Source organism: Scytonema hofmannii PCC 7110, assembly GCF_000346485.2.
GTDB classification, from domain to species: Bacteria; Cyanobacteriota; Cyanobacteriia; order Cyanobacteriales; family Nostocaceae; genus Scytonema; species Scytonema hofmannii.
Genome location: NZ_KQ976354.1, coordinates 2,784,764 through 2,842,434 on the forward strand (window position 1 = coordinate 2,784,764; position 57,671 = coordinate 2,842,434).

Consider the following 57,671-nt stretch of genomic DNA (forward strand, 5'->3'; position numbering starts at 1 on the left):
CTTGAGATGCGATTTTACAAGTGACCTTTCTTCATCTAAAACAGGGAGCCTACCCCAACGAATACTACGATAAGTTGTCAGCACGCCTTTTTCGTCCGGTGCGCGTTTGGTTAACATATCCCGCACGAACTGCAAGTTATTATCTTGCTCGCTCATTTTCCCAAAAAAGTTACTGCTGACTACACCATCAACATCTGCTTGCGACCAACTTTTCTGCTCTTTTTGTCTAATTATGCTACAAAGCCGTTGCGTTAAATAGGGATGTCCTCCCGTCCATTTCAGCACCCACTTCAAAACTTGTCGTGCTTCATCTTTTGATAAATCCAATCCCTCAGCCAGAGGTTTTGCTTCTTCAAAAGTAAAATCTGTCAGGTCAACAAGCTGACCGATATTAAAGGGTGTTCGTTTGGGATCGCGGATCAAATCGCCGGGAGTTGCGACACCAATCAACACAAAGGAAAGACGGTGAAATTCTGGTTCTGAAGCACGGGCAACGTATAGGGAACGAACGGCGGCAAAAAAGTCATCCGTAAAATCAAGTCTTAATGTTGTATCAATTTCATCGACAAAAATCACTATAGGTGTCGCTACTTCTGGTAAAAGCACCTCTCGAAAAAACAGAGTTAACCTTTGGGTAAAGCCTAAATGGGAACGTTCTTGCCACCACTGCACTACATCTGTCTCTAACAACAGAGTTCCTTCGACGATGGTAAGTAATCCTAAATACCACTGTTCGGCTGTTACCTGTGTCCCCACCTGTGTCAAATCAATGACAACGGACTGAATATCTTCTTCAGCGAGTCGTTCCACAGTCCGCACCATCAAACTGGATTTACCCATTTGCCGTGACGTGAGAATGTAAGAAAATTTACTTTCTCGACACAGTCCAATCAGTTCCTCATCGGCTTGACGAGCAATGTAAACACCGTTTTGATTAACCTGTACGGTTCCGCCAACTGTGTAAATATTTGCTTTACTCACGTAGGTTCTCCCGGAAATACTCGGCATAAAGCTGACAGCGCGGAACGATCGCTTTTCCTTCTTCTCTTACCAAGCCTGCACCCCGCAATCGCCAAAAGATACGTTTATCAGCACAGTTGTTTTGACGAATAATTTCTAATAAACCTTGGATTAATTCTGTTTTATTATGTAGCAGTGAAAGGTGATGGCGTAGGTGATCCCCAAAAGGCCCGCTATCATTGATGGCATTGGCAAATAAATCATTTGGGGAAATTTGCTGACTGGCTATTAAGTATAGCGATCGCCTGATTAAATAAGGATGCCCTCCGAGTAGCCCAATCAATCGTCTTTCTTCACTGGGGTTGAATGGTAAACCGTGACGCTGGTTGAGATCTGCTACCTGTTCGGGGCCGAAATCTCCCATTTCTATCACCTGTCCAACGTTAAAGGGGGATTGGTTCAAGTCGTCTATCAGTTGATAGGGTTCTGTGGAGGTAACTAGGGTGAGATCGAAGTTTTTCCAAATGGGCGTTGTAGCGCGACAGTTGTGCCAACTCCGCAACATTCCAAAGAAATCGTTGCGAAACTCAGCGTCAAAAACTTTATCGACTTCATCCATGGCTAAAACCAATGGTTGTTTGCCCAATCCTTTTAATATATGGCGGCTGATATAACGGGTACAGCGTTGAGTATTTCCCAACGGAGCACGCCAACATTCATCAACACGATCTTCCATATCGAGTTCATCACTCACCCAGGAGCAAAACTGGCGGAAGAAAAGTTCGCTATCTTGCAGGGCTGCTTTATCAAACAGTTGGAAATCTAAATACGCCACTCGCTTACCTGCTTTCTCGGCTGTTTCTTTGATGCGAATCAACAGCGAACTTTTTCCAACTTGTCTCGATCCTTTGATTGCGATAGTGACTCCTTTTTGCTCGATAGTTCGTAATGCGATCGCATCGCACGGACGTTCGACATAAAATTGAGATTCACTGTCCATTGTCCCTTCTGGCATTTCCAATTGTGCGTTCGGGAAGGGACGGGGAAAGGATAATGCCTCACTGGCTCTCAGTAAACTGGGCTTTTGTGCTTCACCGATACTCAATTCACCGCCTGCGATCGCTTGAGTTAACTCTGCTATTAGGCGTGGTGTATCGCTATCATCTTGCCAAAACGCCCAATTGATGGAGTCTAAGTAAGCACTTAACGGATACTGAAACTGTTCTCGATATGCCAAACGCACGGGAAGAATCGCAGGGCGTCCTCCGTGTAATTGTGCCAGCTCGTGCGCCCTCTGAATTTCCAATCCCAGCATCTCGCTGTGGACTGAACGAGAGGAAAGAAAAACAATCAGAAAATCTGATTTACAGAGTTGCTTTTCTATACACTCAGCCCAACGAGTCCCCACCACCATTCTTTGGTCGATAAAGACCTCATGGTGTTGCGACAGCGAATGATATAGTTGTAAAGCCAGTGCTTCATCAGGGTCAGCATTGCGCTTGTAACTGATAAAAATGTGCTTGCGGTCTGTTGGTTTAGCGTCTGGTAATTTCTCAATTCCTTTTCCTACAGAAGAAGACAATCCATCTTGTGACTTCTTCTTGAGTACAGGAGTCTGGTATTCTGGTAGCCCAACCAAACGAGAACTCCCCAATTCAAAAGCAAACTCAATAGTTCTCCCAGCTGCTAGGGCATCGTAAAATGCCATAGAAAAAGCAATAGCTGCATTATCCCCAATTGTCTGATTTGTTCCTATCACATAACTGACGTGTTGTGCGATCGCTTGTGCTTGTACTTCAGAATAGCAGGCATTGAGTACCACACACTCAATACTCTCTGAAGCAAACAGCTTAAACATACGCGCCAATTCATTTGCCTGTACCAGTGCTGCTTCCCCTGCCTCATCTTCCAACACAATACCATCCTCCCCTGCACCATGCCCGCAAAAGTGAACGATCTGGGGTTGAGTGTCAAGAATTGATCGGTAAAAGTCGCGGGATCTGACTGCCCATTTTTGCTCTAATTGAAATTGCTCGCGTTTGTTCGCTCGTCGCAACCCTTCATCAATCTCCTGTACCTCTTTGTCCAATCGCAATCGAGAGGTATTTGTCGGGTTTGCAGCCAGAATCAATATAGTTTTGACACGCGGGTTATCTCTCATGCTGGGAACCGAGGATTAAGTGCTAGTACTGATGCACTGTTAGTTTATTGACTCCTGTTGCGTACAGGTTACGATACTTACTTCATATTAGGAGAAACAAAGCTTGACTTATGCAGAAATTTACTGAGTTTTTTACGGAAATACCATAAAACCCTCGGCGTTGCTGAATCAATGTATGAACCCTAGTTAAACCCGCAAGATTTACCCTCACCCTAACCCTCTCCCAAAGGGAGAGGGGACAAGAATTCTAGCTCCCTTCTCCCTTTGGGAGAAGGGTTGGGGATGAGGGCAATTCATACTGTTATTCAGCAACGCCAAACCCCCCTACATAGAGCCACTGCTCACTGCTCACTGATGTAAGTCTGCATCCCAAACAGCAATGTAAATTTGGTCTTCATTGTTGCGTTCTATCACTCCTTTTAACCCACCAAGATTAAAAGAATATCTATTATTTTGACGCTCATAAACTTTTTGTAACCCTTGCTTAATTTCACCAGAAGCACTACCTCCCAGCATTCCTTGTAATGTATTTTGCATTACATCTGGTTCAACAGATTGAGCAAAAGCCACCTCTGTTTGGCGCAAAACGCCCGTTCTACGGTCAAATAAATAACCAAGGTCAACCCGATTTGGCTCTAAATTGTAAAGATAAGCACGAGTATTCCACAAACCCCGAGAACGCTTTCCTGGTTTTCCTAACGCCGCTCGAACTGAATCTTCAGGCGTACCAACGGGGAATGCAGGGACATTGCTACCTTTTGTATTGGCTGTGGCAACTTTTTGCTTTTCCTCTTTTTCCGCTTGTTCTTCTTTTTCCTCTTTTGGTGGGTCAGCCTCGGAGGTTGGCTCAGTTACTGGCGTTTCCGATCGCTCTTCTGGTTGTGGTGCGGATGCAACAGGGGATTGAGAATCTTCTGCTTGTGGAGGTTGTTCTGAGGCTGGTTGAGATGTGGATGCTTCTTCTTGTTCTTGAGGTGCAGAATTTTCTGTGGATTGAGACGGTGTGGAAGTTTCTACTGGCTGTGGTGGTGGGTTGTTAACGACTGGATCGGGTGCAACTGGTGCTGGAGGTGGGACAACAACTCTAGGCATATTTCTATTAGACTCAGTTGGCACAACAGATGTTGGTGAAGGAGTTGGAGTTGTAATATTTGCTTCTGGGGCTTGTTCTGTGACAGGTGATTTCGCAACAGAAACTTCGGGTTCTGGTTGACGGTTCATGCTAGCGAACGCAACGGCTCCAATTAAGCTCCCAACAACCAAACTCCCTGCAATCCAGGCTGGTTTTTGCCAATTAGAAGAAATTACTGGATTTTTAGTACTGTTCGGATGGAGTTGGGTATTTTGGGAAGAAGCCGTAGCACCAGCAGACAGGGGTATTGTGACTTGTCCCGTAGCTGATTGTGGGATAATGGTTGGCGGAGCAGTTGCAGATTGTAAAGCATGTAACATTTTACTAGCAGTTGTGTAGCGATCGCCTGCATTCTGCTTAATAGCGCGATCAATAACTTCTGCCAAAGTTGAGGACACCCCAGAGGCATGTTGACGCCAAATAATTTCACCTGTTTGAGGATGAGTTTCTAATTCGTAAGGACGTTTACCAGTCAGTAAATAGATCGCCGTAACGCCCAAACTGTATATGTCAGTTGCATAAACCGGGCGTCCAATAGCTTGCTCGCTAGACATATACCCTGGCGTGCCAATGATAATCGATTGCGTCAGGTTTCCAGAAGTCGTCGCGACTGAACGTATTGTTTCTTTGACAGCACCAAAATCGATGAGAACTGGTTTATTGTTCAAAGAGCGAAGAATAATATTCTCAGGTTTGATATCTCGGTGGATAATACCTTTACTGTGGACATAATCTAACACAGACAGGAGACTCAACAAAATTGCTCTGACTTCTATTTCGCTCAACGCCCCCTTAGCGTTGATAACATCTGTCAAAGTTTCACCTTGAATCCACTCTTGAACCAAGTAAAACTGTCCTTGTTCCGAAAAGTAGGCATAAAGCTTGGGAATTTGTTCGCTTCCTTCACCCAAAAATTCCAAGGTGGCGGCTTCTCGCTCAAACCGCTGTTGAATCATTTGGTAAGTTTTCGGGTCCTTTGTCACCGGTTTGAGTTGCTTGATTACGCAGCGTCGGCGAGAAGGCATATGGACATCCTCCGCCAAAAAGGTGTCACCAAATCCGCCAGATCCCAGCACCTGGATAACTTGATACCGATTGTTCAGCAGCTTTGTTGTCATACTGAGATTGAAGCCCTCACCCAACTTAGACTAGGATAACGCAAGCTGCTAATGTAGCTTAAACTGTTAAACAAGGCAAAAAATTTTATCTTGCATCAGCTATAATCCATTTGCTGTTCTGAGCATCCCACAAAAGGAAAAAACGCACGGAACTGGGAACAACTTTTCCCGTTTTCATAAAGTACCTTAATTGAGCATTGACTGTTGCTGTTTCCGTACCTGCTTCCACTAAACTGACTTGTTCGAGTTCTACACGTTGAACCTGTCCCCCCCACCAATCAATGTAGGAAAGATAACCATTTGGGTGAAGCCGTTGATTGTTTTGGTAAGTGGGAGAAAGTTGATTCCATCCCGTTTGATATTCACCTCGATTAATTGTTGAGTAATAATTTTGAATTGCTTGTTCTGGTGATGGTTGATCGACTGAAGGCGATGATGAATCGGAAACTTGAGGAGATGGAGTTGTCTCAGGAACCTGCGTTTCTTGGGATGGTATGGTTTCTTGAGGTTCCTCAGAAGGTTCTGCTGACGGTTGAATGGATGTTTGGGTTTGCTGTGTTGATGATTGTTGTACCTGTTGTTGAGATTGTTTCCAGTTAAAAATCACAAAGATACCAGTACCAATGGCAACAGTCACACCAATAGCAGCCAATAAACTACCAATGAACGTGCCGTCGAACCAATTAGATGGTCTGCTACTTTGAGAGGAAGGTTGTGAGGATTGCGCCGGACTAATAGGAAGGGTGTGTTGAGGTGTAGGGTTAGGGGGTGTAGTAGGAACTTGTGGGTGGATGTAAGGAACAGTAGGTGCAACTGGTACTGTCCCAGTTTGTAAAGCTTGTAGCATTTCTCTAGCAGTGGTAAAGCGATCGTGCGTACTAAATTGAATTGCTTTTTCCAGAACTGCTGCGAAACTTGGCGTTACACTCAAAGCATATTGCCTCCATAATACAGCACCTGTAGCGGGATCGGTGCCTAACTCTTGGGGAGATTTGCCTGTCAGCAAATAAATTGCCGTCAACCCCAAACTGTAGAGATCGCTAGCAAACATGGGACGACCAACCGATTGCTCGCTAGGCATATATCCTGGCGTACCAATCACAATTGATTTGGTGGAATTGCCAGAAGGTGTCATGACTGTTCCTACAGTTTCTTTAACTGCACCAAAATCAATTAAAACTGGTTGCTCATCGCGATGACGAATGAGAATATTCTCTGGTTTGATGTCGCGATGAACAATGCCTTTATTGTGAACAAATTCCAGAACTGGCAAAATACTGGTTAAAATTTCTTTGACCGAACTCTCACTGAGCAGACCCTGTTGTTGCACCTTTGCTGTCAGAGTTTGTCCTTCAATATACTCTTGAACTAAGTAGAATTGACCATTTTCTGAAAAGTAAGCGTACAAGCGGGGAATTTGGCTGCTACCATCTCCAAGGTCTTCTAGAATTGCTGCTTCACGCCGGAATCGCTGCTGTACTAGTTCGTAGACTTGAGGATTATCCTGAATTGGTTTCAGTTGTTTGATAACACAGCGGCGCTGTGAGGGCATTTGGGTATCTTCTGCCAAGAATGTTTCACCAAATCCTCCATTCCCCAAAGTGCGAAGAACTCGATAGCGGTTGTTAAGCAGCATAACAGTGACCAGTGAGCAGTGACCAGTGACCAGTTGACCGATCAACGCTAAGATATATTGTTTGATATTTTACTCGGTTTTTGATGCTGCCAACCAATGAGCGTAGAATGACTAAAATTAGCCAAGTCTTTTTATCAACGCTAGCACTGCTTTTAAGTGGTACTGGTCTTTTCTTAAGTGCTTGGATTGTCCTTCCTGCGCCGACTATGCTTTTACTGGCTTTGGCTGTAGGCGCACCTGAAGTCTGTCCTTGGTTATTGGGATTAAATGCTATAGCTCTTTTGCTGGCTTGGTTGTGGATTTACCAACGCCGCCTCAAGTCTCTAGCTTGTATCGTTAGCTCGATAGGATTGCTTATCTGTGGATTGGAGTTGGCGACGATACCACAAACTCAAATGCAGATGGCAAATGCGATCGCATTGGGTTTAGGTGTAAATTATCTAGAAAAGATTCCCGTAGAAATCAGGGCGAAAATGCGATCGCCCTTGGCGCAAGCCGTACCCGGCTTATCGCATCCCTTCAGCCTCACAGATTCCTTTCTTGGGATTCATCGCGATGAAACTCGCCATCACACAGGTATCCGCTTTGCCAATCCTAACGGAGTCCCGCTAAGTATGGAAGTTTACCAACCCCTAAAGGTGGGTAAATATCCAGCACTAGTTGTCATCTATGGTGGTGCGTGGCAAAGGGGTAGTCCTAGTGCAAATGCTGAATTCAACCAATACATGGCATCACGTGGATATACAGTATTTGCCATTGATTACCGCCATGCACCCCAACACCGCTTTCCCGCCCAATTAGAGGATGTACGTGCAGCCCTCAATTTTATTCGCACGCACGCAGTAGAGTATGAAGCTGATGTAGAACGAATGGTGTTGTTTGGGCGTTCATCTGGCGCACACTTGGCAATGCTTGCCGCTTATCAACCTGATGCACCGCCACTCCGCGCTGTTATTAGCTATTATGGTCCAGTGAACCTCGCTGAAGGATACAAAGATCCACCATCACCCGATCCGATTAATGTTCGTCAGGTTTTGGAAACATTTTTAGGTGGCTCACTCCAAGAACTTCCCCAACAGTATAAGATAGCTTCACCAGTTCATTACGTGACACGTCCGTTACCACCAACACTCTTAGTTTATGGCGATCGCGACCACATAGTGGAGGCCAAATTTGGACGCCGGATGTATCAACGCTTACTTACCTCTAAGACCACTACTGTTTTCTTAGAAATTCCCTGGGCAGAACACGCTTTTGATGCTGTTTTCAATGGTGTGAACAATCAATTGGCACTGTACTATACTGAAAGGTTTTTGGCTTGGGCATTTTTTAACCAATAATTGCAAAGAGGTGCTTTCATTCTCGGCAATAAACGAAGCCCACGCACATATTATTTTGACGTAGCGTTATGAAGAGTCATTAAAGCTTATTTTTTAGCTCTAATTTAAAAAGTTTTTTTGTCAACTTGAATTGCGATTCACTCAATTATTTTCGTCTTTATGAGACTACCATACTAACTGCTTTTTATCTAAACGCTCTGGATAAGTGGAGTAAGTAATTAAACTCAATGCTAAATTTAGATATCAAACGCTAAAAGTGGGTTGGATAAAATTGTGAACTGCATAACCATATAACTATTTTTAGCTTACTTATTTACACCTAACTTGAAAATAGGAAGTGGGGAACTCGGGGCCCCTCTGGGGATAAGGGGCAATGGGGAGTGGGGAGTGGGGGGAAGAGAAATTTTCAGATCTGCTGGTGTACGCAGTTCATAACGACTACTTATTTCTAAAAGCCTTATTTAGAAATAACTACTTGAGTTATTTCTTGCTGGAGCTAAAAATCTCATGAGAAGACTTTAATCTTCCTACAAATCTTACTTTAGAAAACACCTAGTCATTAATTTAGCCCAATGAATGTATAATATATAACTATAATAACTAGCAGTAAGCCCAACTCACTGAGATCGGTTGGGGCTGACTCTATGTCTTGTTGTGACTATTTCTGAAGCATCACAACGCCTAGACGTATTCAGTTAAGTCGTGTATCATTGTGTCTAGTCGTTACTCTGTCATTGTATCGCTGAGTGCCCACTCTCCTAGTTCCAATAACAAAGGTTAAATAAACCGCAAAATTTGTATATGCAATTTGTAGAATACGGATTTAAAAATAGACAGGGTTATAATATTCAATACTTTTCTTACTTTTCTGATTTTTCTTACTTTTATGTTTTTTCTTTTAGAGATTATTTATAAAGTCAATCAGATGAAATAATATGGTATTAAGTTTACTAGTTGTAGCAATAAGTAAGTTTTATTTGAAGAATATTCATGGAAGATTTAAGATTTTTTTTCACTTTTTTGCTTCATTAATTTAATAGTAATGATATGTTGATTGTTGAGCCCGTTTAAAAGGATGTTTTACAAGTCCTAGAAGGTGTAATTTTACCGTTCTGACTTAGGTCAACTACAGCAAAAATAGATCTTTCATCTATGTACTGAGATACTTCGCTGTGCTCACTACAAGAGCAAAAGACCCTTTTAAAACATCCTCTAAATACGGTTACGTTCTCTATGATTCTTGGTAATGCACTGTTAATTTTTACACTGTTATAATGAAAATCTGCACTTAGCAGACTTAAATATAGAGTGTTTTACCATTAGCTAGTAGTTTGTTCTTCAAGTTCTGTTTGAGCTCAATGAATTAGATAGCAACAGTGTTGAAAAACGCTTGGTAGCTGTTGATTCAATAGCTTCAATTGCCTCACAACTTAAGCATTTTTTTGTTCTTTCAACTTAAATTGGAGAAGATATGGCGTACAAAAACAGCATTTGCGCTGAAAACTCAATCTCTGAATATCCCATCATCGAAGACAACACCTTAACCGTTGAACCTCCTTCTGGTTTGCAACTGAGCGACTCTAACGAGCGAACTTCGATCCCCGGTACTGAATCTGATGTGAGTGTGTTTAATCCACCCGCAACTAATTTCTTTGTTAAAGCTCCAGATGGAGAGAATATTGGTTATGTGTCTCTAACAGATGCTCTTGGTAGTGGATCTGTGAGGTTGACCAAAACTTTGGATGTCGCTTCCAACACTCGTTACACCTTTTCGGTTGATGTAAGTAATCCCACAAACACTAAGGAGCAGGAGATTGCAGCGCTCTTTGACAAATGGAATGCTGCTTTGCAAACAGGAAATCCCGATGAAGTAGTCAAGCTCTATGCGAAAGATGGTGTGCTCCTGCCAACGTTGTCTAATAAGGTACGGGTCACTCATTCACAAATGAGAGACTACTTCAAGCATTTCCTCAAATACGAGCCTAAAGGTTCAATCCTTCAACAAAACATCCGCGTCATTAACAACTTTTTTGCTATTAACTCGGGTGTCTACAGCTTTAATTTAATTAAGAATCACAAGCCGGAAAAGGTCGTGGCACGTTACTCGTTCGTCTATCACCACGATGGCAATGACTGGCTAATTGTTGACCACCATTCTTCTGCTATGCCTGAGATTTGACGAAGTCTCGTTAAGCGATCGTCAAATCTCAAAGTAACTTCCAGGTAATCTGACTTCACCCGCAACGTATTCAAGTCAGCGACCCTCTCACGAGAGCCGCTGCTCCAAAACCATACTATTTCAAGGTTGGTTTTGAAGGTGGCTTAAGCTTGACGCTGTTACAGTCAGATTTTGCAACCTTACTGCTCACAGTTATCGAAAATACCTTCGGTTATAACGATCTTGATATTTGTTGATGTACTCTGCATTCCACCTTTCTAAATCCGATAATAATTCATTAGGAAATTGATCTGGTCCATATTTTGGGCGATACCAGGGCTGTCCATCAAAGTACTTTTGTAAATCAGCTGTCTTAAAACGGCGACCGTGACGGGCAAAAATTGCATTTCTCATAATATCTAGATCGAAACCATCTTTACCATCCAAGTCTGCATCTGTCACTTCTCTTTGAGAAAGCCAGGAATAATCGTTTCTCGTTGGGATCGCATCTCGAAATGCTGACGAAGATGATGTAGAAATTTCTTGAAAAAATAGCCGTTCAGGTGATGCATTTGGATCTTTACTGGCAAACGCACAATAAGCATTGGAATTATTTTTTCCGTAAGCTCTTAACAAGTCAATGCAATTGTTGCGATCGCTAAATCTAGCTACATAAACTTCAAATAACTCCTTACCTGACAAATTGGGATACTCTGGAATCCGAAACATTCCCGCTTGAGGATAACCAACTGCTTGTAGAGCTTTAACTTGCATAAGAGCAGTCTGTGAATTTGGATAGGCAGAATCGGCAAGAAAATAAAAAGCATTAGGAAAATTAACTTTATTTACATTTTGTTGTGTAGGTATTTGTCTATTTTTCGGTGCAGGAGCGATCTCTTTAGATGAGTCGGAACTCGGATTTTCTGTAACTTGAGATTTAGGTGAGAGAGAAATATGTGAAGGTGCTTCAGAAGGCATTCCCGATGAAGCTCTTTGCTGTTCTACAGATTGAGGATTTCTTGTTAACACAAGACCAATAATGACAGAGGCTCCTATCAAACCAGCAGCCGCAATGATTCCAAAAGCAAGTATTCCTCTTTGCCCTCTATTTTGAAGAAAAGTTTGACGCCCAGACGCTCCTGGGTTGAACGGAAGAGTTTCTTGAGGTTTTGTTGGCAACGGAGAAGTGAAAGATGGTGGTTGTGTCATAGGAGCAGTAGGAGGAATCAATAAACTGCCAGTCTGCAAAGCTTGCAGCATTTCCCTTGCACTGGAAAATCGATCTCGTGGATGGTATGCGATCGCCCGATTGAGTACTGCTGCTATTGTTGCGCTAACATTCATAGCATGAGAGTGCCAAACAATTTCTCCAGTACTTGGATGTGTTTCTAACTCTTGTGGTGATTTCCCTGTTAAGAGATAGATAGCAGTCAGCCCCAAGCTATAAAGATCGCTTGCATAAACGGGTCTACCCATTGCTTGTTCGCTGGGCATATATCCTGGTGTACCACAGTGACCAGTGACCAGTGACCAGTGACCAGTCACTTACCTTGCTCTATACTATCTATAACCTTCTGTTTTTAATTGATATACCCCAATCCAAAATCCAAAATCCAAAATCCAAAATCCCCGTATGACCCATTTCTTTGAATTTGAAGCTGATTTTGTTGAGTCACTGCGCTGTATTCCCATGCAGGTGCGCTTGAAGTTGGACACTTGTGGCATCAAACTGAAGCTCAATCAGTGGAATCAATTCAGTGAAAAAGAACGTCTTGCCCTTGTAGAACGACCCTGCAATACAGAAGAAACTATTCAAGAGTACCGAGAATTTTTACGCCAATTAGTGCAACAGCATACTGGCGAGTCAGCTACGGATTTACCAGTTGAGGAAGCCCCCCTCTGGCTGGATGAACAAAATATACCTAACAGTGTCACGAGCAAAGCACAGGAGTTTGGTATCGAAATGACTCCAAATCAATGGTCAAACTTACTTCCCGTACAGCGATTTGCACTTATTAAACTCAGTCGTTCCAGTCACGAAAATAAAAATTTCTTACCTGCTCTTAAGGAATTTCACGTAGTCTGAAATTCTTAAAAAAATATAAAAACTTCAAGATGAAAGACAGAATCTGTTAGGATGATCGAGTTAAATTGATACAGGGAACATCACTGAAAATGCAAGTCAGCGCGCGCAACTCACTTAAAGCAACAGTAAAAAAAGTTATAGATGGAGCAGTTAATACCGAGGTTACCTTGGAAATCGCTCCTGGTGTTGAGGTAATTTCAATTATCACTAAATCTTCAGCCGAGAAGCTTCAACTTACAGAAGGAAAACAGGCATACGCCATCATTAAATCATCAGATGTCATGGTTGCTATTGATTAAGAGTTTTAGCTAGCTCGATAATTTATCGTTGCTAAATACAGGACTTCCAAAGAAGGCATTCCCAGACGGAGCCTGGGAACGAGGTGAGAGGTATGATCCCCGAATGACCAGATGTATTCTTACAGAGGTCGGGGATCTAACTTTGATTTACTGATTTAAGAAAGGACGAGCAAGAAAAAAGCTAGTAATTGATTTAGCGTCTACCTGTTCACCTTCTTTGATCGCTTTCTCCAACTCTTCAGGAGTAAAGAAAACTGTTTCCATATCCTCGTCTTCGTCTTGTGGTGGTGGTTCGTCTAGTTTTTCCAAATCTTGTGCGAGGAAAGCATAAATAATTTCGCTAGAATAACCAGGGGCTAGGAAAAACTCACCTAATTTTTGCCACTTGTGAGCGCGAAAACCTGTTTCTTCCTGGATTTCACGCTGAACGGTCTCTAGGGGATCTTCTCCATATTCCACAGTTCCTGCAGGAAACTCAAATATTCTTCCTTGTGCTGCAAAACGATACTGACGCACAAGTAAAAGTTTACCTTCTGGAGTCACAGGTATCACTAAAGCACCACCTGGGTGACGGATGCACTCCCATTCTCCTTCAGATTTGTTGGGTAAACGCAAGCGATTGACTTCAAAATCAAACTTGCGTCCCTTATAGAACAAGCGCTGCTTTAGCAGTTGGGGTAATTCTCTACCTAATGGCATACTTTGTTTTATGGTTAAAAAGCATACAGATTAGTACTTTCGGTGGATGTGAAAATAGCGTTTTCTGCCCTTGTTGTTGTAAAATTAATTGCCCACCAAGAGTTCTACTTCTGTACAGTCTACATCTTTAACCAGCTCTTTAATCCTCCGTCCGGAAATTGGCTCTACCCAATCTGAAGCGATTTCGGCTAGAGGAACTAACACAAATGCTCGTTGCTGCATTCGAGGATGGGGTACTTGGAGGTTTGGAGTTTGTAAGATTAAGCGATCGTATAACAACAAATCCAAATCTAACGTGCGGGGTCCGCATCGTTCCCGTCGCACTCGTCCAAATTGATTTTCAACTTTTAGTAAAGTTTCAAGCAGTTGTTCTGGTATCATGTCTACTTGCAGGATAGCAGAGCCGTTGATGTAATCTGGTTGTGGCGGTCCTACAGCTTTGGTTCTGTACCAACTGGATTTTGCCTGTAAGACAATACCCGGCGTCTGGGCTAGGATTTCTATGGCGGCTTCTAAAATTGCCAGAGAATCACCAATGTTACTACCCAAGGCGATCGCACTACTTTTCATGAACCCACTTGCCAATTGAAAAATAATAAGTAAAAATTATCGATAAAGTTTGTTTTATAGAGATACAGTTTATTCTTTTGTGGATGTTATACTAACACGGTTGTGGCTCAAAAATTAGACAAAGTTTTTCATGGCGATCGCATTGCAACTGCTTGAAGAGAGGGATTAACGTGGTAAAGTTTACCTCCTGGTTCAAAGACCGACAAATAAAGTCGAGTGAATCTGATGGGGAGAAACCTGAACCGCAGCCAAATTCCCAGGACGAAAACACGGGTTCAACTCAGATAAAAACATCACCAAGCCCCTTGGAAAATCTGAGTAAATTACTGAAGGGGATGATTGCCAAATTACCCGGAGGTCATAAACCAATTTTTCGTCGATACTGGTTTTGGGCGGGCTTAGGTCTAAGCGGTGGAATTATTGCTGTTAGTTATGGTGTGTCGGCAATAGACCGTTCTCTACCTGACAAAGCCGAATTAAACGCGGTTGTCAGAGAACAGACACTCACTATTAAAGCTGCTAACGGCACAATTTTACAACAGCAAGGAGAAGCAACCAGAGAACAGTTAAAGCTAGAAGAAATACCAGATAAGCTGCAAAAAGCTTTTATTGCTTCAGAAGATAGACGGTTTACCCAACATAATGGTGTCGATGCTCAGGGAATCGCAAGAGCCATATTAAATAACCTGCGATCGCAAAACGTGGTAGAAGGTGGTAGCACTATCACGCAGCAACTTGCCAGAATTCTCTTCCTCAAACAAGAGCGTACAGTTTGGCGCAAACTGAAAGAAGCGCGTCTCGCTCAAAAAATGGAAGAAGAATTGAAAAAAGACGCAATTTTAGAGCGATACCTGAATTTGGTTTATTTGGGTTCTGGAGCATACGGTGTAGCAGATGCAGCCTGGGTGTATTATAGTAAACCAGTCAGTAAACTGACCTTAGGGGAGATGGCAACAATCGCAGCATTGCCTCCCGCCCCAAATAATTTTTCGCCCAAAGTCAATCGTACTGCAGCACAACAACGGCGGAATATAGTGTTGCAACGGATGCAAGAAGAAGGATTTATTACAGCCGCAGAACTTCAAGCAGCCACCGCAGAACCAATCAACTTAAAAGCAAACTCCCCCAGGCGATGGCAAGTAGAATCTCCCTACTTTATCAGCTATGTACAAAAAGAGATACCCAAATACGTTTCCCCTGAAGTTTTGAAAGCCGGTGGCTTAACAGTAGAAACTAGCTTAGACCTAAAATGGCAAGAGGCGGCGGAAAAAGCTGTAGCTAAAACCTTAAGAAATCAAGGGCGTTGGGAAAACTTTAAACAAGCCGCTTTAGTTGCGATTAACCCCCGCAATGGTCAAATTAAAGCCATGGTTGGGGGAAAAGACTTTAATAAAAACCAGTTTAACCGAGTCACTCAAGCACAGCGTCAGCCCGGTTCCACATTCAAAGGGTTTGTCTATGCTAGTGCGATCGCTGCAGGCTTTAATCCCACCGATGGTTACTTAGATTCACCTTTAATAGTAGATGGTTACGAACCAAAAAACTTCGATGAGGGTTATCGAGGTTGGATGAGCATGAAAGATGCTCTCACCAAATCAGTTAATATTGTTGCGGTGAGAGTCATGATGAAAGTCGGATTTGAACCAACCATCCGAATAGCCCATAAAATGGGGATAAAATCGGAACTCAAGCCAATGTATTCCTTGGCACTTGGGTCTTCAGAAGTGAATCTCTTGGAATTGACGAGTGCCTATGGGACTTTTGCTACCAAAGGTTTACACGTAGAACCCCATGGTATTACTCGAATTCTTGACCGTAAAGGAAAGGTAATTTGGTCTCCAAACTTTAAAGCAGAACGTGCTTTGGATGCTGACAGTGCAGCTATTATGACATGGATGCTGCGTAATGTTGTGGATTACGGTACTGGTCGAGCCGCCCAAATAGGTAGACCTGTTGCAGGAAAGACCGGCACTACAGATGAAGCCCGCGATTTGTGGTTTATTGGTTATATTCCCCAAGTTGTGACCGGTGTTTGGTTGGGTAATGACGATAACAAACCAACCTGGGGTAGTAGTGGAAGCGCTGCTTACACCTGGCATGAATTTATGGAACAGGTGGTAAATAAAATACCTGTTGAGAAGTTTCCCGAAATACCCAAGCTAGCAGGTCGAAAAGGCACTATTAAGGCACAGGCTATTAAGTCCAGACGAATCGTGAATCGTTCCGCAGCTTACTACAATAACAATGATGAGGATAATTCTCGCAAGTCTTACAGGCGCGATCGAGAAGTTGACTCAGATGATAGCGGACAAGAGCGAACCTCTAGAAGACGCAGATATAGGAGACGTTATTATCAAGAGGAGCAGCAACCACAAGAGTACAACTCAAGACGCAGTAGGCGTTATAACCAGCAAGACGAGGAAACAAGCACATCCAGAAGGCGTTATCGCCGACGCTACCGTATAGAACAATCAGAATCTGGCGAGTCAGGTTCACAACGGCGATACAGGGGAGGCGATTCTGATTCATCTCCAAGAATTCGCCGACGGTACGCCCCCGGTGGTAATTCTTCAGAGTCTGCATCTCCAAAACGTTCTTGGAGAGAACGACTTAGACCCACAACACCTCCTGCTTCGGAGACAGTACCTTAGGGGACAAGGGAGAATTTTCTCCCTACCTCCCGGCTTCTGGTGTTTGAACTTGAACGAGCGCGTAGTGAATTACCACACTGGCATTGATTTCAACCTATGATTGGAATTCTCAATTTGAGCATTAAGCTTTTATTAAAGCATCTAGAAAGTAACCATTCATGATAACATAGCCTATCATATTGTAGTTATGTACTTTCAGGTACTCATAGATTTCACTGGAACCAGGATTCACGATATTAAATTTGTGCATCTCAATCACAATGAGTTTAGGTCTGTAGATATTAAGATTCAGCGAAGATAATACTTCATAATCATGCCCCTCTACATCAATAGAAAGTAAATCAAAGTTACCTGGAGCCATATGCTCTTCTAAAATATCCTGTAGAGTAGAAGTAGTGACATTTCTTTTGTTGATAATTTTTCTATGGTTACTCCATTCATCTATATGCTCCATCGATAGTGAGGAGACAGCAGGATCGTCGAACTCGGTAAAAACAACTTCCTGTTTTTTATTGGATATAACAGCACAAAGACTGATATCTCTTGGTCTCCAGTTTTGATATTCCTGAATTAGCTTTTCATTTGCATCTATATTAATTCCTTTCCAGCCTTTTTTATAGAATGCAAATGTGTTAGATAATATTTGAGGATGATGACATCCTACATCCACATAATAACCTTCTGAAACTCTTCCTATTATTGCATCTATTATTCGATCCTCTCCTGTCTGAGAATAGCTAAATGTGGCACAAGGATCGAGCCATTTACGAACAGCATCAACAGATAGCAACCGAGTAGCTTTTAGGATTCTGAATTGTTGAAAGTATGTTTTAATCCTGTTGAAAACCATATGTAGCCTCCCTATTTGATTTTTGAAAAGCCAAGCTTACTCAAATACCAGACAAGCTTTTGGTTCTTAGTATACTAGCAAAATTCAAGTCGAGAGGGAATTACTCCCGAACCGCCAGAAGATTACCTATAGCCCCTTATCCCTTGTCTGAAGATGGACTAGTAGAAAAATCACCGATTGGCTTAACGACAACACTGCTTTCTGATGCTGCAACGGATTGGCGATCGTCAACTGTAACCACTGGTAAACTTAAGTGCTGCGCCAGTGCAACATACAACGAGTCGTAGACTGCAAGTTGATAAGCTAAACCAATCTGCAACGCACTTGGCAAAAGATGACTAACCGATTCGACTTGAAACGGTAAACGTAATAATTCCTGAATAATTTGTTCTGCATTTGTTGGAGGCAATCCATAAAACCGAACTTGTTTCCAAACAACGTTAGTACATTCCAACAAACAAAACTCAGGAATATGCAGCTTGTCTACTTCATACATTCGAGCTACTAAACTCCTGGCTTCTGGTGTTTGCTCTTGGACAATTGCGTACTGAATGACTACACTAGCATCAACAACATAAGCAGCCATTATTGTTCGCGAGCCTCTCGCAACAGTTCCAGAGTTGTGGGTGAACCAGGTGGTGGTGTCCAACGAATACGATCCATCGTTGTTAAGACTTCTTCGACAGAGCGTTCATCTTGTCTGAAGTGCTGTCTCCGCTTTAGCTGTTCATCAACAATCTCACGGACAAATTCCTTAAGCGTCTCAATTGTCATTTCTGAAACTTGGCGATCGGTCATACCAAACTCCTTAAAAGTTTTTTTTGCACCTCTATTTGTCTTCTATTATCTTAGAGGATGTTTGAAAAGTCATGATTGATGTATCAAATAATTTTTACCCCACCCTAACCCGTACCGATGGATTGGGGAGGGAACTGGATTTCTCTTAATTTCCCCCCAATACATCGGGGGGACTAAGGGGGGTAGTAATGTGATGAAAATGACAGTCAACCACTTTTCAAACATCCTCTTAAAAAGATTATAAAAAGCATAAAAAACAGCACGGTTAGAGAACATTGAAAACAGTATGAATTTATACTTTTTTTTGGATAAGTTCAGAATCGCGGCTATACAGACAAAACCTTACGGTCTCCACTTTCTACTCCCTATTCCCGACTCCCCACTCCCCACTCCCGAATGTACGACTTTGGATGAGTTCTACAGAGTAGACGTTAATGATACGCTCTTCATATAAGGTAGTAATAAGTAGTGTTGCCTACATTAAGGAGGGTCTACCCATGTACTTTTTATTAGAAACAGCAGCTCAAGCAGCAGCAGAAGCAAAAGACCCATATCAGTTTCCTTGGGCTTTTACAGCAGTCTACGTAATTGGCTTTATTGCTGCTGTGACAATTGGTTCAATTGCTTGGTATAACTCCAAGCGTCCTGTTGGTTGGGAAAGCAAAGATCGTCCAGACTTTGTACCTAAGGTAGATAAAGACCCAACACCTGGTGTATAGTCAATCATTTGTCATTGGTCATTGGTCATTTGACCAGTGACCAGTGACCAGTGACCAGTGACCAGTGACCAGTGACCAGTGACCAATGCTCAATCTTCAATTTTGAACATCAACCCAACGGCGGTAAAGTTTCTGAATTTGTTTAAGAACATTATGATACCCGTGCTGAGTTGAATCGTTGGTGTCGGATAGTTCTTGTAATTTTGTCAACAGTTTTGCTTCTTCTGTTGCGACTTCACCATCACTGTAAATCAATCCGCCGATCGCCTCAATCAAGTTTTGGCATTCTTCTTGAGTGGGACGCTCTCCCAAATACTCCTTCAACCAATCATAAAACTGTTCTGGTTGCACGGAGACCAACTCGTATAACCAAGGTTGAATTTCTGGATCGTCAGCAACTCCTTTCTCTTGAGCCACTTTACGAAGATATAGCCTCTCTTCTGGTTGGATTTTGCCATCAATCCAAGCCGCCCCAATCAGGATTTTGACCAAGTTTTTCACGCTACTAGAATCACCAACCATGGGTAAATCCTCCGGTAGTTCAATTTACATATTCTCTCTTAATTCCTGATTTTTCTTAAGCGCACCATAAAAAAGCCATCCATATCTTGTTGGTGGGGTAAAACTTTAATCCAACCCTTTGGAGTCGAGTAAGGACGGGCGAGTGAATCAATACCAGGGGGTTCAATTTCCCAATTTGGATAATCTGCGAGAAATGACTCAATAATATTTTCATTTTCTTTAGGATGCAGCGTACAAGTTGAGTAAACAAGTACCCCATCTGGCTTGACAAAAGTAGAGCAATGTGCTAAAAGTTGTTTTTGCAGCACGGAAAGTTCTTCGACAGTTTCCGGTATTTGCCGCCAACGAGCATCAGCATGGCGGTGCAGTGTTCCCAAGCCAGAACAGGGTGCATCTAGAAGTACCCGATGAGCGGTGTTTTGAAACTCAGCAAAGTTACGGGTGCTGTCACCAATAAGAATTTGAATAGATTGTAAACAAAGGCGTTGAATATTTTCTTTAAGTTTTTTCAGACGAGAGGGAGTGAGATCGCAAGCAAAAATTTTCCCCTTATCCCCCATCAACTCTGCCATGTGGGTTGTTTTACCACCAGGTGCAGCACAAACATCAATAATTGTCTCACCAGGTTGAGGGTCAAGTAAATGACTGACGAGTTGGGCGCTACTATCTTGTACAGTCCACCAACCTTGGTTATAACCGGGTAGATTTTGAATAAGACCAGCGTTACTCAACAATCGTAAAGCCTGAGGTAAGTGATGAACGTGTTGAAACGAAACACCAGCAGATTGTAATCCCGCCTCCACCTCTTCCATAGAAATCCGCAACAAGTTAACCCTCAAATCAATTGCTGGAGTTTTATTCATCCACATACACAATTGCTCTGTTTCAGCCAAACCAAATTGTTCTACCCACACTTGAACAATCCAGTCAGGAAAGCTGTGTAAAATACCCAAACGTTCTATTTTGGATTTTGGATTTTGGATTTTGGATTTTGGATTGGGGATTGGAAAATCCTCCCCCCTTTCCCCCTCTCTCCCTTTCCCCCCCTCCTTTTCTTCCCCACTCATTCTGATATACTGGCGCAGTAAACCGTTAACAACACCAGTTAAACCTGAAAAACCGTTTTCTTTGGCTAACTCAACTGTGGTATTGACAGCTGCACTCACAGGAATCCGTTCTTGATACTGTAATTGGTACAAACCTAAATGCAGAATAGTGCGGAGGTCTTTTGGCTGTTGGTGGGATTTCTTTTTACCAAGTTGGTCTATGATGGCATCAAGGGTGCGCTGTCTTCTCGTGCAGCCGTACACCAATTCCGTTACAAGACGGCGATCTACGTCAAGTAAATTAACTTTTCGCAATGCGCGATCTAGAGCAACATCAACATAAGCCCCTTTATGAATCTCTCGCAGGGCAGTAAATGCTAATTGACGTGGGGAAATCATGGGAACTAGAATTATAGGACAGGCTAGAAGCCCATCCTACAAGAGAAAGTTTAACCCTAACCAAGAATTATGCTATCAACTTGAACAAGTTCAAACTCACAAGCTCTAGAAGTAGGTTCTACAGAGAATGGTTCAAAAGTTACAAGTGGTAAAAGTGTAGGATTTTGCAATAATTCTTTTGCAAGCAAGAATCCAGCAATTGTCCAAGTTTGATATTTTCTCGCTTGTTTCCCAATTAGCCGACCTTTCTTACCGTCATAATACTCTGGCCATTCATCATAATGCAGCCTTGCTTGTGCAATTTCAAGAGCTCTATTTGCGAGTTCCGGTCTATTTGTTTTCACAGATGCTGCTGATAACAACCATAATAAAACAGGCCAACTGCCGCCATTATGATAAGACCAGGGTATGTTTTTGGGGTCACATCCAGTCACAATCTTATACTCTTCGTCTTTTAAAGCAGGGAAACAAATTTTCACCGGCATATCTCCTATTAAGTCCTCCCAACGTTCGTCGAAGAGATTCATGATGGCTTGTGATTGTTCTTCACTCGCAAGATCTGAGATGACAGCCACTAAATTTCCTAGAGTAAAGAAGCGAGTATCTAGCTGAGACGGTCCAACATTACCAACAAGATAACCACCTTTTCTTGGCAACCACTTGTCCAACTCATAGTATGGCAGAGAATCAGCATAGATATTGAAGAGGTTTACTGCTCCTTTGCCGTACTCTTCACTCTTGAAGCGATAAATTTTGTTCAAGCAAGTCAAATCCATCCAATAATGCTGGCGGATGTGAGCGCGTAAGAGTGGTAAGCGGTTATCAATAGCTTCCACAATATCTTCATTACCTTGGCAAATCAGGAGTTCTCTTGCTGAACGTAATGCAGCAAAAAATAAAGCCTGAATTTCCAAAGGATGACCGTAAATACCCATACGACGGTCTATCATACAAGCACCGTCTGGAACCAATAAGGTTGGGTACATATCAAACCTTGTTGCCAAGCACAGTTCCATAATTAACCGGATACCGTGTTGAAATTCAGGTTGATAAGCTAAAGAAAAATCTTTTGTAGCCACTACATAAGCACGTAATAAAATCACCCACCAGAGGCAAGAATCTACTGGTGTGACTCGAGCAATAGCATGTTCGCCAAAATCGGGTTCTAAATATTCTTCTCCATCCTCAGAGACAACTTTGAAGCTAGCTGGCATCAGCCCCCGACCAGGCTTATAAGCATTTAATTGCCTTTGCTTGGGCTGCAACTTTAAAGTTTCTTCTAAAAAATTACGAACAATATCTGTTCTTCCTTTAGTCAGAAAAATTAGAGCTGATGAGACAAAATCGCGAACAAAACATTGGTCATAATTTAACGCTACTACTGAGCTATCGTAGGCAGCTACTGTCCCTACAGGACGCCCTTTATAGTAAAGAATGGAATTTTCTAACGCTTTCCAAGCCTCTTTCTCTATGTTTTCAATTGGAACAAAGTCATCTAAATACATTGCGAGAACAACTCCGTTGGTTTAGTAAATGAGTAGTTTGAGGTATTATGGTATCTACTACTATTTAGATCATAACAATGATGATTTTTTCAATAGCAAATACAACAATCTGCTGAGGATTAATAGCAGCAGTAACAGCTTAAATTACTGCTCTTTTGGCAGTATAATTGACAGTTTTTTGCTTTTTTAAATAAGCTTCCTGTTAGTTAAAGCTGTTTTTTCATATCAAACGATCGCAGAAAACTTAGTTATCAATGATATATTGTTACGTTCAAACGTTAGAAACATTTTTTACTTAACAAAAACATACCTTAAAGGATATGCAATCATTGAATGAATTAGGGTATTTATTTAAGTAAAATTACTTAAATAGATAAAGTTTATTGAGAACTAGAATGAAATAATATGTCCATGCCTATAGATAAGAATCTATAACGAATTTTTGTAGGATGCAATATGATTTTTAAAGTTCATAACTCTTCGGGCTGAAAAAAATACATATTTTACCTCAAATATCTTGAATTAGGGATTTTAGGGACTAAGATAGTTCTATTTATTTTCGCCTAACTGCTTCTTTCCTAATTGGAGATTACTTGTTAACAGAGATCTGTTTTTTCTGTCAAAAGTTCATTGCTAACAGTGGATGATTTGCTGATACTTCAGCATCACTGTTAATTTTGAGGCTTTCCTTCAACTACAACTGCAAAACCCACCAACAGTTATCTGTAGGCAAAATTGCAATAATGACAACAATTGATGGAGGTTAAACAAGATAACACAGTTTTGAGTGTAGATGTTACCTGCAAAGCTCGGTAGCAGGTAAACATATTTATCGTTCTTTTCAAAGATATTGCGATGGGAGTTCATCTCTTCCACCATAAAGATAGAAGAAACCCATTGTACAGCTTTTCTTAAATACAAAATGTGATATTGAAGCCGACAGCTAAATCGTGAATTGTGCTATCCAACCAATGTTTGGGTAGAAGTAGTACAAGCGCTCTTTCGACTTTGGCTATGCAACATTTTGGTAATGGAGAATAAAAACTGTAGCTAACTACACAGATTTTACACCAGATGCACCTGTTGGGCTATATCAACAATATAAATTTTTAACAATTCTCAGTAGTCTACTAGTAAATTTATACATTGAGTATAGTTGACGATCTCTGTAATACCTCAGTCATAATCCAGTAAATATTCCGGATTTCTGTTAAAGTTTTTGTAGAATATGATATTAAATTTTTTAGATCTACACAATCAAGAAGATTTAAAGTCCGATTTTACTTTCAAATCTTCCTTTTGTTCTTTAACCAGGCGTCATAAGACTCTCGGTTAATATGTAGAATAAATAATATTTTTGTTACACTCAACAGCGAGCGAAAGCTTAGGTATGGAGAGTGTAGATTATTTGTATTAGTAACAGTATATAGGACTCTTATTTGATTTATAAAGCTTGTGTGCGGCATAGCCCTACCTACAATACTGAAATTTTTGCATAAATCATTTATGATTCTTATATATAGAGGAATTCTTCTATAAAAAAGTCGTAAAAGTAAGAAGATTAATTTATTTTTTTAGAATGAATTAACTTAACTAACCTACATTTGTATTTATTACATTAAAATGTGTGATAAGTAGGTTGGCAAGAAAACATACAACTATGTAATGAAATGTAAAATCTCTATATTCGATTCGTAGTTGCGCCGATCGCGAAGACAGCGCAACTACGAACCAGTAACGCTTGTTTGCGCTAACTTACTTAAAAATGTATAAAACCATAGCAGTTCGATTTGTCAAATTCACAAAAAGATTGCAAAAGTCAAATCCATGTTAAAAACTTCTCTGGCTGAAAAAACTTACTCTGTAGAAAATTTACTCAACCTGTGGTTGCAGCGTTTTACACTTCATAAATTTTCTCTATCCATAACAAATACACTAGCTTATGATGATTTATTAAAAGCTAATTCATTAAAAGGTAGAGCCATTACAGCCGCAAAGCTAAAGGATACAGTATTAGATGTCAACTGCCAAATGGCATGGATTCAAACAAAAGATCTTTATGGTTATATTCCTAACATTCTGGATTTAAATGAAGCGAGGCGAATAACTCAATTTGCCTTTCGCGTATACCGGAAATTACTAGAGGTTTATCAACAACATTCTATAGATGAGACTGTACATACAGCAGAACAGAAAACCTCTCTACCCATATGGGGAATAGCAGAACTGGAACAGTTATTATACGAACTAGAACCAATATTAATGGTCTTTCAGGAACAACATGTAATATCCAAAGACTGGCGTGCGCTTGGTTTTATGACTTCGCAGTTGAACTTCAGCAACCAGTTAATCTTAAAAAGACTTGCACCAGCCGAAAAAGTTCTGCTGACTCCCTACCTCAAGTTTGTTGAAGAACAAGTTGCAATGCCTTGGCAAAGAGTTTGTAATTCTGCAGCCCAACACGAGCAAAACTCACCGATGATAGCACTTGTTGAACAAATGCTACCTGAATCTGAGAACGTGGCTCGAACTGTTTACCGCCGACTAACTGAATTATTGCCTAACTATCAAAGCCGTAGGGGTGCGTTAACACATCCAGGAATTACGCACTCCTGTCTTCGCGACATGAATATGTTCCAAGCCTACCTCTGGCTGTGTTTGTTAGAAAGAAGTGTTGCACCGATGAAACATGAACTCCTTCCTTTATGCGTGATGGTTGTTCAAGGTGTAGAAATTCCCTGGGAGTTGACAGAACAATGGTGTCAAATTCTGGGAGAAGAAATTGCCAGCCGTATTCAGCCAGAACAAAGAGATATCCTAAGACCTTACACTCAAGCACTGCAGCAAATATTTTTTGAGGAACGCGAGCGTTTGCGTTTTCCATTGGCAATAGAAGTTGACGCAGCTGATTCCCCAGTATCCAACTGAACGCTACCGCACTAAGAAAAGATAGTTTTTCCATCAAAGCGCAACAAGGTCGATCTCACACTCGGCGCTAGAGATTTGAAGATTTCAGCAGTGTTACGGGGAATAAAAACTTTCGAGAACATGATAATCACAAACAGATTACCCGAAGGCAACAGACCACCAAAACCCAGTACAGACTTGATGTTAAATGGAATCACAAATGACTCCTGGGCCGGAATGTAGGGACTGCCTTTTGCTACAGGCACATAAAATACGTTAAGTTTTTTTTCCTCAGAACCTACCATAAGTTGGCGATCGGAATTGACGATCATACTGACATCCAAGCCAAACTGTTTGAGCAGTTGTGAAATCATCGGAAACTGTGCAACTACATCTTCGCTTACCAAGGGGATAATTTGATGTCCAACGGATCTGTACCTTGAATTCCATTCCGGTTTGTCACCAACTGTTGCCAACATAGTCAAACACTTCATGGTATCAGATGGAGTATAACCCAACACGTTACGGACAGACTCGCTCAGTTTCGCATCAAGATCCTGAAAAGAATGGGTTTTAAAGCAGCGAATGAGGGCGCAAACAGGAGTACTAGTTTGCTTGTCAATCAGATATTCGTAGAAATACTTAACAATTCTGTTACTGGCAGACTCCATACTTTCCACCCCCAAGCCGAGCTGGCATAGATCCAATCCAAATTCCACCATATCTGTAAATGTAAAGTTTGTTAGGTCAGGCATCTAACTACATTCCTTATATTCCTAGAGAAAAAATAATTAACTTTGTTGGGAGTGTCATTCGCTTTACAGCTAATACCTTCAACAGAAGAAAATTAGCAGTCATTTAGCAGCACTACTGGTATAACAAAGTAGTAACAGTAAGACTTACAACTGAAGTTTCAGCTATCAGGAGATTGTTTGCTTGAATATTGGAGAGAAGAACTGGGAGTATGGGAGAAGAGGGCTAGCGATCGCAAGAGGGGGAAACTTCGCCTCAGATTAATTATTATTACCGATGAACATTATAAGTATTCTTGGTGAGAAAGTAAACGGTAGCGATGTATTGACAGGCACATTCTTTTATTTTGTCGATATTTAATTGCTGACGAAATTCTTTATAAGCTTTTATGTGATTTTTACATCTTAGTCGAAACTCGCATTTATCAAGATCGATCTGCTTATCGACATTCACGACTCATCACTAATTTCCCGTTAGCAAGGCGGTAGACGCCAGTAGGTTCAAGAATTGGGTCGCCTTTTTGCCACAACTGACGTGTAGAATTGCTGAACGTGTGGGTATTTTCAACACCACGTACTGTCCCTGTAGGATACTTAGACGCGGATAAGTCTCCCGGATGGTCAGGTATGCCACCGGAACCTGTGATGATAAATGTTCCGTCGTTGCGAGAACTGCGGGCGATGCAGCTATTTGCAATAAGTGCGTTGGTGTCGATAAGATTATTAGGAAGTTCTGTCAGATTGTTTTGGATCGAAGTTGTGTCAGGAAGTAGAATTACTCCAGAAGAAATTTCACCTGTAGCGTTGACATCTACTTGTTGATTACCATCTAAAGTACGAGGTTCTGTACCTCGTGGTGCGGGGCGATAATTTTCTCCAAAAAAGGCACGGGTATTAAGAGTAATATTGCCCCCTCTTCCATCTCGAGCAAAAGCAAGAATGTCGCTGTCATCAAAGGCGATAATGGAGTTGGCTGTTAATTGAATATTGCCACCACTGCCTGTACCACTAAATACAGAGGTAAAGATGTCACTGTTACCAAACAGGCGAATATCTTGGGCTTTGATATCAACAGATCCACCCGAAGACAGTTGAGAAGATGTAAAAATACTACCATCTCTGGCGCTTAAGCGTTCATCAACACGGATAGTAATATTGCCTGCTAGACCTTGGTTGGAAGAGACGGTTGAAATGAATGCACCATCTTGAATATTTAAAGTTCGAGTTTTCAGCGTTACATCCCCTGCTTTTGCACTCGAACCAATACCAGAAGTTGCACTTCCCAAACTTGCACTCTCTAATTCCACTCTATCCGCAGTAACCTCAATGTTTCCACCGGGACTCTGCCCAAAAGTACCTGCTGATACCGTTGCCCCATTTTGTACTAACAATACAGGAGTCGTTATTGTTAAGGAACCAGCCTTTCCTGTTGCTGTTTGGTTAGCTCGAGTAAATAAACCACTGGAAAACTCACCAATACCAGATGTACCAATCAGTTGTACTTGTTTAGAGGCATTGACAGTTAAATTACCTCCTTGACCTGAGTTACGGGTACCAGCATCAATCCGTGCTCCATCCTTTAGTTGTAACACAGGAGTAGTAATTGATATATCTCCTGCATCTCCTGTTCCTTGTGTTTCTGAAAACAAGCCACTAGGTGCCAGTGTATTACCAATAGCAAAAGTACCAATCAGTTGGATTTCCTTAGAAGCGTTGATAGTCAAATTGCCACCTTTGCCTGCACTGAAGGTGCCAACTGACACCTGTGCTCCATCCTTCAGCAATAACACCGGAGTGTTAATCCTTAAATTTCCTGCTTGTCCTGTTGCTAGGAGAGATCCAGCAACTATACTGCTACCATACCGACCATCAACAGATCTGCCAATCAGTTCTACAGATTCAGAAGCGTTAACAGTTAAATTTCCACCTTTGCCCGAGCCAGTGGTGTTAACATTGACTTGTGCACCATCTCGAATAAGCAATACAGGAGTATTAATTGTCAAATCTCCCGCATTTCCAGTGCTTAGAGTTCCAGTTGCTATAGCACTAGGACCATCAGTAGAGGTGCCGATCAGTTGAACTTTTTTGGAAGCGTTGACAGTTAAATTCCCACCATTACCAAATCCACTGGTACCAGCATTAACTTTTGCCCCATCCTGAACCAGTAACACTGGCGTAGTTATTGTTAAGGAACCAGCTGCTCCTGTTGCTATTTGCTCAGATCGCGTAAATAAACCACTGGAAGACTCACCATTGCTTGAAGTGCCAACTAGCTGTACCTGTTTGGAGGTATTAACAGTTAAATTTCCACCTTTGCCCGAACCACGGGTACCAGCATTAACCCGTGCTCCGTCTTGAACCTGCAATGTAGGAGTAGTAATTGTTATATCTCCTGCGTTTCCCTTTCCTTGTGTTTCAGAAAACAATCCACTGGGAAACTTACCATTAGCAGACCCACCAATCAGTTGAACTTGCTTAGAAGCGTTGACAGTTAAATTTCCTCCTTGTCCTGTGCCGAAGGTACCAACTGAAATCTGTGCCCCATCTTTAAGTAATAACACGGGTGTGTTAATTTTTATGTCTCCCGCCTGTCCTGTTGCTGTTCTGCCTGCTAGAGCACCCAAGGTAATGCTAACGCCACTCAGTTGCACGGATTCTGAGGCATTAACAGTCAAATTCCCGCCTTTACCTGAACTACGGGTACCAGTATTAACCAATGCTCCGTCTTGAACCTGCAATACAGGAGTAGTAATTGTTATATCTCCTGCATTTCCTGTTGCTAATGTTTCAGAAAACAAGCCACTTGCACGACCATTATCAGACTCACCAATCAATTGAACTTCTTTAGAAGCGTTAACTGTTAAATTTCCTCCTTTACCTGCGCCGAAGACACCCACTGAAATCTGTGCTCCATCTTGAACGATTAAGGTAGTGGTGTTGATTCTCAAATCTCCTGCTTGTCCTGTTGCTCCTTGGGTAACTCGAACCCGTAAACCACCAAGAAACTGACCGTCAGCATATGACCCAGCGACTTGCACAGATTCTGAAGCATTGATAGTCAAACTTCTTCCTGTACCTGAGCCCGTAGTATTTGCGCTCATAAATGAACCATCAGCAAGTACCACGTTTCTGCCTTGTACTTGGATACTGCCACCACTATTGCCATCAACAAAGGCAACACTCCCTTTGCTTAAACGAATATCTTGAAAGTTCTTAACACCCTCATAACCTAAAACATAACCACTGTTGTTAGGCGTCAAACTTACAAAACTACTACTCCCAACACCTCCTAGCTCAATTCTCCCATCCTGTGCTCTCAGAGCACCTCCTTGTAGAACAATTTCTCCACCTACTAGCCCCAACGTTCTCCCTGGTTCCACTTTCAAGCCAGGTGGTATGTTGGAAAAATCAGCAAAAATAGATAAAATACCGTAGCCTGATTCATTAACGATCGCTTTGGGATTTTCACCGAATTGCAAGCCAAGAGGAACACCTATAGAAAGCAAGGGTGTATTTTGAGGTGTAGTTGTATTAAATTCCGTTCCATCTGCAAATTTTAAACTGCTAGCTGTCGTGGCTAAAAACGAACCACCAATATTTAAACGAGCATTGTTACCAAAGATAATACCATTGGGATTGATAAGAAATAGGTTAGCGTTACCATTTGCAGCAATTAAACCATTAATATTAGAGACAGAACCACCTGTAACACGACTGAAAATATTTTGAATGTCTGAAGCATTGTCAAAGTAAGCCACACTTTCTATGGGAACGGAAAACTCACTAAAGCTGTGGAACAGGTTGCTTCCAGCTTGAGTTCCACCTCTAATGGTTCCAATATTGTTAGAATTTATAATTTGAGAATTATTAGGTAGGCTGTTATCAGCAGTTATTTGGGCAAAAGTTGGCAATTGTGGAAAAGCGATCGCACTCATAAGAGTAGCGAGGTAAATGACCTGTCTCGATAGTAATGGCATTGATACCGTATTCCTGATAACTTAACGTTCTGCACTCGCAACCTTAGAGGATATTTAGAAAATCCAATAATTTCTTGTTTTTCGTTAAATGCTCAAAGCAAATTATAAAATATTTGCCTTTATTTAAAGAATAAAAACATTTCTTTCAGTCTGCATTCTTAATTTCTGCAAAGTTAATTGACAAAGTTGGCATGATAGTGTGCATTTTTCTGCCTAGAATAATATTCGTTTTTCTAATATTGTCAGAAGCACGTATTGCAAGAAGGCTGTTAGTGGTTAGTGACTACATTGCTTTTGCTGTCAGGATTTGACCACTATCCACGAGCCATTAACGACTAACAGTAGATGCACTCACATAAAATTTACTTATACAAAAAGTCTATTAGTCCGCGTAGGCGGACTTTGTTTGTGTAGTAGCGAATTCTATTCGCCCACTACTTAGAAACATCCTCTAATGTCTTATGTCTAATAGAAAAATCTAACCTGCTTTCACCAAAACCTCATCCCCTTCGACCTTTGCTGTATACGTAGGTATGGGCTTGTCAGCAGGACCATTAATAACCTTACCATCAGCAGCAAATTTAGAACCATGACAGGGACAAACAAAAGAATTTTCATCTTTTTTCCATCCGACATCACAACCTGCATGAGTGCAAACGGGATTGACAGCTAGGACTTGACTTGTGTTTTTTGGATCTCGAACTATCAACACTTTGTTACCAGCAAATTTCTCATTGAAAATTTGACCATTTTTGTCTAAATCTGCTACTGTACCAACAGCCTGAAACCCGTCAGCACGGGGAGGGCTTGCTGGTGACTGGTTTTGATAAGAACAGGAAGTGATAACTCCTGGTAAAGAACTCGCAACGCCTGCGACACCAACCCAACCAATAAATTCACGACGTTCCACTGAAGTACCTGCCTTGGTGAATTGATTTTTAGAAAAGCTTTTCAGAACAGCCCAATCGTAGCACTTTAGCCTAAGTGCTCTTTCTAGTTATTTTCTTGAAGGCTGATTTAATTTTATACCTTCTCAATCTTTAATGTATCCTTATATACCGAAAAACCGGTAAGCGATCGCTTTAGCAAAAAAGTATCCGTCATGAAGTTTATGGCTGATAACGGTATTGTTAATAAAAGCAGCATTGCTGAATTGAGGAATGATTTTAGGATGATGAGAGTTTTTTCTCTTAACCCAGCAACGCTATAAAAGCTACTCCTTGATAAGACAAACAATTTATTATGACTTCTGTGGATTCTAGCAAGCATAAGAAAGCCAAAGCTCTAAAACCCGGTAGCCGTCGCCCTGCAAAGGAACTGTGTAGTGAATGCGGGCTATGCGATACATACTATATTCATTATGTCAAGGAAGCTTGTGCGTTTATTAATCAGCAAATAGATACTCTAGAACAACAAACCCACACGCGATCGCGTAACCTAGAAAACCCTGATGAAATCTACTTTGGCGTCCACCAAGATATGATGGCGGCGCGGAAAAAGCAGCCCGTTCCCGGTGCTCAGTGGACTGGTATTGTCAGCACCATAGCAATTGAAATGCTCAATCGTGGCATTGTTGAAGGTGTTGTTTGCGTCCAAAATACCAAAGAAGATCGCTTCGGTCCTATGCCCATCATCGCCCGTACCCCAGAGGAAATCCTAGCAGCAAAGGTTAACAAACCAACTCTTTCACCTAATCTTTCCATTCTCGAACAAGTAGAAAAATCGGGGCTAAAGCGACTGTTAGCTATTGGCGTTGGTTGTCAAATTCAGGCATTACGGGCTGTTGAAAAACAACTAGGCTTAGAAAAACTTTATGTTTTAGGAACTCCTTGTGTCGATAATGTCAGTCGTGAAGGGTTGCAAAAATTCTTAGAAACCACCAGTAAATCCCCCGATACTGTTGTGCATTATGAATTTATGCAAGACTTTCGAGTTCATTTTAAACACGAAGATGGCTCGATTGAAAAAGTGCCATTTTTCGGGCTAAAAACTAACAAACTTAAAGATGTTTTTGCCCCTTCTTGTATGAGTTGCTTTGACTATGTCAATTCTCTCGCCGATCTAGTTGTAGGCTACATGGGAGCACCTTTTGGTTGGCAATGGATTGTTGTCAGAAACGAAAAAGGTCAACAAATGCTTGACTTAGTAACAGACCAACTCGAAACTCAACCAGTCATGTCGAAAGGCGATCGCAAAGCAGCCGTCCAACAGAGTATACCCGCCTACGATAAAGGTATCACCCTTCCCATGTGGGCAGCACAACTGATGGGCGTCGTCATTGAAAAAATTGGCCCCAAAGGTTTAGAATATGCCCGTTTTTCTATAGACTCCCACTTTACCCGCAACTATTTATACGTCAAGCGGAATCATCCAGAGAAATTAGAAGCACACGTTCCAGAATTTGCCAAGCGCATTGTTGGGCAATATCAGTTACCGGAGTCGTAGCAGTTCCTAGTAGGTTTGTAGTTGCGAACATGCGCTGAAGCGCAACTACAAACCATAATTTCCTTTTTATAACAAGACAATTTTACAAAAATTTATAGTTAGTCATTAGCTATTATTATTTACCGAGCGTGAAATATAAATTTACAAAGTAGCTAAGAGGATGTTTTAAAAGTCCTGACCTCATATAATTCGCTACTATACAAACGCTCGTCCGCCTACGCGGACTAGTATTTTGAAACCCACGTAGGTGGGTTTTGCCTGTATAGACGCAAATTCCATTCGCCAAGACAAGTATGAATTGAGACTTCCAAATAAAAAATATCCTAAAATTTCTTGTGGTGCGAGCGTTCCCGCTAGCCACTCATACAAATCTATCAAGACAATTAACACTCTCATTAACTCAGCTTAACTTTATAAGTCTATCCTCTTGTTGGAAATAGCTTAGTGAGTAGATGTGGTAATGAGAATTCTTATTTAAAAATTGAGAAATACGTGAACTTTATCAACCATACTAAGCAATTTGTCTAGATATGGAAAGTTGGCAAATATTCTCAATCTTTGCTCTAAGTATTGCACACCATCTACTCATATTTTAGATGCAGATATGGAGAGGAGACTATGGCTTTCTCAAGAAGAAAATTTTTTGCCCTAGCAGGTACAACTGCTGCAACTCTAGTTGTTGGAGAGAACCTAAGAGGTCTTTACGCAATAGCACAAGGTGCATCGTCAACAACTTATGGCTATGGTCCTCTAATCAAAGACCCTAATGGCTTGTTAGACTTACCTGCTGGGTTTCGTTACAAAGCCTTTTCCCGAACAGGCGATCTCATGAGCGATGGTAACCCCGTACCTGGTGGTCATGATGGTATGGCAACTTTTGCCGGACCCAATCGCTCTGTCATCTTAGTTCGCAATCACGAACTCAGCCCAAATTCTTCAACTGAGGTTAAAGGCAATAAGTATGACGAGCTTTGTAAGGGTGGTACAACAACATTAATTGTTAACCCAGAACGCGAGCTTGTTAGAGATTATGCTTCACTAGCAGGAACCTACCGCAACTGCGCTGGGGGTCTGACTCCTTGGGGGTCATGGATTAGTTGTGAAGAAAATACCTCCACTCCAGAGACCACCCCAGCGACAATACAACAACCAGCAAATTCTGGCATTTTCGTACCTAACCCAAACAGAGTGACCAAACGCCATGGGTACAACTTTGAAGTTCCAGCACTTCGGAAGCCCAAAAAAGGTACTGTAGACCCCGTACCTTTGCTAGAAATGGGTCGGTTCAACCACGAAGCTGTGGCTGTAGATCCCAGAACAGGAATTGTCTATCAAACAGAAGATGCAGGAGACAGCCTCTTCTACCGCTTTATTCCTAACAGACCGGGCTTCTTGCAAGAAGGTGGTGTTTTAGAAGCTCTTGCGATCGTCGGTTTATTTCAAGAAAATACCAAGACTGGTTTCCCTGTAGGGAAAAAATACCAAGCAGAGTGGGTTCGTATTGAAGATTACGATCCTTATGAAGACACCGTGCGGAAAGAAGGTTTTGCCAAGGGAGCCGCACAATTTTCTCGTGGTGAAGGAATATGGTATGGCAATGGAGAGTTTTACTTCTGTTGCACAAGTGGCGGTGCTAATAGCGGTGGTCAAGTTTGGCGTTACATCCCAGGCAGAACTGCTAAAGATGGCGGTACCATTGAACTATTTGTTGAGCCAAATGATAGTAGCGTGTTAGATAGTCCCGACAATATAGTTGTAGCTCCTTTTGGAGATCTCATTTTGTGCGAAGATGGTGATGATGAGCAATTTGTGGTTGGGGTAACTCCTGAAGGTGGACTTTATCAGTTTGCTCGCAACGCCCTGAATGAAAATGAGTTTGCCGGTGCTTGCTTCTCGCCAGATAATCAAACTTTGTTCGTGAATATCCAAACTCCTGGTATCACTTTTGCTATCTGGGGACCTTGGGCTAAATAATTATCCGATTTTGGATTTTGAAGTAAACTTAGCTCTTGTGGGGTGGGCGTCCTCGCCCGCCCTACCGTACATTCCCATAAGTGCTACTTGTTACTTTACATAAACAAGCACAGGCAATATAGGATACTTTGCTTTTAGTGATAACTGCTTGCTTGACGAGTAAACATGAGGTGATACTGTCCGCCCAATGCCATAAGATCCTCATGAGTTCCTGCTTCTATAATTTGACCGTGTTCCATGACGACAACTCGGTCTGCAAGTTTTGCCATTGCAAGGCGGTGACTGACAACAACTGCCATTCTTCCTTTGGAGATCTTACGAAAAATGCCGTAAATTTCATTTTCTGTTTTCGGGTCTAGATTGGCTGTCGGTTCGTCAAGCACGATCAGTTCTGCTTGGGACATTCGGAGTAAAGCACGAGCGATCGCTAAGCGTTGCCATTGTCCGCCAGATAAATCTACGCCTCCTTCCAACTGCTTGCCTAAAAGAGTTTCTAGTCCTTGCTCTAGCTTTTCTACAACCTCAGCCATACCTGCTTCTGAAATTGCTTCTTGGATAGTACGTTCATTTTCAAGTTGGTCAAGATTGCCAAAGGCAACATTTTCTTTAACTGTTGTGGGAAAGCGGGCATAATCTTGCATAACAACAGCAATACGGGAACGTAAATCTTCTAGTGAGAGCGATCGCAAATCTTGCCCATGCCAAAAAATCGTACCATGGCTTGGATCGTAAAGGCGACATAACAGTTTAGCAAGAGTTGTTTTGCCCGCACCGTTTTCACCCACTAGCACAATCATCTCGTTGGGATGAATTGTCAGGTTAATCTCGTTGAGGATAGGGCGATCGCCATTTGGATAGGCAAAAGAAAGATTTTGAATTTGAATACCAGACAAACTTGAACCCACGGTAGGCTCAAATAACTCATGATTCTCCTCAGATAACTGGGGCTGCAACTCTAAAAGTTGAAAAATTGGTGTAGTGGCGAGTGCTACATCATACAATTCTCCACCACCATCGATAAGTGCGAACAAACTCCTTCTCAATTGCAGAATCACCCCACTGTAAAGAGCTAAATCCCCCAAAGTATATGTTTTATTTAGAACTCCTAAAACTACGTATGCATAAGGTAATGCTACACCTAATCCACTCAGCAACGACCAGGCAAATATCATCATCGTACCCTGGCGGCGAATTTGTTCCATTGCCTGAAATATGGTTTTGAACAGTCTTTGCCAGCGATCGAGGAGTACTTTTTGCAGATGAAACAGGCGCAATTCTTTTGCGTATGTTTCCCCAATTAAAACTGTCTTGTACAAGTCCATTTCACGAGCAAGAGAAGCTTGAGTTTTTTCCACTCTCCAACTTTGCTTGCGGTATTTTAAATCTACGTAGGCTGCGGGAGTTGTACAAAGTAATAAAATCAGAGGTATCCACCATGTTAAAGCTCCAGAAAGTAAAACGGCTGGAATAAAGATTAAAACACCCTGTAACGTTTGCACTAGGCGGAATATGAGTTCTCTGAGTCGCTGTACTCCCTTTTCTGTCAACGTCACTAAATTTAGCAACTCGGGTGTTTCAAACAAAGCAATATCCTTAAAATTGGCAACTTTGTCCAGCATTAATCCTTCTACAACGCCTTTGACGCGATCGCTCAAGGAAGTAAATGTAAAGCTGGTAATTGTGGAAATTGAATCACCGAGCAAATTGAGTAGTAGCAAAGCCACTATACTTGCAAGCAATTGAGGTTGAGAGAGTACTAAATTAACAGCACTTTCAGTAGTTCCTCTAGTAATGACCCGAGTTGCTTCATCAATGATTAATTTATTAAGCCAAAGAACTATAGCGGGTGTAACACCTCCCAGTAACATAAGAATTGTGATATTGCGTACTTGTGCTGGGGCTGCTTGAAACACAATGACTACACTGCGACGGAACGCTTGTAAAGGAGTTAACTCAATGACTTGCATATACCTTGACCTCTAAGCGCCTTATTGCATTAGAACAAAAATCACTGTCTAGAAAATAGAGAGTGGGGAATAGGGAGTAGGGAGTAGGGAAGAGGTATTTTCATGATTGAGGATGAAATTTTTTCATCGCGACTGTCTTGTTGGAACAGTTAATTCATAATTACTGTCTCAATGGGTGATTCTATTAAATCCTAGACTCTCTATACAATAATCCCAGTCAGGAATTAAAATTCTAACAACTATGGCAGCGTTAAAAACTTCTCCTAAACTTTCTTTTAAAAGGTTTTTTCAGCATCTCGATCCTCTATCTAAATTCGTCTTTATCAGCCTTGGGCTTTTTAGTATGGGCTTAGTCGCCTTTAGTATGTGGAGGATTGTGGGTCGTTTTACAGCACCTGAAATTATCCTTGCTGCTGGTGATATGGAAGGAGAAAGCTATATTATAAGTCAAGCAATTGAGAAGGTTGTTGAAAGTAAATCTAATATCAAAATTACAGTACGGGAAACTGGAGGCACTTCACAAAGTTTGGAGATGCTAAAAACAGGTCAAGTACAGATGGCAGCTGCACAAGCAGATGTGGTTTCTGAAGAAATGGATGTGTCCACTCGCAAAACGAAACCATCAAAGTCTGAGGGAGCAAATGCTGGAGTCAGAACTGTAGCTGTTTTATATCAAGATTTATTTCAGTTAGTTGTTAGAGACCCCAGTATTAAGCAATTTACTCAATTAAAGGGAAAAACAGTTGCTTTGCCTGCAAAAGGAGGGCAATATAAATCTTTTCAGAAAATAGCAAAGCATTACGGTTTATCAGATATTACGATTACAGGAAGTTTAAAAGGTCAACAAGATTACGACGATACAAAAGCAGAAGAAGATTTTAAATCTGGTAGGGCAAATGCTCTGTTCCGCGTCCGTGCTGTTGGAAATAGAGGAATCTCAACACTTGTAGAAAATCACAATGGCAGATTGGTTGCTATTCCACAAGCAGAGGCTATGAAAATTAAGCATCCTGCTTTTGAAAGTACCAAAATTCCCCAAGGTGCATATAAAGGAAATCCTGCTGTACCTGACGAAGATTTACCAACTATAGCAGTATCAAGACTTTTAGTTGCAAGCGATACCGTTGATAAAAGTGTAATTCGAGAAATCACTCGCATTATACTTGAAAATTATCAGGCGATCGCAGATGCTGTATCCCCAGAACACCCTGAAGTTAAACCCCTAGTTGCTAATCTCAAAGACCCCAGAGAATCAGCTAGCGCAGGTCTTCCCCCACTTCATCCAGGTGCGCGTGCTTTTTACGATCGCAATCAGCCTTCTTTTGTTCAAGAAAATGCTGATTATTTAGCTTTAATTCTAACTATTATTCTGATTACTTTTTCCTGGATTCGACAGATAAAAGGGTGGATGGAAAGTAGTAGAAAAAATGAAGCTGATGAATACATTCAATCAGCCATTAACTTAATGAAAGCCAACTCGGGTAATTTAGAAAATCATCAAAAGCAGCTTGATGAAATCTTTAAAAAAGCTGCTGATGCTCTAATTGATGAGAGAATTTCCCAAGAATCATTCCGTACATTTAACGAAGCTTACAAAACTTCTCGAGAAGCAATAGATCGTGAAAGACAACTCAATCAAGAACAAATTGAGCACAAGCAGAGAGAACTTTCCGCCAGTTATATCAAGGCAATAGTTGAGCTATTAAGAAACAGTAATGATAGTAAAGATATACTTCAGCAAAGAGTAGACACTGTTCTTAAAGAAGTAGCAGAAAAATTGGTTGTAGAAGAAATTTCCCAAGAATCCTTCCGCACCTTTATTGAAGCCTATAAAACCACAAGAGATGCAATTGTTGGTAGGTTGGGTTGAGGAACGAAACCCAACAATTCGGTTCCATGTTGAATTTCGTGGCGCAATTTTCTCACATGACCGATTGAGCGTGAACGCGAACCCAACAATTCGGTTCCATGTTGAATTTCGTGGCGCAATTTTCTCACATGACCGATTGAGCGTGAACGCGAACCCAACAATTCGGTTCCATGTTGAATTTCGTGGCGCAATTGTCTCACATGAGCGATTGATCGTGAACGCGAACCCAACAATTCGGTTCTATGTTGAATTTCGTGGCGCAATTGTCTCACATGAGCGATCGCTCGTGAACGAAACCCAACCATTCGGTTCTATGTTGAATTTCGTGGCTCAATTTTCTCACATGAGCGATCGATCGTGAACGCGAACCCAACCATTCGGTTCTATGTTGGGTTTCGTGGCGCAATTTTCTCACATGAGCGATTGATCGTGAACGCGAACCCAACAATTCGGTTCCATGTTGGGTTTCGTGGCGCAATTTTCTCACATGAGCGATTGATCGTGAACGCGAACCCAACCATTCGGTTCTATGTTGGGTTTCGTGGCGCAATTTTCTCACATGAGCGATTGAGCGTGAACGCGAACCCAACAATTCGGTTCCATGTTGAATTTCGTGGCGCAATTTTCTCACATGAGCGATTGATCGTGAACGCGAACCCAACAATTCGGTTCTATGTTGGGTTTCGTGGCTCAATTTTCTCACATGAGCGATTGAGCGTGAACGCGAACCCAACCATTCGGTTCTATGTTGGGTTTCGTGGCTCAATTTTCTCACATGAGCGATTGAGCGTGAACGCGAACCCAACAATTCGGTTCTATGTTGGGTTTCGTGGCGCAATTTTCTCACATGAGCGATCGATCGTGAACGCGAACCCAACCATTCGGTTCTATGTTGAATTTCGTGGCGCAATTTTCTCACATGAGCGATCGATCGTGAACGCGAACCCAACCATTCGGTTCTATGTTGAATTTCGTGGCTCAATTTTCTCACATGAGCGATTGAGCGTGAACGCGAAGCCAACAATTCGGTTCTATGTTGGGTTCAACAATTCGGTTCCATGTTGGGTTTCGTTCCTCAACCCAACCTACGTTGATTGGTTACCGCTTCAATTGCTGCTTCTAAAGCTATGGCAACATGAGTCCAGTGGGTTCCGCCTTGGCAGTATACGACATAGGGTTCTCTTAAAGGACCATCGGCGGAAAATTCAGAGGTACTACCCTCAATAAAAGTCCCTCCAGCCATAACGACTTTACTTTCATAACCGGGCATTTCATCTGGAACGGGGTCAAGATAGGAACCTACGGGTGAATTTTGTTGTATGGCTTTACAAAACGCAATCAATTTCTCGGCAGAACCTAATTTAATTGCTTGAATCACATCCCGACGGGGAACGAGGGGTGCTGGATTTACGGGGTAACCCAATTTTTCGAATACGTACCCAGTTAAGTGAGTTCCTTTCATGGCTTCTCCTACCATCTGTGGGGCAAGAAATAGCCCTTGAAATAGTAATCGGTTTTGGTCGAGGGTAGCACCGCCATAACTGCCAATTCCGGGTGCTGTGAGGCGACAAGCGGCAGATTCTACTAAGTCGGCACGTCCGGCAACATAACCACCAGCTGTTACAATGGTTCCACCAGGATTTTTAATTAACGACCCTGCCATGAGATCGGCACCAATGTGTGTGGGTTCTTGAGTTTCAATAAACTCGCCATAGCAGTTGTCAACAAAGCAAACGGTATTGGGATTTTGCTGTTTGACTAAGTTAATAATTTTTTCAATATCGGCAATTGATAAGCTAGGACGCCAAGAATAGCCACAAGAGCGCTGAATCAGCACTAAACGTGTCTTGTCCTCTACCGCACGGCTTAGAGCGTGCCAATCTACTGTTCCTTCCTCTGTCAGATCCAACTGTCGGTAACGGATGCCAAACTCAAGAAGGGAACCTTGTTCTTGGCCGCGCAGTCCAATGACTTCTTCCAGTGTATCGTAGGGTGCGCCCACTACAGCTAACATTTCATCACCGGGGCGTAGGACACCAAATAAGGCACAGGCGATCGCATGGGTTCCTGAAACAAACTGTACCCGCACAGCTGCCGCCTCAGCCCCCATGATTTGGGCGAAGACCTTATCTAAAGTTTCTCGCCCCAAATCATCGTGTCCGTATCCCGTAACACCTGCAAAATGGTGCGATCCTACACGATAATAGCGGAAGGCATCTAGCACTCGTTGAAGATTTTGCTTGACCTGAGCGTCAATTCCAGAAAAAATTTGTAACAGTGCCAGTTCTGCTTCACGCAGCTGTTCCGAGCTGTTCATCAGTTCCTCTTTTTAAGAAAACATAAAAAACTTGCGGATTTTTGAATCTCGCAGATTAGGCTGAACAATTCCTACTTCGGGTTATTGCATGACACTCGCTACTCCAACCAAACACCAAATTCACTGGGTTAACACCCTCTTTTTCGTTGGTTTGCACATCGGAGCTTTGTTTGCCCTGCTTCCCAGTAACTTTAGCTGGAAAGCTCTAGGTGTTGCTTTCGTTCTGTACTGGGTGAGTGGTGGTTTAGGGATTACTCTAGGATTCCACCGTCTTGTTACCCACCGTAGTTTCCAAACTCCTAAGTTATTGGAGTATTTCTTAGTCTTTTGTGGGACACTTGCCTGCCAAGGGGGACCTATTGAATGGGTAGGGACTCACCGCATGCATCATTTACACTCTGATACGGAAAAAGATCCCCATGATTCCAACAAGGGCTTCTGGTGGAGTCACATGGGTTGGTTGATTTATCAAAGAAAAGAAGATGAATCAGAAATTCCTCGCTTTACTAAAGACATTGCAGACGATCCAGTTTATCAGTTTTTAGAAAAAAATATGATTTTTCTCCAGCTGGCCCTTGGTGCAGTTCTTCTGCTTTTGGGTGGCTGGTCTTTCGTCGTCTGGGGAATTTTTGTTCGCATTGTTTTTGTTTACCACTGCACCTGGTTAGTCAACAGCGCTACCCATAAATTTGGTTACCGCAGCCACGAATCAGGTGATAATTCCACAAATTGTTGGTGGGTAGCCCTCTTGGTGTTTGGCGAAGGATGGCACAACAACCATCACGCTTTTCAGTACTCAGCCCGTCATGGTTTGCAATGGTGGGAACTAGACTTCACATGGATGACAATCCAATTACTTCAAACTCTCGGTCTAGCGACAAATGTCAAGCTGGCAAATAAGTAAAGATAAAGTGTAAAGGATAAAGGATAAAAGTTAATTTTCGATCGTATAGGTCAGAAACCTATATGAGTTAAAATACTCTGGTCTCAGTAAATCTTTTATCCTTCATCCGTCATTCTTCAACCTTTTTTTGCGCTTTGGTGGATTAGATTGTTATAATCCGAACGCTAGTGTTACAAAACTTTGCGTCAAGGCGCTTTTTTGGTGACTTGGTAGTGAAGGTGCTTTTTTAGGTATTCATGATTACATCAACAGTAGACAGCCACAAACTAAATTCTGACTTTGGTCGATCCGAACTGACGCTAAAAGATATTATCAAAAGCTTGCCCCAGGAATGTTTTCAACAGAATTCCCGAAAGGCTTGGACACAATTATTGACTAGCGTGTTGATAGTTGGCTTGGGTTATGCCAGTTTGGTATTTTCGCCTTGGTATCTCCTCCCCTTTGCATGGTTTTTTACTGGGACTGCTTTAACAGGTTTTTTTGTTATCGGGCATGACTGCGGTCATCGTTCATTTGCCAAAAGCCGTTGGGTTAACGATTTGGTAGGTCACGTGATGATGATGCCGTTGATTTACCCTTTCCACAGTTGGCGCATTGGGCATAATTATCACCACACCCACACTAACAAATTGGACGAAGATAATGCTTGGCATCCCATTAGGACAGAAGTTTACGAGAGTTGGGGAAAAGTCCCACAAGGGGCTTTTGAGTGGTTCATGCGCCTCCGATTGTGGTGGGTAGGTTCTATTTTTCATTGGGCAGTAACCCACTTTGATTGGTCTAAGTTTCAAGAAAAAGACCGACCCAATGTCAAGCTTTCTGTAGTGGTGGTCGTTCTGTTTGCTGCGATCGCATTCCCAATTCTTATTGCAACAACTGGTATTTGGGGATTTGTCAAATTTTGGTTTATCCCTTGGCTGGTTTACCACTTTTGGATGAGCACTTTTACTTATGTTCACCACACTACTTCAGACGTTCCTTTCGTTGCAGAGTCTAAGTGGAACGCTGTTACTGCCCAGCTTCAAGGAACAATTCATTGCGATTATCCTCGTTGGATAGAATTCCTTTGCCACGATATTAACGTCCACGTTCCCCATCATGTGTCAACCGCAATTCCCTCTTATAATTTGCGTCTTGCATATGCCAGCATAAAAGAGAAGTGGAGTGCTTATCTGCATTCTGAATATCAATTTTCTTGGTCTTTAATGAAAGAAATTACAGATAAGTGCCAGTTGTATGTTGTTGATGACGGCTATCTGTCTTTCAAAGACTATCGTCAATCAGTGACCAGTGGCCAGTGACCAGATAAAGTAGGTATACTAGTCTATCAACCTTGATTTGATGGATATTGCCTTTGCCGAGAAACCCGGTTTCTTGAAGAAACCGGGTTTATGAAGTCCCTCAAAACACGCATTGGCACTCTAGTACTACTGATGTTTAAATCTTTCAACTGATAGGAAAGATTCTCATTAAAAACCGAATGCAGGTTGACTTTTGCTCACCTGCAAGCAAAGTGCTGCTTTGCATTCATACCAGATAACACCCAACAACAAAATAAAGTGCAAAATACCATCAATTCAACAGATACTCACAGTGGCTGTGCGTCATCTGAAAATGTCACCCAGTTTCCCTTCACTCTAAGTTCTTTAAAAGCTGCAATCCCATCTGAATGCTTTCAGCCGAATGTCGGAAAATCACTGTTTTTCTTTTTCCGTGACATCCTAATTATCACTCTGCTTTACGCAGTCGCTCATCATTTGAATTCTTGGTTTTTCTGGCCTATTTTCTGGGTCATGCAAGGGACAATGTTCTGGGCTTTATTTGTGGTTGGACATGATTGCGGACACCAATCTTTTTCTAAAAAGAAATGGCTCAACGATCTGATCGGTCATCTTTCCCATATACCAATTCTCGTTCCCTATCACGGTTGGCGAATTAGCCATAGAACTCACCATCTGAATACCGGTCACCTAGATAATGACGAAAGTTGGTATCCTATCAGTGAATCTCAGTACAAAGCAATGCCTTTGGAGCAAAAGATAGGTCGATATTATCTGTTTTTATTGGCTTACCCAGTTTATCTATTTAAACGTTCTCCGAATAAAGAAGGCTCTCACTTTTCTCCTAACAGCTCGCTCTTCAAACCTTCTGAAAAATGGGATGTCATTACCAGTACTGTACTTTGGACTTCCATGGTAGGTTTGCTTGGTTTTCTTACCTATCAATGGGGTTGGATGTGGTTGCTCAAATACTATGTTGGACCCTATCTTGTGTTCGTCATGTGGCTGGACTTGGTGACTTTTTTACACCACACCGAACCAGATATTCCTTGGTACCGCGAAGAAGAATGGACTTTCCTCAAAGGTGCGCTTTCAACAATTGACCGCGATTATGGTTTCATCAATCACATACATCATGATATCGGTACTCATGTTGCTCACCATATATTTCTCAACATCCCTCACTACAATTTAAAGAAGGTAACTAAAGCAATTAAACCCATCTTGGGTGACTATTTCCGCAAATCGGAAGAACCGGTCGTCACTTCATTATGGCGTTCTTGTTTAAGTTGCCATTTTGTACCGGATACTGGATCTAAGGTTTATTATACGCGTAATAAGAGTTAGTTGTTGGTTGTTAGTTGTTAGTTGTTAGTTGTTAGTGGTTAAAAAGAACTACTAACCACTAACCACTAACCACTAACCAAAAACTAAAACCTTCCATTACCCAAAACAATATGCTTCGTAGTTGTCAAACTTTCTAGGCTAATTAATCCGCGCCGATGACCTTTTTGGTTTGACATTCCTAGAAATACTGAGTCTCCTCGCGAAGGATTTCGGGAAAACCGGGGAGAAGCGTTGATATAACTAGAAGCACTATTAACTCCTAACGCAAACTGCCGACTTTCTTGATAGGATTCTGTTGCAATGCAATCAGCATGACCGCTACTGTACTGGTTAATCCAGGCTATTGCTGCTTCTAGACTATCCACTAATTTAAAAGCAACTGTTTTTGTTAAGTAAGCGCTTCCCCATTCTGTATCTTTTGCAAGTTGTAATTGAGGAAAGGCATCCACTAGTTCAGCATCTCCCTTGATTTCAAAGCCCTTTTCTTTCAAACTGTTCCATAATGTGACAAAGGATGATGGTAGAGCTTGGCGATGAATCAAGACTTTTTCAATGGCGTTAACTGGATCTGGTTCACTTTGGTGGCTGTCCACGATCATCCAACGCACCATTTCTAAACTGCCATTGAGTGACCAGTAAAGGTAACAGTTACCCATAGCTGATTTGAGAACTGGAGATGTTGAGTGTCGTACAACTTGCTGTATTAAGCTAGAACGTCCGTAAGGAATCACGAGGTTTAGACATTGGTCTTGGATGACTAAATCTCTGATGGATGTTCCATGTTCTTCTGTAATTAACTGTATGCAATCTTCTGGAAGACCAACATCAGATAAGGCATTTGTGAGCGCGATCGCAATTGCGCTGTTAGAATGAATTGCTTCTGTACCACCTCTAAGTATGATACTATTGCCTGTTTTGATGCACAAACCAGCAGCAATTGCTCCCAACTCAGGAAATGCCTCATAAATAAAAGCTATCACACCCAAAGGCATTAACTGTGAGTATGTTTGTGAGTCTTCTAACTGATAGTCAGCGTGTCTGACCCGCCGTAATGGATCTGATAATTCCCCCAACCGTTGGAGAATTGCCACTGTCATCTCCAGCCGTTTTGGAGTCAGTTTCAGCCATTCCAACATTAAATCTGGTAATGCCATTTCGCGACTGGCTTCTAAATCCAAGGTATTGGCTTCTAAAATATCGTCAAACGAGCGCGTGAGCGACTGCGCCATTGACAGCACAGCGCGACTCCTGTCTACGCCTTTTGTCGTTCCTAATTTTAAGGAAGCACTATGGGCGCGTCTCGCACTCATGACTATTGGTTCGGAGTAATCATCAAAATCATCCACTGTCCGCCTCGTTAACGTCTGTAGGTGAGCCAGACCATCAGTGCTGGTAGGATAGCCAACAGAACTGCCACCATCGCCCAAGCAATAATGCTGTAACCACTTGCCAATCGCAGTGCTAATGGTAACCATATAATCACTAGCACGAAAATTATGCCAAGTGCTACTGGCAAATAGTTTTCTCCCAAACGAGGATGGACAACTTGCCAAGAATTTCCCGTCCAGCGCCAAGCTCGCTTGTATGGATAGGTGGTTGATAGCTGCTCCAGTACATATCCATTATCTTCTACTACGAATATTTGCGGACAGCGATCGCATCCAAATGCTTCTGTCAACGTAATCGGAATTAACTGTCCCCGCCGACGACAGGGGCAAAGGTATTCCGTATTCAAATCTATTTTTTCTGGTTTTTGAGGTTGCACAAGCGAACTTTTAACTTGAGCGTGTTTGTTGTTAGCCTAGAGATATAATCTCCTTTAACGTTATTCATTCAGTTGACTATCTTCTCCTGAATTTTTTATAACATTAGCCACTTGGGGTTAAGTCTTTCTCCCCAGATCTATTTTATTTTACCCACCAGCAAGACTGGTTTGGCACACAGCTACCTGGTGTTACTTAATAATATTGTAGTTTGTGAATCTCACAATTTTACTTTACGTAAGTATATTTACTTTAAGTTTCTTACAGCAATTTTCGCTCTTATTAGACTACATGGAGTGGGGTAGGCGTCTGGGGTCCGCCTTATAAGAGAGTGTACGGGCGAGGACGCCCGTACCACAAGAACGGAGATGGATGCACGGTGTTTCACCTTAGTCAGGTAACGACTCTTCTAGATTTGCAGTGTTTGCAGGCGTTAATGCAAAATTTTAATCTTCATTTTACATTTGAGAAGGAAGAGCACTTTATACCTAACTAAGTACCATTCATTCTATAGGAATCATAAATGATTTATGAAAAAATCTTAGTAGGTAGGGCTAAAGCCAATACTGCTCGGTTAAGGGAAATAAAGGGTAAAACAGTGTCAAATGTGTTCGCGTATTAAAAACGATAACTGAAAGCGGATGGGCAAGGTTATTTTTTGTCTTTGAGACTTTCGTACAAATCTATCCAGTTTTGTCTGAGAGAATGAATCGTATTTTTTAAGGTGTCGATTTGCATTCTTCGTGTAACTTGCATAACAGCATCAATATGAGCGGGGCTTCCAGCTTTCCCCAAATGCTTATATTTACTTAATTTATTAGGAGTTTGCGTAGGGAAAATCGGCATTTGAGCGTGCAACTTATAGTACCAGTAAGTTCCTTTTTGACCGCGTGCCTGGTAGCGCAGGACACAACAACCTTCGGGTGCAACTTCTCCTGAAGCTTGAATTTGTTGAATTTGTAGTTGTAGAGTAGCGATCGCTTGCTGTAAGAGTTCGGCTCTGGCAATAATATCGTCAGTTTTCGTAGGCATCAATTGGAATTGGGGAAAGATAGAGTTCTCGAATAGATTACGAGAACAAAAAGTGTTTTAATCAATATTATCTTATACGAAATTTCACTTCAAAACTGAGTGCTAATGATGCTAGTTAACTTTGAATTCAACAATCAAATCCTAAATCGGGCACAATTACTGCTGGCTCTTAACCAGATCATCCCTACCGAGTCGATTATGGCAGCGATTACAACAACGAGTAGTACCGCACGGCGTCAAAGAATACTTCCTACACACGTAGTAATCTCTCTAGTAATCGCCATGAGTTTTTGGTCCTCCGATTCAATCGTGGATGTATTGAAAAATCTCATTCAGGGTTTTAATTCTTTGCAAATCCCCTTTAAGAGACGTTTTAAGATACCAACATCTTCATCAATAAGTGAAGCTAGACAACGAATTGGTGCTGCTGTTATGACTCGTTTATTTGAAATTGTTGCAAAACCTTTAGCAACAATTAAAACACCAGGTGCTTTTTTGGGTGGACTGAGAATAATGGCTTTGGATGGCACAGTTTTTGATGTTCCTGATACAGAAACTAATGCTAAAGTATTTGGTTACCCTGGTTCTCGTCCTGGTACAAATCCGGCTTTTCCCAAAGCTAGGTTAACTTTTTTAGTCGAAGCAGGAACTCATTTAATTATCGACATATTTTGTTGTCCATATCGAATTGGAGAGAGAAAAGGAGCTTTAAAGCTATTAAGAAGTGTTGAGGAGAGTATGTTGTTAATGTGGGACAGAGGACTGCACTCATTTAAAATGATTCATGCTGCAATCAAACAAAAATGTCATATTCTTGGTCGCGTGCCATCTCATGTAAAATTTGAGTTTGTTAAAGCTTTTCCTGATGGTTCCTATCTAAGTTGGCTTGCTCCTGATGGAAAGTCAAGAAAGAAGGGAGCGACGAAAATACCTGTTCGTGTCATTGAATATATTATTGAAGTTGAGGGTGTAGAAAAGGTGTATCGTTTAGTAACTGATTTGATGGATATTTCAACTTTTCCTGCATTGCTCTTAGCCCAAGAATACCATCAACGGTGGGAAGCTGAGAACACCTTGGATGAGTTAAAAGTCCATCTGAACGGTCGTAAAATTCCTATCCGCTCGAAGAATCCTCGTGAAGTTATCCAAGAAATTTATGGTTGGTTACTAGGACACTATTGTATACGTTATTTAATGTTTCAAAGTGCAGCAATCAAGGGAATATCTCCCCTAAGTTTAAGTTTTACCAGTTCTCTAAGAGTTGTCAGACGTGCTATTCCTCAGTTTCAACAGCAAGTTAATCATTCTCTTGAGAATATGAATATATATTTTAGCTGGTTAATCTGGGAAATCTTAGACTTACAAATACCACCAACCTCAGGCAGAACTAATCCGAGGGTAATCAAGAAAACTCGTTCTAAATTTAAAACTAAAAAACGATGTCATAGAAATAATTATACTCCCCGGCAACAACTATCTTTTACAATTTTTACAACCGCTAGTTGACATCATCTAGTAGTAGAAGATAGTTGAACTAGATAGAAAATTAAAAGGGACAAGGTTTAGAGATTTTTTCAATTAAATATAAACATTCTTGAGAGATACTTGCTCATCTCTTGTGGGTTCATTTATACAAATTTCTCTCATTTTTGTTCTCGTAAATAAAACGAGAACAGTTTCTTCGGAATTTTAGGCTTCACTTTCCCTTAACCGAGCAGTATTGCAACAGTTCCTCGGTGACAAACTAGATTCGCTTGACGAAGATGAACTGTGCCAGGTATACCCTTATGGTGTGAGTTACCATCAATTGGAAACGGTTATTCGCGAACTCAACTTGCCAGTAGTGTTGACAAAGGATATTAATAAAGCTGATGCAATTCTAGCACTGCGATCGCACGCGAGAAAACACTCCAATCTTAGGCGCATGGCAGAAGAATATCAAGTACCCGTCTATACTTTAAAAGCCAACTCCTACACTCAAATTACCCAATCTTTACAACAGGTGTTGGGTATGGAAGAACCAACAACAGACGATGAACCCGAACCCAATCGGTTTGCTCGAAGTGGAAGTGAAGATGATGAAATTGACGCATTAGAAGAAGCTAGACTTGCTGTAGAGGAAATCGTGATTCCCAAGAAACAGCCTGTGGAATTACTTCCTCGTTCAGCAAAAATTCGCGCCATGCAACACGAACTTGTTGAAAGGTACAATCTCAAATCGCAAAGTTTTGGTGAAGAACCTTTTCGTCGCTTGCGAATTTATCCAGCGTGACAAATGACAAAACTACGCACATCTGGGCTGAAATATGGTAGCTTCACCTGAAATGTACCTCACTCCTGAGGAATACCTCCAGATGGAGGAAAAAAACGACATCAAACACGAGTACATTGACGGTTACGTTTACGCAATGGCTGGGGCGCTTGACCCCCATGTCACAATTGCTGGGAACCTGTTTGCACTCCTCCGGAGTCATGTACGCGGTTCGGGCTGTCGTGTTTATATCACTGACGTAAGCAACCTCCGGCTTAAGCCTGGAGGCTTCAGCTAAACCCTGTTTAGTTGAAGCCGAGCTTACCAGACTATCAGTAGTTTACTACTGGGTTTACATTAAGTGTTAAAGTTCTCACCTAAGGATGCGTAGCCAGTTCGTAGCTCTGAAACCAAGCAATTAAACAAGCGTAACGGTTTAAAGCTAGTGTTGTTTGGAAAGTACCGAATGTAAACACAGTCAAGGCTCACATTACTCCTGCAAAGGAAGGCTCGCAAGAGCAAACCCATTATGCGTACAGAGAGAGCGATACCAGTTCGTAACTGCCCGAACGAAAGTAGAAAGCAAAACTACCCGATATCAATCTCTCCAAGGCGGTAATGGTTCACAAAAAAAACAAAATGCAAAGCCGTCCTTCTAGGACGGGGTTTCTACCCAAATTTTCGATGAAAGCACGTATCGAATCTTTAAATCGATATTACTATCCTGATGTCATGGTAACCTGCGACCAACGAGACAGGGAAACTCCTGCGTATAAAAGATTTCCCTGTTTAATTGTCGAAGTTTTATCTGATTCCACCGAAGCCTTCGATCGCGGGGACAAATTCGCCGACTATCAAACCCTAGAAAGTCTCAAAGAGTACGTTCTCATCAACACCAAACGTCAGCGAGTTGAGTGTTTTCGCCGGAATGATGAAGGTCTGTGGGTTTTGCAATCTTACACAGCAGATAATAAGTCGTTTCAACTACCCAGTATTGACTTTGAAGCCACAATCGCCGACCTTTATGAAGATGTAGATCTTTAGAGTCGCTACGTATTCAACATAGATATTGTGCGATTTTTTACTATGATCTTCATCTTTTATACTTTTTCCAAAATTGGCAGAACTAGTAGAATTGCTAACATTACAATTTAAAAAATTTGATAGCGTGTAATTCCATGAATTCTTCCACAAATCAGGTTTATTCCGTTATTTGGCACAATAACTCAGTTTCGCTGATTGACCAAACCCGTTTACCAAGTGAATACACATTTGTAGAAATCAGCCGTTGCGAAGATATGGCGCAGGCGATTAAAACCATGATTGTGCGAGGCGCACCAGCAATTGGTGTGGCTGCAGCATATGGAATGTATCTTGGAGCGAGAGAAATCGAGACGGGCGATCGCGACGAGTTTTTGAATCATTTGGAAAAAGTAGCAGAACTTTTGCGATCGACACGTCCAACAGCGGTGAATTTGTTTTGGGCAATTTCGCGGATGATGAGAACTGCTTATGAAACTCTTGGAACGATTGAAGAAATCAAACAAACTCTTTTGCAAACTGCCCAAGCTATAAATATAGAAGATTTGCAAACCTGTCATGCAATTGGTGACAATGGCTTGGCTGTATTACCCAAGACACCAGCACAACTGACAATACTCACTCACTGTAATGCAGGCGCATTAGCAACAGCAGGTTATGGAACCGCTTTGGGTGTGGTACGTTCTGCTTTTAGAGAAGGGCGTTTAGCGCGTTTGTTTGCTGATGAAACTCGTCCTCGCTTACAAGGAGCAAGATTAACTGCTTGGGAGTGCGTGCAAGAAGGTATTCCAGTCACAGTCATTACTGATAGTATGGCAGCTCACTGCATGAAGCAGGGTTTAATTGATGTTGTGATTGTTGGTGCTGACAGAATTGCTGCTAACGGCGACACAGCCAACAAAATTGGTACATATAGCTTAGCACTTGTCGCTAAAGCACATAATATTCCCTTCTTTGTTGCTGCACCCCTTTCCACTGTTGATTTTTCTTTATCTGATGGTAGCAGAATCCCTATTGAAGAGCGCAATTCAGAGGAAATATATAAAATTGGTAACACAATTCTAACAGCATCCGGCGTAGAATTTTACAATCCAGCTTTCGACGTAACACCATCTAAACTAATTACATCGATCGTTACAGAGCATGGTGTATTTTCTCCTGAAGAATTAATAAAATATCAGGAAAAGAAAGTAGCTTGAAGAAGGGAGTAGGGAATGGGGAGTAGGGAGTAGGGGTAAGAAAATTTTTATGCGATCGGGATGACAGTTTTTTTATGAGGACTGCCTTCCCATTAAAACCTTAAACCAACTCCACCCTGTAAAGAGAAAGCTGTACCACCATCGCGGATAGCATCGAAAGCAATAATAGCATTGCCAAATATCACTGTGTTGCTATTTGGAACTATGTAATCAACACCCGGTTGTAAAGCAAAACTGATTTTATTACCAACCGGCGATGGATCGTCCCCACTAGCAAGCACCACTCCAGCCCCCAAGTAAGCATCTGTTTGCCAGTTGAGAGGAACATCATAAGAAACTGTTGGGACTAGGGCTGCACTCTTACCAATGAAAGCTTGAGCGCGAAGAGAAATTGGTAATTCTAGAAGTTTATAACGACCAGCAATCACCGCGCCGACTTGAACGCCATCTCCAAAACCAATGGCTGGACCGATACCAACATAGCTCCCATATGCGACTTGGGCTTGTGCTGGTTGGGTAAATTGGGCAAAACTTAAAACTGAACTAGCGAAAACAAGAGATGCTAAATACTTTACGTGCCTCATTCCCCAACTCCTTACACAATTTTAGATTTTGGATTTTGGATTTTGGATTTTGGAGTAATCGATTTTGGATTTTGGAGTAATCGATTTTGGATTTTGGAGTAATCGATTTTGGATTTTAGATTGATTTTAAGATTATTCCATTTTTGCAATAAGATCTAGAGAGTAGGTCGTAAAAATTATTACTTTTTCCCTACTACCCAATCCAAAATCCAAAATCCAAAATCCAAAATCCCTATTACGGACACCGAGGATGAAGCCCTCCTTGAGTACAAATGTACGCTATCTGCTTGGGATCTAAATTCTTAACATGAGTAAAATCCACTCCATCTACTGCAGCAGATTTTGTACCGAGAGATGGGGTTTGTACGAATTGATCGGTAGGATCTTGTTTGTTAGGAGACAGAATCGCTCCTTGAAAATCAGCGCCATTGAGATTTGCTCCCCTTAAATCTGCAAGACTCAAGTCAGCATTTCGCAGGTTGGTATTCTCTAAATTAGCAGAGTTTAATACAGCACCCGTCAAGCGAGTTGCACTTAGGTTCGCATCGCTCAAATTAGCACGATCCAAGTACGCACCTGAAAGATCTGAACCTTGCCAATCAGTTTTTACAAGATTAGCAAAAGACAATTGTGCCCCAACAGCAATGACACGACCTAAACGAGCTGCGTACATATCCGCTTCATTAAGTTTCGCATCACCCAAATCGGCTCCCGTGAGACTAGCATTTTGCAGGACTGCATTCCGCAAATCTGCTCCTAGGAGTTGAGCGCTACTGAGGTTAGCACCAGATAAGCGAGCGTTGGATAAGTTGGCTTTGTTGAGGATAGCGCGACTTAAATCCGCACGAATCATGGAAACACGACTGAGGTTTGCTTCAGCAAGATTAGCTTGTGTCATTCGTGCTTGGTTGAGATCGGAAACCCAATCATCATAGGTATCCCAGCGTCCATCCTCACCCAGTCCCCGGAAACGACTGCCTTTAAAAGTCCCTGAGGAGAGATTTGCACCTCGAAACTTAATTCCCCACAAGTCGGCTTTGTCTAATATCAATCTGAAAGAGCTATCCCCAGATCCGCTTGGATTAAGTTGGGCGTTACTTAAATCTACATCTTCCAGCTTACCGTGATATGCAGACAGAACCTTGTTAATTGCTCGTTGATTTGCATAAAGTTGTTTTTGCCGCACTTCTGGAGATTGTGAGCGATCGCTGCCATCTAGTTCGCTGACAAGGAACTGATTCATCCGCTTTAAATTGGGAAGGGCTTGGGGTCCGATACCAACCAGTGCTTGCTGAATTGTATCAATTACAATGGGGTCAGTTTCGCTAACCAGCAGATCGACAAGATACTGAGCCGCTTGTGTGTCATTGAGGGTAGCCATAGCTGAAATTGCACTGCGGCGTTCCTCAACAGTAGCAGTAGAGTCTGGGTTTAGCTGTTTTACCAGTGCAAGAAACTGCTCGCTATTGCTCTGTTCTGTGCCGCGCTGGTTTTGTAAGCTATGAATGTAAATTTGTGTTCCGACTAAAGTCACAAATAATGCACCCACGCTAGCGATCGCAACTCCTAGCAGTGTTTGGTTTGGATTTTGTTGCTGTATCCATTGCCACAAATTTGGTATTTGCCTTGATTCTTCAGGGGTAATCACAACTGAGGCAATAGCAGCTTCCTCATCGCCTTCCGTCCATGGAGATTGACTGCGTTTGGTATCTTTTACGGTAGAAGGTGTAAAAGGTTTGTGAGCATCTACAGTGAAAGTACCAGCGAGGCGATCGTGCAGTGCGCGACGATCTTGCTGCCAGGGGAAGCCTGTTCCTTCTAGCAGCAGCACCACACCAGCCAAGCTCACAAAAGCACTTAAATTAGGAAATAAAAAGCTGTAACGCCACAAAAGATATGCAACGGACATTGGTACAGCCCAACGACCAATTCCTTCCCGTACCAAAATAGGTCCCAACCCGGCTGGCTTGCCGTTCATGGTAACAACTTTAATCCCCAACCATTGTTTGGGGAGTGTGCTTCCTGTTTTAGCAAGTAAGTACAATTGCCAGCCTGACAGTGTTAGAGGAACTAACAAAGATAGCGTCCACAAAAAATTTGTAGGCCATGCTACGTTACGAGCACCGTAGCTCACAGGTAAAGCCAGTGGGCGAGCGATCGCACGTTCTGTTTGTACCAGTACGGGATTAAGCGGTACGCGGTTGACATCACCTTTAGAATTTAAATATGTACCGACACTAAAGGGAATCAAGCCACTCGTAACAACTAGAGTCACTTCTGCTGCCCATGCAGCAATTCGCCTTGTTGTCAAGGGTATAGATTGAGTTTTTCCCCGTTCATTTACGTTACTATTTCTCCTCACACTTGGGGTAGCCATTAGATAATTTCCTTTAACTTTTATTTCTATGTCACTCTCAGCTCGTTTAAAAACTACTGTTTAGGTTGAGAGTTACTGGATATGAAAAATTTGTATCCAACGTACACTAAGATTGACAAAACCGCCAGACTAACAACAGCAGCAACGAGCTTAAAAATTGCTTGTAGTACAGAGAATGCCAATAAAAACCCAACACCCAAAACAATTATCTTTTTTATTCCAGACTGAGTCCTGTACCAAGCTAGAACTCGCGCTGTATGGTGCGAGAAGAATCTGAGAGCCTTATTGGGTGATGAATTCGCTGCTTGCGATTGTGGAGTCACCCCAGACGGAGAGTTAATTTCAGCCTCTAGCTTTTCGAGGCGACGCTGCAAGTCATCATTGGGTTGGGGATTCATATATTTTTACCTCTGCTAAGACACTTTACGAACAACAAACCAACTCTTATTTCAATTATTGGCAGTTGACACTGTGATTTTAGCGAAAGTCTTAACATTTAAAGATCGCTTCTAGTTGTTAAAATTCAAGTTTTTGGCATTACCAGTGCTTGCAAACTTTAATTTTTTTAAGATTTGCTTGTGTAATATTTTTTCTAGTGACAAAAATATTACAAACATTTAGGAACAGAGATTGGGCATACACGTCTTATGTACTAGATAATAAGTGTATTAATAATCGCTTTATAAAACTTGGGAAACATAATGATATTATGAAGAAAACTACATTGTTAAAGGGCATCTGCATAGCATTCTTCAGCAGTTTATTTCTGAGCAATGCTAGTTGGGCTGGGGAAGCCGTACAAATTAGTCCTAATCTGCAGCCAGATCCCTTAGTTGTCAATGGGACGTCTGGAGGTAAACAAGAAAGTAATTGTGGCAAGATTGCCGAGCAACCCAGTCAAGTGATAAAGATTACAAAAGCACTACCTTACCTGAGATTAACAGTTGAGAGTGGCGGAAAGCCAACTTTGTTAATAGATGGTCCGGGAGGGCGCTTTTGTGTCTTAGCAGACAGTTACTCTGGAGGCAAGCCAGAAATTTCTGGTTTTTGGCAGGAGGGAAATTACACCTTATATGTGGGTGAGTTATCCCAAGGACAGTATAGCTATAGACTTTCCATATCGCAACAAAAGCCCAATAAAACTGCTAAATAGCTTAAAGGGTTAGTGGTTAGTGGTTAAAAACGAAACCCAACATCTACAAGCACTGACGACGGTAAAGCTGTGTTTGTTGATATTGGCAGTCACGATGAAGTGTATTAACATTATGTCACGCACATTCACCCTAATAAGTCAATGGAAACTGATACTACTTTCTTAGCTTAAAAAACCTGCTAAAGAATTCATTGTTGCTGGTTGAGAAACAAGCAATGTTTGAATCAAGAGTTCTTTTTCCGATAGGCAATAGCTTATGATTTTATATTCAGTGCTAACCTGTTTATCTGCTAGTACAGGTCGGCGTAAATAAGGCAACCATTAGTAACAGACAAAAAGCTTAAAATAAAAGCTTTTGCGCCTTCTGCCCTCTGACCTTGCGTACTTCTGACGAATTGTACTAGCAACCCATTTAAAACGTTTGGAAGCAGAGAGGTTAAGTGTTTTGTCTAGAAGCAGCAGACCACAGAGACAGCAAGCAAATCCTCTGGCAAAATGGCTTGCGCTGGATTGGAATCGACCAGAGCGCTCGTACAACCCAGATGTTCGTGATTTCTTAGCTGGATTGCTGGATTATCCCAAAGATTGCGTTGTGACTGAGGACGCAGGAGGTGGTGGCTATCCAGACATTAAACTGCTGACTCCTGAGAAAATTGCTTGGGTCGTGGGGGATCTAAAGAAAGATGATGCAGAACTCACTACTCCGAGTGGACGACGCAAGCTGTGGAATCAAAAACGTAAGTATGTTGAGGGCTTAACCAGGTACGTTTTATTTCTAACAGCCCGTTATGTTTGGCTCGTTTTGCCGACGGGTGAAGCAGTCGCAGGATTTGAAGCTCCTTGCAATTTATCTGAAATAACCTTTGAAGAATTAAAGGAAAGACTTAAGTTTCTTTCCTACGAACAGGCGACTCACAGCAATCAGTGGGCAACATTTATTGATGGACAATTGCCCTACGTTTACTTAAAGTTGGATGCACCTGAGACGTTAGCTCGGTTGCGGCAAGATTTGCAAACCAGCTTTACCGAACTGGTTACAGCTGCGGAGCAAGCGATCGCTACCTTAATCCAGGAATATGAAGAATTTAAACGTCAGGAACAGAAAATTCAACAAAACTTAATTGATACGGGAGATACACAACGAAGAGCATTAGTGCGGCTTCGGTTTAAGTTTGACTTCCACCGACATTTGTTCGAGGATCTTTTGCCTCGATTTCAAGACCAATATGGGCGGGATGTCAACGCGAAAGACAACAAGCAAGTTGAAGAACGAATTCGGGAATCATTCGTTGCCGATTCTGTAGCTGTGCTTGTTGCTCGTGTTTTGTTTCTGCGATTAGTGGAAGATTTAAAGCTCACGAAAAAACGGCGATTATCCAATGGTGGCCCGCAAGACTGGGCATCGTTCGTGGAGCAATTAACAGGTGATGCCAAAGAATTGGTGCAGCTAGTAGCTAAAGATATTGGGCGGTTGTATCACGATCCCTTTGAGCGCAACTTATTCGACTGGATTTATGAAACCAACGGTGCATTAGATGAAGCATTGCAACGTCTGATCCTACGATTTAACGCCTACGATTTTTCTGGCTTATCGGAAGAAATTTTGGGGGATATCTATCAAACATTCTTGCCCACTGCAAAACGAAAACGGTTAGGAGAATTCTACACACCTGCTTCGATTGTCGATTGGTTACTAGAGCAAACGGTTTTTACTCATGGTGAGGGAAACCTGCTTGACCCCTCTTGTGGGAGTGGTTCATTTTTAGTGCGATATGTTCATCGCTGTCTGGAAGACGCAAAAACCAGAGGACTCGATCCAGATACCGTTTTGCAAGAGTTACAAACTAACGTTTGGGGATTTGATCTAAATCCATTTGCGGCA

Annotated in this window: 44 protein-coding genes and 2 pseudogenes (2 of these 46 running past the window's edge); 20 read left to right on the forward strand and 26 right to left on the reverse strand. The window is 41.9% G+C overall.

Annotated features, from left to right (window positions below):
• From WA1_RS11965 to WA1_RS11980, 4 genes are all read right to left on the reverse strand, one after another.
• On the reverse strand, positions 1-981 hold the start of the coding sequence (locus WA1_RS11965) for a WD40 domain-containing protein (RefSeq protein ID WP_272819122.1). 2,607 nt of this gene lie to the left of the window's left edge; 981 of the gene's 3,588 nt are visible here — the first part of the coding sequence; the start codon lies at positions 979-981; its stop codon lies off the left edge, out of view.
• Positions 974-3,121: an AAA-like domain-containing protein gene (locus WA1_RS11970; protein ID WP_017749118.1), complete on the reverse strand. Its 2,148-nt coding sequence runs from the start codon at positions 3,119-3,121 to the stop codon at positions 974-976. Before WA1_RS11970 ends, WA1_RS11965 begins: the two co-directional genes overlap by 8 nt.
• Positions 3,122-3,469: 348 nt before the next feature.
• Positions 3,470-5,371 carry a serine/threonine-protein kinase gene (locus WA1_RS11975; RefSeq protein ID WP_017749119.1) on the reverse strand — a complete coding sequence of 634 codons (1,902 nt, stop codon included), beginning with the start codon at positions 5,369-5,371 and terminating at the stop codon, positions 3,470-3,472.
• Between the two features lie 85 nt (positions 5,372-5,456).
• Complete coding sequence (locus tag WA1_RS11980; RefSeq protein ID WP_017749120.1) at positions 5,457-7,007, reverse strand: serine/threonine-protein kinase; 1,551 nt, start codon at positions 7,005-7,007, stop codon at positions 5,457-5,459.
• A gap of 107 nt (positions 7,008-7,114) precedes the next feature.
• Here WA1_RS11980 and WA1_RS11985 point away from each other — a divergent pair, with 107 nt between their 5' ends.
• On the forward strand, positions 7,115-8,347 hold the full coding sequence (locus WA1_RS11985; protein ID WP_017749121.1) for an alpha/beta hydrolase: 1,233 nt from the start codon (positions 7,115-7,117) through the stop codon (positions 8,345-8,347).
• Positions 8,348-9,818: 1,471 nt separating this feature from the next.
• Positions 9,819-10,526 (forward strand): SgcJ/EcaC family oxidoreductase, encoded by a 708-nt coding sequence (locus WA1_RS11990; protein ID WP_017749122.1) that lies wholly within the window; start codon positions 9,819-9,821, stop codon positions 10,524-10,526.
• A 192-nt stretch (positions 10,527-10,718) separates the two neighbouring features.
• Here the strand turns inward: WA1_RS11990 and WA1_RS11995 are convergent, their stop codons facing one another.
• A complete protein-coding gene (locus tag WA1_RS11995) occupies positions 10,719-12,050 on the reverse strand; it encodes a YARHG domain-containing protein (protein ID WP_272819123.1) in 1,332 nt (443 codons plus the stop codon).
• Positions 12,051-12,138: 88 nt separating this feature from the next.
• Here WA1_RS11995 and WA1_RS12000 point away from each other — a divergent pair, with 88 nt between their 5' ends.
• Both WA1_RS12000 and WA1_RS12005 read left to right on the forward strand, forming a co-directional pair.
• The gene (locus tag WA1_RS12000; protein ID WP_017749124.1) at positions 12,139-12,591 is read left to right on the forward strand and encodes a nitrate reductase associated protein; all 453 of its coding nucleotides are present in this window, start codon (positions 12,139-12,141) and stop codon (positions 12,589-12,591) included.
• Between the two features lie 89 nt (positions 12,592-12,680).
• Positions 12,681-12,890 (forward strand): TOBE domain-containing protein, encoded by a 210-nt coding sequence (locus tag WA1_RS12005; protein ID WP_017749125.1) that lies wholly within the window; start codon positions 12,681-12,683, stop codon positions 12,888-12,890.
• A 147-nt stretch (positions 12,891-13,037) separates the two neighbouring features.
• On the opposite strand, the gene WA1_RS12010 is transcribed toward WA1_RS12005, so the two are convergent.
• Positions 13,038-13,589 (reverse strand): NUDIX hydrolase, encoded by a 552-nt coding sequence (locus WA1_RS12010; RefSeq protein WP_017749126.1) that lies wholly within the window; start codon positions 13,587-13,589, stop codon positions 13,038-13,040.
• Positions 13,590-13,673: 84 nt separating this feature from the next.
• Positions 13,674-14,159, reverse strand: coding sequence for a 2-amino-4-hydroxy-6-hydroxymethyldihydropteridine diphosphokinase (folK, locus tag WA1_RS12015; RefSeq protein WP_017749127.1), 486 nt, complete (start codon positions 14,157-14,159; stop codon positions 13,674-13,676).
• A gap of 170 nt (positions 14,160-14,329) precedes the next feature.
• On the opposite strand from folK, the gene WA1_RS12020 reads away from it, so the two are divergent.
• Entirely contained in the window at positions 14,330-16,810 is a 2,481-nt protein-coding gene (locus tag WA1_RS12020) for a transglycosylase domain-containing protein (RefSeq protein ID WP_017749128.1), read from the forward strand.
• A 121-nt stretch (positions 16,811-16,931) separates the two neighbouring features.
• On the opposite strand, the gene WA1_RS12025 is transcribed toward WA1_RS12020, so the two are convergent.
• The 3 genes from WA1_RS12025 to WA1_RS12035 form a co-directional block, all read right to left on the reverse strand.
• Positions 16,932-17,660, reverse strand: a complete 729-nt coding sequence (locus tag WA1_RS12025) for an FkbM family methyltransferase (RefSeq protein ID WP_017749129.1) — start codon at positions 17,658-17,660, stop codon at positions 16,932-16,934.
• Positions 17,661-17,796: 136 nt separating this feature from the next.
• Positions 17,797-18,246, reverse strand: a complete 450-nt coding sequence (locus tag WA1_RS12030; RefSeq protein ID WP_017749130.1) for a type II toxin-antitoxin system VapC family toxin — start codon at positions 18,244-18,246, stop codon at positions 17,797-17,799.
• Positions 18,246-18,458 carry a hypothetical protein gene (locus tag WA1_RS12035; RefSeq protein ID WP_017749131.1) on the reverse strand — a complete coding sequence of 71 codons (213 nt, stop codon included), beginning with the start codon at positions 18,456-18,458 and terminating at the stop codon, positions 18,246-18,248. The genes WA1_RS12030 and WA1_RS12035 overlap by 1 nt, the downstream gene beginning before the upstream one ends.
• A 497-nt stretch (positions 18,459-18,955) precedes the next feature.
• Here WA1_RS12035 and psb35 point away from each other — a divergent pair, with 497 nt between their 5' ends.
• Positions 18,956-19,177 carry a photosystem II assembly protein Psb35 gene (gene psb35, locus WA1_RS12040; protein WP_017749132.1) on the forward strand — a complete coding sequence of 74 codons (222 nt, stop codon included), beginning with the start codon at positions 18,956-18,958 and terminating at the stop codon, positions 19,175-19,177.
• 96 nt (positions 19,178-19,273) lie between these two features.
• On the opposite strand, the gene WA1_RS12045 is transcribed toward psb35, so the two are convergent.
• From WA1_RS12045 to WA1_RS12055, 3 genes are read right to left on the reverse strand one after another with little or no spacing between them, the layout of a single operon-like run.
• Positions 19,274-19,699: a tellurite resistance TerB family protein gene (locus WA1_RS12045; protein ID WP_017749133.1), complete on the reverse strand. Its 426-nt coding sequence runs from the start codon at positions 19,697-19,699 to the stop codon at positions 19,274-19,276.
• Positions 19,700-19,737: 38 nt separating this feature from the next.
• Complete coding sequence (locus tag WA1_RS12050; protein WP_017749134.1) at positions 19,738-21,144, reverse strand: 16S rRNA (cytosine(967)-C(5))-methyltransferase; 1,407 nt, start codon at positions 21,142-21,144, stop codon at positions 19,738-19,740.
• A 56-nt stretch (positions 21,145-21,200) separates the two neighbouring features.
• Complete coding sequence (locus WA1_RS12055) at positions 21,201-22,649, reverse strand: glycoside hydrolase 100 family protein (protein ID WP_017749135.1); 1,449 nt, start codon at positions 22,647-22,649, stop codon at positions 21,201-21,203.
• A 1,827-nt stretch (positions 22,650-24,476) separates the two neighbouring features.
• On the opposite strand from WA1_RS12055, the gene WA1_RS12060 reads away from it, so the two are divergent.
• Positions 24,477-25,577 carry a hypothetical protein gene (locus WA1_RS12060; RefSeq protein ID WP_017749136.1) on the forward strand — a complete coding sequence of 367 codons (1,101 nt, stop codon included), beginning with the start codon at positions 24,477-24,479 and terminating at the stop codon, positions 25,575-25,577.
• 11 nt (positions 25,578-25,588) lie between these two features.
• Here the strand turns inward: WA1_RS12060 and WA1_RS12065 are convergent, their stop codons facing one another.
• From WA1_RS12065 to WA1_RS12075, 3 genes are all read right to left on the reverse strand, one after another.
• Positions 25,589-26,311, reverse strand: coding sequence for a hypothetical protein (locus WA1_RS12065; protein ID WP_017749137.1), 723 nt, complete (start codon positions 26,309-26,311; stop codon positions 25,589-25,591).
• A 437-nt stretch (positions 26,312-26,748) separates the two neighbouring features.
• The gene (locus WA1_RS12070; protein ID WP_026135286.1) at positions 26,749-30,285 is read right to left on the reverse strand and encodes a two-partner secretion domain-containing protein; all 3,537 of its coding nucleotides are present in this window, start codon (positions 30,283-30,285) and stop codon (positions 26,749-26,751) included.
• 478 nt (positions 30,286-30,763) lie between these two features.
• A complete protein-coding gene (locus tag WA1_RS12075) occupies positions 30,764-31,195 on the reverse strand; it encodes a QcrA and Rieske domain-containing protein (RefSeq protein ID WP_017749139.1) in 432 nt (143 codons plus the stop codon).
• A gap of 332 nt (positions 31,196-31,527) precedes the next feature.
• Between WA1_RS12075 and WA1_RS12080 the strand changes: the two genes are divergently transcribed.
• Positions 31,528-32,730 carry a Coenzyme F420 hydrogenase/dehydrogenase, beta subunit C-terminal domain gene (locus WA1_RS12080; RefSeq protein WP_017749140.1) on the forward strand — a complete coding sequence of 401 codons (1,203 nt, stop codon included), beginning with the start codon at positions 31,528-31,530 and terminating at the stop codon, positions 32,728-32,730.
• 618 nt (positions 32,731-33,348) lie between these two features.
• Positions 33,349-34,704 carry an alkaline phosphatase PhoX gene (locus tag WA1_RS12090; protein WP_017749142.1) on the forward strand — a complete coding sequence of 452 codons (1,356 nt, stop codon included), beginning with the start codon at positions 33,349-33,351 and terminating at the stop codon, positions 34,702-34,704.
• Positions 34,705-34,838: 134 nt separating this feature from the next.
• Here WA1_RS12090 and WA1_RS12095 read toward each other — a convergent pair whose 3' ends face one another.
• Positions 34,839-36,671 carry an ABC transporter ATP-binding protein gene (locus WA1_RS12095; RefSeq protein WP_017749143.1) on the reverse strand — a complete coding sequence of 611 codons (1,833 nt, stop codon included), beginning with the start codon at positions 36,669-36,671 and terminating at the stop codon, positions 34,839-34,841.
• Positions 36,672-36,912: 241 nt separating this feature from the next.
• Here WA1_RS12095 and WA1_RS12100 point away from each other — a divergent pair, with 241 nt between their 5' ends.
• On the forward strand, positions 36,913-38,541 hold the full coding sequence (locus WA1_RS12100) for a TAXI family TRAP transporter solute-binding subunit (RefSeq protein ID WP_017749144.1): 1,629 nt from the start codon (positions 36,913-36,915) through the stop codon (positions 38,539-38,541).
• On the opposite strand, the gene WA1_RS54880 is transcribed toward WA1_RS12100, so the two are convergent.
• From WA1_RS54880 to WA1_RS12105, 3 genes are read right to left on the reverse strand one after another with little or no spacing between them, the layout of a single operon-like run.
• Positions 38,499-38,846 carry a hypothetical protein gene (locus WA1_RS54880; RefSeq protein WP_148662674.1) on the reverse strand — a complete coding sequence of 116 codons (348 nt, stop codon included), beginning with the start codon at positions 38,844-38,846 and terminating at the stop codon, positions 38,499-38,501. The genes WA1_RS12100 and WA1_RS54880 overlap by 43 nt on opposite strands.
• Positions 38,810-39,562 carry a hypothetical protein gene (locus tag WA1_RS54885; RefSeq protein ID WP_148662675.1) on the reverse strand — a complete coding sequence of 251 codons (753 nt, stop codon included), beginning with the start codon at positions 39,560-39,562 and terminating at the stop codon, positions 38,810-38,812. The genes WA1_RS54880 and WA1_RS54885 overlap by 37 nt, the downstream gene beginning before the upstream one ends.
• 54 nt (positions 39,563-39,616) lie before the next feature.
• A complete protein-coding gene (locus tag WA1_RS12105; RefSeq protein WP_017749145.1) occupies positions 39,617-40,858 on the reverse strand; it encodes a methionine gamma-lyase family protein in 1,242 nt (413 codons plus the stop codon).
• Positions 40,859-40,946: 88 nt separating this feature from the next.
• Here WA1_RS12105 and WA1_RS12110 point away from each other — a divergent pair, with 88 nt between their 5' ends.
• The 3 genes from WA1_RS12110 (at position 40,947) to WA1_RS12120 (ending at position 44,389) form a co-directional block, all read left to right on the forward strand.
• Positions 40,947-41,762: an acyl-CoA desaturase gene (locus WA1_RS12110; protein WP_017749146.1), complete on the forward strand. Its 816-nt coding sequence runs from the start codon at positions 40,947-40,949 to the stop codon at positions 41,760-41,762.
• Positions 41,763-41,998: 236 nt separating this feature from the next.
• A complete protein-coding gene (locus WA1_RS12115; protein WP_017749147.1) occupies positions 41,999-43,063 on the forward strand; it encodes a fatty acid desaturase in 1,065 nt (354 codons plus the stop codon).
• Positions 43,064-43,321: 258 nt separating this feature from the next.
• Complete coding sequence (locus tag WA1_RS12120; protein ID WP_026135287.1) at positions 43,322-44,389, forward strand: fatty acid desaturase; 1,068 nt, start codon at positions 43,322-43,324, stop codon at positions 44,387-44,389.
• An 83-nt stretch (positions 44,390-44,472) separates the two neighbouring features.
• Here WA1_RS12120 and WA1_RS12125 read toward each other — a convergent pair whose 3' ends face one another.
• From WA1_RS12125 to WA1_RS12135, 3 genes are all read right to left on the reverse strand, one after another.
• Positions 44,473-45,699, reverse strand: coding sequence for a glutamate-5-semialdehyde dehydrogenase (locus WA1_RS12125; protein ID WP_051077139.1), 1,227 nt, complete (start codon positions 45,697-45,699; stop codon positions 44,473-44,475).
• Positions 45,700-45,746: 47 nt separating this feature from the next.
• On the reverse strand, positions 45,747-46,154 hold the full coding sequence (locus WA1_RS12130) for a hypothetical protein (protein WP_017749150.1): 408 nt from the start codon (positions 46,152-46,154) through the stop codon (positions 45,747-45,749).
• Between the two features lie 649 nt (positions 46,155-46,803).
• Positions 46,804-47,184 carry a hypothetical protein gene (locus WA1_RS12135; protein WP_017750188.1) on the reverse strand — a complete coding sequence of 127 codons (381 nt, stop codon included), beginning with the start codon at positions 47,182-47,184 and terminating at the stop codon, positions 46,804-46,806.
• A gap of 105 nt (positions 47,185-47,289) precedes the next feature.
• Here WA1_RS12135 and WA1_RS12140 point away from each other — a divergent pair, with 105 nt between their 5' ends.
• From WA1_RS12140 to mtnA, 5 genes and pseudogenes are all read left to right on the forward strand, one after another.
• Positions 47,290-48,690: an IS4 family transposase gene (locus tag WA1_RS12140; RefSeq protein ID WP_026135398.1), complete on the forward strand. Its 1,401-nt coding sequence runs from the start codon at positions 47,290-47,292 to the stop codon at positions 48,688-48,690.
• A gap of 253 nt (positions 48,691-48,943) precedes the next feature.
• Positions 48,944-49,456: pseudogene (locus tag WA1_RS12145) on the forward strand (R3H domain-containing nucleic acid-binding protein); the annotation flags it as partial.
• Positions 49,457-49,490: 34 nt separating this feature from the next.
• A complete protein-coding gene (locus WA1_RS12150) occupies positions 49,491-49,733 on the forward strand; it encodes a Uma2 family endonuclease (RefSeq protein ID WP_026135319.1) in 243 nt (80 codons plus the stop codon).
• Positions 49,734-50,116: 383 nt separating this feature from the next.
• Positions 50,117-50,479 (forward strand): annotated as a pseudogene (locus tag WA1_RS12155) (Uma2 family endonuclease); the annotation flags it as partial.
• A gap of 134 nt (positions 50,480-50,613) precedes the next feature.
• Positions 50,614-51,675: an S-methyl-5-thioribose-1-phosphate isomerase gene (mtnA, locus tag WA1_RS12160; RefSeq protein WP_017749466.1), complete on the forward strand. Its 1,062-nt coding sequence runs from the start codon at positions 50,614-50,616 to the stop codon at positions 51,673-51,675.
• A 92-nt stretch (positions 51,676-51,767) separates the two neighbouring features.
• Here mtnA and WA1_RS12165 read toward each other — a convergent pair whose 3' ends face one another.
• The 3 genes from WA1_RS12165 to WA1_RS12175 all read right to left on the reverse strand — a co-directional run bounded on the left by WA1_RS12165 (position 51,768) and on the right by WA1_RS12175 (position 55,034).
• Entirely contained in the window at positions 51,768-52,259 is a 492-nt protein-coding gene (locus WA1_RS12165) for a hypothetical protein (protein ID WP_017749467.1), read from the reverse strand.
• 235 nt (positions 52,260-52,494) lie between these two features.
• Positions 52,495-54,636 carry a pentapeptide repeat-containing protein gene (locus WA1_RS12170; RefSeq protein WP_017749468.1) on the reverse strand — a complete coding sequence of 714 codons (2,142 nt, stop codon included), beginning with the start codon at positions 54,634-54,636 and terminating at the stop codon, positions 52,495-52,497.
• Between the two features lie 53 nt (positions 54,637-54,689).
• Positions 54,690-55,034 (reverse strand): hypothetical protein, encoded by a 345-nt coding sequence (locus WA1_RS12175; RefSeq protein WP_017749469.1) that lies wholly within the window; start codon positions 55,032-55,034, stop codon positions 54,690-54,692.
• A 311-nt stretch (positions 55,035-55,345) separates the two neighbouring features.
• On the opposite strand from WA1_RS12175, the gene WA1_RS12180 reads away from it, so the two are divergent.
• Both WA1_RS12180 and WA1_RS12185 read left to right on the forward strand, forming a co-directional pair.
• A complete protein-coding gene (locus WA1_RS12180) occupies positions 55,346-55,789 on the forward strand; it encodes a hypothetical protein (RefSeq protein ID WP_017749470.1) in 444 nt (147 codons plus the stop codon).
• A 445-nt stretch (positions 55,790-56,234) separates the two neighbouring features.
• A protein-coding gene (locus tag WA1_RS12185; RefSeq protein WP_026135320.1) for an HsdM family class I SAM-dependent methyltransferase crosses the window boundary here: on the forward strand, positions 56,235-57,671 show its beginning. 1,851 nt of this gene lie beyond the right edge of the window; 1,437 of the gene's 3,288 nt are visible here — the first part of the coding sequence; the start codon lies at positions 56,235-56,237; its stop codon lies beyond the right edge, outside the window.

Excerpts from the sequence above, each read along its gene's own strand:
- WA1_RS11970 (WP_017749118.1), bottom strand. The coding sequence starts at position 3,121 with ATGAGAGATAACCCGCGTGTCAAAACTATATTGATTCTGGCTGCAAAC.
- WA1_RS11975 (WP_017749119.1), bottom strand. The coding sequence starts at position 5,371 with ATGACAACAAAGCTGCTGAACAATCGGTATCAAGTTATCCAGGTGCTG.
- WA1_RS11980 (WP_017749120.1), bottom strand. The coding sequence starts at position 7,007 with ATGCTGCTTAACAACCGCTATCGAGTTCTTCGCACTTTGGGGAATGGA.
- WA1_RS11985 (WP_017749121.1), top strand. The coding sequence starts at position 7,115 with ATGACTAAAATTAGCCAAGTCTTTTTATCAACGCTAGCACTGCTTTTA.
- WA1_RS11990 (WP_017749122.1), top strand. The coding sequence starts at position 9,819 with ATGGCGTACAAAAACAGCATTTGCGCTGAAAACTCAATCTCTGAATAT.
- WA1_RS12000 (WP_017749124.1), top strand. The coding sequence starts at position 12,139 with ATGACCCATTTCTTTGAATTTGAAGCTGATTTTGTTGAGTCACTGCGC.
- WA1_RS12005 (WP_017749125.1), top strand. The coding sequence starts at position 12,681 with ATGCAAGTCAGCGCGCGCAACTCACTTAAAGCAACAGTAAAAAAAGTT.
- WA1_RS12010 (WP_017749126.1), bottom strand. The coding sequence starts at position 13,589 with ATGCCATTAGGTAGAGAATTACCCCAACTGCTAAAGCAGCGCTTGTTC.
- folK (WP_017749127.1), bottom strand. The coding sequence starts at position 14,159 with ATGAAAAGTAGTGCGATCGCCTTGGGTAGTAACATTGGTGATTCTCTG.
- WA1_RS12025 (WP_017749129.1), bottom strand. The coding sequence starts at position 17,660 with ATGGTTTTCAACAGGATTAAAACATACTTTCAACAATTCAGAATCCTA.
- WA1_RS12030 (WP_017749130.1), bottom strand. The coding sequence starts at position 18,246 with ATGGCTGCTTATGTTGTTGATGCTAGTGTAGTCATTCAGTACGCAATT.
- WA1_RS12035 (WP_017749131.1), bottom strand. The coding sequence starts at position 18,458 with ATGACCGATCGCCAAGTTTCAGAAATGACAATTGAGACGCTTAAGGAA.
- psb35 (WP_017749132.1), top strand. The coding sequence starts at position 18,956 with ATGTACTTTTTATTAGAAACAGCAGCTCAAGCAGCAGCAGAAGCAAAA.
- WA1_RS12045 (WP_017749133.1), bottom strand. The coding sequence starts at position 19,699 with ATGGTTGGTGATTCTAGTAGCGTGAAAAACTTGGTCAAAATCCTGATT.
- WA1_RS12050 (WP_017749134.1), bottom strand. The coding sequence starts at position 21,144 with ATGATTTCCCCACGTCAATTAGCATTTACTGCCCTGCGAGAGATTCAT.
- WA1_RS12055 (WP_017749135.1), bottom strand. The coding sequence starts at position 22,649 with ATGTATTTAGATGACTTTGTTCCAATTGAAAACATAGAGAAAGAGGCT.
- WA1_RS12060 (WP_017749136.1), top strand. The coding sequence starts at position 24,477 with ATGTTAAAAACTTCTCTGGCTGAAAAAACTTACTCTGTAGAAAATTTA.
- WA1_RS12065 (WP_017749137.1), bottom strand. The coding sequence starts at position 26,311 with ATGCCTGACCTAACAAACTTTACATTTACAGATATGGTGGAATTTGGA.
- WA1_RS12070 (WP_026135286.1), bottom strand. The coding sequence starts at position 30,285 with ATGCCATTACTATCGAGACAGGTCATTTACCTCGCTACTCTTATGAGT.
- WA1_RS12080 (WP_017749140.1), top strand. The coding sequence starts at position 31,528 with ATGACTTCTGTGGATTCTAGCAAGCATAAGAAAGCCAAAGCTCTAAAA.
- WA1_RS12090 (WP_017749142.1), top strand. The coding sequence starts at position 33,349 with ATGGCTTTCTCAAGAAGAAAATTTTTTGCCCTAGCAGGTACAACTGCT.
- WA1_RS12095 (WP_017749143.1), bottom strand. The coding sequence starts at position 36,671 with ATGCAAGTCATTGAGTTAACTCCTTTACAAGCGTTCCGTCGCAGTGTA.
- WA1_RS12100 (WP_017749144.1), top strand. The coding sequence starts at position 36,913 with ATGGCAGCGTTAAAAACTTCTCCTAAACTTTCTTTTAAAAGGTTTTTT.
- WA1_RS54880 (WP_148662674.1), bottom strand. The coding sequence starts at position 38,846 with ATGGTTGGGTTTCGTTCACGAGCGATCGCTCATGTGAGACAATTGCGC.
- WA1_RS12105 (WP_017749145.1), bottom strand. The coding sequence starts at position 40,858 with ATGAACAGCTCGGAACAGCTGCGTGAAGCAGAACTGGCACTGTTACAA.
- WA1_RS12110 (WP_017749146.1), top strand. The coding sequence starts at position 40,947 with ATGACACTCGCTACTCCAACCAAACACCAAATTCACTGGGTTAACACC.
- WA1_RS12115 (WP_017749147.1), top strand. The coding sequence starts at position 41,999 with ATGATTACATCAACAGTAGACAGCCACAAACTAAATTCTGACTTTGGT.
- WA1_RS12125 (WP_051077139.1), bottom strand. The coding sequence starts at position 45,699 with ATGAGTGCGAGACGCGCCCATAGTGCTTCCTTAAAATTAGGAACGACA.
- WA1_RS12135 (WP_017750188.1), bottom strand. The coding sequence starts at position 47,184 with ATGCCTACGAAAACTGACGATATTATTGCCAGAGCCGAACTCTTACAG.
- WA1_RS12140 (WP_026135398.1), top strand. The coding sequence starts at position 47,290 with ATGATGCTAGTTAACTTTGAATTCAACAATCAAATCCTAAATCGGGCA.
- WA1_RS12150 (WP_026135319.1), top strand. The coding sequence starts at position 49,491 with ATGGTAGCTTCACCTGAAATGTACCTCACTCCTGAGGAATACCTCCAG.
- mtnA (WP_017749466.1), top strand. The coding sequence starts at position 50,614 with ATGAATTCTTCCACAAATCAGGTTTATTCCGTTATTTGGCACAATAAC.
- WA1_RS12165 (WP_017749467.1), bottom strand. The coding sequence starts at position 52,259 with ATGAGGCACGTAAAGTATTTAGCATCTCTTGTTTTCGCTAGTTCAGTT.
- WA1_RS12170 (WP_017749468.1), bottom strand. The coding sequence starts at position 54,636 with ATGGCTACCCCAAGTGTGAGGAGAAATAGTAACGTAAATGAACGGGGA.
- WA1_RS12175 (WP_017749469.1), bottom strand. The coding sequence starts at position 55,034 with ATGAATCCCCAACCCAATGATGACTTGCAGCGTCGCCTCGAAAAGCTA.
- WA1_RS12180 (WP_017749470.1), top strand. The coding sequence starts at position 55,346 with ATGAAGAAAACTACATTGTTAAAGGGCATCTGCATAGCATTCTTCAGC.